The organism is Pseudomonas sp. TE36184, from assembly GCF_054060055.1.
This window is the reverse complement of sequence record NZ_JBSSCU010000001.1, coordinates 4889336-4945578: the sequence shown is the minus strand read 5'-3', so window position 1 is coordinate 4945578 and position 56243 is coordinate 4889336. Positions and strand designations below refer to the sequence as shown.

The 56243-nt window shown below is 61.7% G+C and carries 53 protein-coding genes, 1 other RNA gene and 1 pseudogene (2 of these 55 running past the window's edge); 24 read left to right on the top strand and 31 right to left on the bottom strand.

Annotated elements, in window-relative coordinates; genetic code table 11:
- The 7 genes and pseudogenes from ssuD to argE all read right to left on the bottom strand — a co-directional run.
- Positions 1-443 carry the 5' end (the start) of an FMNH2-dependent alkanesulfonate monooxygenase gene (ssuD, locus tag ACVWZP_RS22170; RefSeq protein ID WP_057003983.1) on the bottom strand. 706 nt of this gene lie to the left of the window's left edge, so the window shows 443 of its 1149 coding nt (coding positions 1-443); the start codon lies at positions 441-443; its stop codon lies off the left edge, out of view.
- 25 nt (positions 444-468) lie between these two features.
- Positions 469-1438: pseudogene (locus ACVWZP_RS22165) on the bottom strand (sulfonate ABC transporter substrate-binding protein).
- A gap of 93 nt (positions 1439-1531) precedes the next feature.
- On the bottom strand, positions 1532-2125 hold the full coding sequence (gene ssuE, locus ACVWZP_RS22160; RefSeq protein WP_017845090.1) for an NADPH-dependent FMN reductase: 594 nt from the start codon (positions 2123-2125) through the stop codon (positions 1532-1534).
- A 318-nt stretch (positions 2126-2443) separates the two neighbouring features.
- The gene (locus tag ACVWZP_RS22155) at positions 2444-3082 is read right to left on the bottom strand and encodes a peroxiredoxin (protein WP_017845091.1); all 639 of its coding nucleotides are present in this window, start codon (positions 3080-3082) and stop codon (positions 2444-2446) included.
- A 276-nt stretch (positions 3083-3358) separates the two neighbouring features.
- The gene (locus ACVWZP_RS22150; protein WP_169884141.1) at positions 3359-4684 is read right to left on the bottom strand and encodes an OprD family porin; all 1326 of its coding nucleotides are present in this window, start codon (positions 4682-4684) and stop codon (positions 3359-3361) included.
- A 734-nt stretch (positions 4685-5418) separates the two neighbouring features.
- Positions 5419-6717 carry an amino-acid N-acetyltransferase gene (gene argA, locus ACVWZP_RS22145; protein ID WP_017845093.1) on the bottom strand — a complete coding sequence of 433 codons (1299 nt, stop codon included), beginning with the start codon at positions 6715-6717 and terminating at the stop codon, positions 5419-5421.
- 133 nt (positions 6718-6850) lie between these two features.
- Complete coding sequence (argE, locus tag ACVWZP_RS22140; protein ID WP_046488840.1) at positions 6851-7999, bottom strand: acetylornithine deacetylase; 1149 nt, start codon at positions 7997-7999, stop codon at positions 6851-6853.
- 158 nt (positions 8000-8157) lie between these two features.
- Between argE and ACVWZP_RS22135 the strand changes: the two genes are divergently transcribed.
- Entirely contained in the window at positions 8158-9525 is a 1368-nt protein-coding gene (locus tag ACVWZP_RS22135; protein WP_017845095.1) for a CYTH domain-containing protein, read from the top strand.
- 72 nt (positions 9526-9597) lie between these two features.
- Here the strand turns inward: ACVWZP_RS22135 and ACVWZP_RS22130 are convergent, their stop codons facing one another.
- Complete coding sequence (locus tag ACVWZP_RS22130) at positions 9598-10068, bottom strand: Lrp/AsnC family transcriptional regulator (RefSeq protein WP_046381706.1); 471 nt, start codon at positions 10066-10068, stop codon at positions 9598-9600.
- Between the two features lie 127 nt (positions 10069-10195).
- Between ACVWZP_RS22130 and ACVWZP_RS22125 the strand changes: the two genes are divergently transcribed.
- The 7 genes from ACVWZP_RS22125 (at position 10196) to ACVWZP_RS22095 (ending at position 16281) form a co-directional block, all read left to right on the top strand.
- Entirely contained in the window at positions 10196-10534 is a 339-nt protein-coding gene (locus ACVWZP_RS22125) for a hypothetical protein (protein WP_017845097.1), read from the top strand.
- Positions 10535-10614: 80 nt separating this feature from the next.
- Positions 10615-12297 carry a GspE/PulE family protein gene (locus ACVWZP_RS22120; RefSeq protein ID WP_104904274.1) on the top strand — a complete coding sequence of 561 codons (1683 nt, stop codon included), beginning with the start codon at positions 10615-10617 and terminating at the stop codon, positions 12295-12297.
- A gap of 77 nt (positions 12298-12374) precedes the next feature.
- The gene (locus ACVWZP_RS22115; RefSeq protein ID WP_046381704.1) at positions 12375-13295 is read left to right on the top strand and encodes an SPFH domain-containing protein; all 921 of its coding nucleotides are present in this window, start codon (positions 12375-12377) and stop codon (positions 13293-13295) included.
- Positions 13296-13305: 10 nt separating this feature from the next.
- Positions 13306-13752 (top strand): NfeD family protein, encoded by a 447-nt coding sequence (locus ACVWZP_RS22110; RefSeq protein ID WP_017845100.1) that lies wholly within the window; start codon positions 13306-13308, stop codon positions 13750-13752.
- 69 nt (positions 13753-13821) lie between these two features.
- Complete coding sequence (locus ACVWZP_RS22105; protein ID WP_003176799.1) at positions 13822-14136, top strand: DUF2388 domain-containing protein; 315 nt, start codon at positions 13822-13824, stop codon at positions 14134-14136.
- Positions 14137-14318: 182 nt separating this feature from the next.
- Complete coding sequence (locus tag ACVWZP_RS22100; protein WP_046381703.1) at positions 14319-14984, top strand: outer membrane protein; 666 nt, start codon at positions 14319-14321, stop codon at positions 14982-14984.
- 157 nt (positions 14985-15141) lie between these two features.
- Positions 15142-16281, top strand: coding sequence for a DegT/DnrJ/EryC1/StrS family aminotransferase (locus ACVWZP_RS22095; protein ID WP_017845102.1), 1140 nt, complete (start codon positions 15142-15144; stop codon positions 16279-16281).
- Between the two features lie 42 nt (positions 16282-16323).
- Here ACVWZP_RS22095 and gcvH read toward each other — a convergent pair whose 3' ends face one another.
- The 8 genes from gcvH to ACVWZP_RS22055 all read right to left on the bottom strand — a co-directional run bounded on the left by gcvH (position 16324) and on the right by ACVWZP_RS22055 (position 25247).
- On the bottom strand, positions 16324-16707 hold the full coding sequence (gene gcvH, locus ACVWZP_RS22090) for a glycine cleavage system protein GcvH (protein WP_046381702.1): 384 nt from the start codon (positions 16705-16707) through the stop codon (positions 16324-16326).
- A 51-nt stretch (positions 16708-16758) separates the two neighbouring features.
- Positions 16759-17841: a glycine cleavage system aminomethyltransferase GcvT gene (gcvT, locus tag ACVWZP_RS22085; protein ID WP_449101751.1), complete on the bottom strand. Its 1083-nt coding sequence runs from the start codon at positions 17839-17841 to the stop codon at positions 16759-16761.
- A gap of 156 nt (positions 17842-17997) precedes the next feature.
- Positions 17998-19614, bottom strand: a complete 1617-nt coding sequence (locus ACVWZP_RS22080) for an ABC transporter permease (RefSeq protein ID WP_457370157.1) — start codon at positions 19612-19614, stop codon at positions 17998-18000.
- An 82-nt stretch (positions 19615-19696) separates the two neighbouring features.
- Positions 19697-20701 carry an extracellular solute-binding protein gene (locus ACVWZP_RS22075; RefSeq protein WP_079444903.1) on the bottom strand — a complete coding sequence of 335 codons (1005 nt, stop codon included), beginning with the start codon at positions 20699-20701 and terminating at the stop codon, positions 19697-19699.
- A gap of 158 nt (positions 20702-20859) precedes the next feature.
- On the bottom strand, positions 20860-22077 hold the full coding sequence (locus ACVWZP_RS22070; RefSeq protein ID WP_457370405.1) for a 2-octaprenyl-3-methyl-6-methoxy-1,4-benzoquinol hydroxylase: 1218 nt from the start codon (positions 22075-22077) through the stop codon (positions 20860-20862).
- Positions 22078-22162: 85 nt separating this feature from the next.
- Positions 22163-23350, bottom strand: coding sequence for a 2-octaprenyl-6-methoxyphenyl hydroxylase (ubiH, locus tag ACVWZP_RS22065; RefSeq protein ID WP_046381698.1), 1188 nt, complete (start codon positions 23348-23350; stop codon positions 22163-22165).
- Positions 23347-24669: a Xaa-Pro aminopeptidase gene (gene pepP / locus ACVWZP_RS22060; protein WP_046381697.1), complete on the bottom strand. Its 1323-nt coding sequence runs from the start codon at positions 24667-24669 to the stop codon at positions 23347-23349. Before pepP ends, ubiH begins: the two co-directional genes overlap by 4 nt.
- A 20-nt stretch (positions 24670-24689) precedes the next feature.
- Complete coding sequence (locus tag ACVWZP_RS22055) at positions 24690-25247, bottom strand: YecA/YgfB family protein (protein WP_017845110.1); 558 nt, start codon at positions 25245-25247, stop codon at positions 24690-24692.
- A gap of 137 nt (positions 25248-25384) precedes the next feature.
- Between ACVWZP_RS22055 and ACVWZP_RS22050 the strand changes: the two genes are divergently transcribed.
- The 4 genes from ACVWZP_RS22050 (at position 25385) to ACVWZP_RS22035 (ending at position 26804) form a co-directional block, all read left to right on the top strand.
- A complete protein-coding gene (locus ACVWZP_RS22050; protein WP_017845111.1) occupies positions 25385-25594 on the top strand; it encodes a TIGR02449 family protein in 210 nt (69 codons plus the stop codon).
- Positions 25591-25908 (top strand): cell division protein ZapA, encoded by a 318-nt coding sequence (locus tag ACVWZP_RS22045; protein WP_017845112.1) that lies wholly within the window; start codon positions 25591-25593, stop codon positions 25906-25908. Before ACVWZP_RS22050 ends, ACVWZP_RS22045 begins: the two co-directional genes overlap by 4 nt.
- Positions 25909-25938: 30 nt before the next feature.
- A non-coding RNA gene (gene ssrS, locus ACVWZP_RS22040) (6S RNA) lies at positions 25939-26117 on the top strand.
- A gap of 57 nt (positions 26118-26174) precedes the next feature.
- The gene (locus ACVWZP_RS22035; RefSeq protein WP_457370404.1) at positions 26175-26804 is read left to right on the top strand and encodes a 5-formyltetrahydrofolate cyclo-ligase; all 630 of its coding nucleotides are present in this window, start codon (positions 26175-26177) and stop codon (positions 26802-26804) included.
- Positions 26805-26811: 7 nt separating this feature from the next.
- Here the strand turns inward: ACVWZP_RS22035 and ACVWZP_RS22030 are convergent, their stop codons facing one another.
- A complete protein-coding gene (locus ACVWZP_RS22030) occupies positions 26812-26961 on the bottom strand; it encodes a hypothetical protein (protein WP_090234720.1) in 150 nt (49 codons plus the stop codon).
- 195 nt (positions 26962-27156) lie between these two features.
- Between ACVWZP_RS22030 and ACVWZP_RS22025 the strand changes: the two genes are divergently transcribed.
- The 4 genes from ACVWZP_RS22025 (at position 27157) to ACVWZP_RS22010 (ending at position 32543) form a co-directional block, all read left to right on the top strand.
- Complete coding sequence (locus ACVWZP_RS22025) at positions 27157-27606, top strand: EVE domain-containing protein (protein WP_046381695.1); 450 nt, start codon at positions 27157-27159, stop codon at positions 27604-27606.
- A gap of 139 nt (positions 27607-27745) precedes the next feature.
- Complete coding sequence (locus ACVWZP_RS22020) at positions 27746-28711, top strand: HlyD family secretion protein (RefSeq protein ID WP_046381694.1); 966 nt, start codon at positions 27746-27748, stop codon at positions 28709-28711.
- Entirely contained in the window at positions 28708-31425 is a 2718-nt protein-coding gene (gene rbbA / locus ACVWZP_RS22015) for a ribosome-associated ATPase/putative transporter RbbA (protein WP_457370403.1), read from the top strand. Before ACVWZP_RS22020 ends, rbbA begins: the two co-directional genes overlap by 4 nt.
- Entirely contained in the window at positions 31425-32543 is a 1119-nt protein-coding gene (locus ACVWZP_RS22010) for an ABC transporter permease (RefSeq protein ID WP_057003992.1), read from the top strand. The genes rbbA and ACVWZP_RS22010 overlap by 1 nt, the downstream gene beginning before the upstream one ends.
- A 96-nt stretch (positions 32544-32639) precedes the next feature.
- Here the strand turns inward: ACVWZP_RS22010 and ACVWZP_RS22005 are convergent, their stop codons facing one another.
- A complete protein-coding gene (locus tag ACVWZP_RS22005) occupies positions 32640-33047 on the bottom strand; it encodes a flagellar basal body-associated protein FliL (protein WP_017845119.1) in 408 nt (135 codons plus the stop codon).
- A 150-nt stretch (positions 33048-33197) separates the two neighbouring features.
- Between ACVWZP_RS22005 and ACVWZP_RS22000 the strand changes: the two genes are divergently transcribed.
- The gene (locus ACVWZP_RS22000; RefSeq protein WP_017845120.1) at positions 33198-34184 is read left to right on the top strand and encodes an NADPH:quinone oxidoreductase family protein; all 987 of its coding nucleotides are present in this window, start codon (positions 33198-33200) and stop codon (positions 34182-34184) included.
- A gap of 105 nt (positions 34185-34289) precedes the next feature.
- Here ACVWZP_RS22000 and ACVWZP_RS21995 read toward each other — a convergent pair whose 3' ends face one another.
- Complete coding sequence (locus tag ACVWZP_RS21995; RefSeq protein WP_017845121.1) at positions 34290-34943, bottom strand: gamma-glutamylcyclotransferase; 654 nt, start codon at positions 34941-34943, stop codon at positions 34290-34292.
- A 240-nt stretch (positions 34944-35183) separates the two neighbouring features.
- On the opposite strand from ACVWZP_RS21995, the gene ACVWZP_RS21990 reads away from it, so the two are divergent.
- A complete protein-coding gene (locus tag ACVWZP_RS21990) occupies positions 35184-35666 on the top strand; it encodes a hypothetical protein (protein ID WP_017845122.1) in 483 nt (160 codons plus the stop codon).
- A gap of 38 nt (positions 35667-35704) precedes the next feature.
- On the opposite strand, the gene ACVWZP_RS21985 is transcribed toward ACVWZP_RS21990, so the two are convergent.
- The 6 genes from ACVWZP_RS21985 to ACVWZP_RS21960 form a co-directional block, all read right to left on the bottom strand.
- Positions 35705-36673 carry a CDP-6-deoxy-delta-3,4-glucoseen reductase gene (locus ACVWZP_RS21985; RefSeq protein ID WP_017845123.1) on the bottom strand — a complete coding sequence of 323 codons (969 nt, stop codon included), beginning with the start codon at positions 36671-36673 and terminating at the stop codon, positions 35705-35707.
- Positions 36673-38139: a 4-hydroxy-3-polyprenylbenzoate decarboxylase gene (ubiD, locus tag ACVWZP_RS21980; RefSeq protein WP_046381692.1), complete on the bottom strand. Its 1467-nt coding sequence runs from the start codon at positions 38137-38139 to the stop codon at positions 36673-36675. Before ubiD ends, ACVWZP_RS21985 begins: the two co-directional genes overlap by 1 nt.
- A gap of 59 nt (positions 38140-38198) precedes the next feature.
- Positions 38199-40181, bottom strand: coding sequence for an acyltransferase family protein (locus ACVWZP_RS21975; RefSeq protein WP_457370156.1), 1983 nt, complete (start codon positions 40179-40181; stop codon positions 38199-38201).
- 155 nt (positions 40182-40336) lie between these two features.
- A complete protein-coding gene (gene rho, locus ACVWZP_RS21970; RefSeq protein WP_017845130.1) occupies positions 40337-41596 on the bottom strand; it encodes a transcription termination factor Rho in 1260 nt (419 codons plus the stop codon).
- A gap of 234 nt (positions 41597-41830) precedes the next feature.
- The gene (trxA, locus tag ACVWZP_RS21965) at positions 41831-42160 is read right to left on the bottom strand and encodes a thioredoxin TrxA (protein ID WP_301555591.1); all 330 of its coding nucleotides are present in this window, start codon (positions 42158-42160) and stop codon (positions 41831-41833) included.
- A gap of 121 nt (positions 42161-42281) precedes the next feature.
- Positions 42282-42977, bottom strand: coding sequence for a FadR/GntR family transcriptional regulator (locus ACVWZP_RS21960; RefSeq protein WP_079444908.1), 696 nt, complete (start codon positions 42975-42977; stop codon positions 42282-42284).
- Positions 42978-43232: 255 nt separating this feature from the next.
- Here ACVWZP_RS21960 and ACVWZP_RS21955 point away from each other — a divergent pair, with 255 nt between their 5' ends.
- The 4 genes from ACVWZP_RS21955 to ACVWZP_RS21940 are packed head-to-tail and all read left to right on the top strand — an operon-like array spanning position 43233 to position 46079.
- The gene (locus ACVWZP_RS21955; protein ID WP_046381688.1) at positions 43233-44018 is read left to right on the top strand and encodes a transporter substrate-binding domain-containing protein; all 786 of its coding nucleotides are present in this window, start codon (positions 43233-43235) and stop codon (positions 44016-44018) included.
- A gap of 21 nt (positions 44019-44039) precedes the next feature.
- On the top strand, positions 44040-44708 hold the full coding sequence (locus ACVWZP_RS21950; protein WP_046381687.1) for an amino acid ABC transporter permease: 669 nt from the start codon (positions 44040-44042) through the stop codon (positions 44706-44708).
- The gene (locus tag ACVWZP_RS21945; RefSeq protein ID WP_046381686.1) at positions 44705-45355 is read left to right on the top strand and encodes an amino acid ABC transporter permease; all 651 of its coding nucleotides are present in this window, start codon (positions 44705-44707) and stop codon (positions 45353-45355) included. Before ACVWZP_RS21950 ends, ACVWZP_RS21945 begins: the two co-directional genes overlap by 4 nt.
- On the top strand, positions 45342-46079 hold the full coding sequence (locus ACVWZP_RS21940) for an amino acid ABC transporter ATP-binding protein (protein WP_017845136.1): 738 nt from the start codon (positions 45342-45344) through the stop codon (positions 46077-46079). The genes ACVWZP_RS21945 and ACVWZP_RS21940 overlap by 14 nt, the downstream gene beginning before the upstream one ends.
- Here ACVWZP_RS21940 and ACVWZP_RS21935 read toward each other — a convergent pair.
- From ACVWZP_RS21935 to ACVWZP_RS21920, 4 genes are all read right to left on the bottom strand, one after another.
- Positions 46051-46599 carry a DUF1120 domain-containing protein gene (locus ACVWZP_RS21935; protein ID WP_057003996.1) on the bottom strand — a complete coding sequence of 183 codons (549 nt, stop codon included), beginning with the start codon at positions 46597-46599 and terminating at the stop codon, positions 46051-46053. The genes ACVWZP_RS21940 and ACVWZP_RS21935 overlap by 29 nt on opposite strands.
- Positions 46589-49090: a fimbria/pilus outer membrane usher protein gene (locus tag ACVWZP_RS21930; RefSeq protein WP_457370155.1), complete on the bottom strand. Its 2502-nt coding sequence runs from the start codon at positions 49088-49090 to the stop codon at positions 46589-46591. The genes ACVWZP_RS21935 and ACVWZP_RS21930 overlap by 11 nt, the downstream gene beginning before the upstream one ends.
- 7 nt (positions 49091-49097) lie before the next feature.
- On the bottom strand, positions 49098-49787 hold the full coding sequence (locus tag ACVWZP_RS21925) for a fimbria/pilus chaperone family protein (RefSeq protein WP_177031882.1): 690 nt from the start codon (positions 49785-49787) through the stop codon (positions 49098-49100).
- Between the two features lie 133 nt (positions 49788-49920).
- Positions 49921-50580: a DUF1120 domain-containing protein gene (locus tag ACVWZP_RS21920; RefSeq protein WP_046381682.1), complete on the bottom strand. Its 660-nt coding sequence runs from the start codon at positions 50578-50580 to the stop codon at positions 49921-49923.
- A gap of 481 nt (positions 50581-51061) precedes the next feature.
- Between ACVWZP_RS21920 and ppx the strand changes: the two genes are divergently transcribed.
- A complete protein-coding gene (ppx, locus tag ACVWZP_RS21915) occupies positions 51062-52564 on the top strand; it encodes an exopolyphosphatase (protein ID WP_017845141.1) in 1503 nt (500 codons plus the stop codon).
- Between the two features lie 131 nt (positions 52565-52695).
- On the opposite strand, the gene ppk1 is transcribed toward ppx, so the two are convergent.
- Positions 52696-54921 (bottom strand): polyphosphate kinase 1, encoded by a 2226-nt coding sequence (ppk1, locus tag ACVWZP_RS21910; RefSeq protein WP_046381681.1) that lies wholly within the window; start codon positions 54919-54921, stop codon positions 52696-52698.
- 18 nt (positions 54922-54939) lie between these two features.
- Entirely contained in the window at positions 54940-55953 is a 1014-nt protein-coding gene (gene hemB / locus ACVWZP_RS21905; protein WP_057003998.1) for a porphobilinogen synthase, read from the bottom strand.
- Positions 55954-56160: 207 nt separating this feature from the next.
- Here hemB and ACVWZP_RS21900 point away from each other — a divergent pair, with 207 nt between their 5' ends.
- Positions 56161-56243, top strand: partial view of a DedA family protein gene (locus tag ACVWZP_RS21900; RefSeq protein ID WP_017845144.1) — the beginning only. 565 nt of this gene lie beyond the right edge of the window; the window shows 83 of its 648 coding nt (coding positions 1-83); the start codon lies at positions 56161-56163; the stop codon falls past the right edge of the window.

The window sequence follows — 56243 nt, the reverse complement described above, 5'->3', positions numbered from 1 at the left end:
ACGGTTTCGCCTTCCAGCACACGACGCCAGATGCGGGTGAACTCCACCGAGGCCTGGTAGCGCTCCTCGTGGCTGAGAAACAGACCGTCACCGGCCAATTCTTCCGGGTCACCGCCGGTCACCAGGTTGAACAGCGCACGGCCGCCGGACAGGCGATCGAGGGTCGCGGCCTGACGCGCGGCCACCGTCGGCGAAATGATCCCGGGGCGCAGCGCGACCAGGAACTTCAGACGCTGGGTCACCGGGATCAGCGAAGCGGCCACCAGCCACGAGTCTTCGCAGGAACGCCCGGTGGGGATCAGCACCCCGCCGAAGCCAAGGCGGTCGGCCGCCTGGGCCACTTGCTGCAGATAACCGTGGTCGACGGCGCGAGCGCCTTCGGCGGTGCCAAGGTAATGACCGTCGCCGTGGGTAGGCAGGAACCAGAAAATAGTGAGGCTCATGGAGTTGTCTCCTGAAGAAGTCGGATTACGGCGCGTTGGCCACGGCGGCAGGTGGCGTCCAGATCACGTCCTTGATGCTCAAGGGTTTGGGGATCAATTTGAGTTGGTAGAAGCTGTCGGCAATCTTCTGCTGCGCGGCGACCACCGCCGGGGTCAGGAACAGCGCGCCATAGCCCTGGCGTTTCACCGAGGTCAGGGTGATGTCAGCCGGCAGGCCGAGCAGCGGGCGCGACCTGTTCGGTGACTTGCTGCGGGTTGGCCTTGGACCACTCGCCCACCGCGCGCACTTCTTCCACCAGCGCCTTGATCACTTCGGGGTGTTTTTCGGCGTAGGGCCTGGTGGCCAGGTAGAACTGGTGGTTGTCGGCAATCCCGCTGCCGTCACGCAAGGTGCGGGCTTGCAGTTGTTTCTCGGCGGCGGCCTGGTACGGGTCCCAGATGACCCAGGCGTCTACGCTGCCACGCTCGAACGCGGCACGCGCATCGGCGGGCGGCAGGAACACGGTCTGCACATCGGTGTATTTCAGGCCGGCATCTTCCAGGGCCCGCACCAGCAGGTAGTGAACGTTGGAGCCCTTGTTGAGCACGACTTTCTTGCCCTTGAGCTCGGCCACCGATTTGATCGGCGAGTCTTTCGGCACCAGGATCGCTTCACTGGTCGGCGCTGGTGGTTCGTAGGCCACGTAGAGCAGATCGGCACCGGCGGCCTGGGCGAATACCGGCGGGGTTTCGCCAGTGACGCCGAAGTCGATCGAGCCGACGTTCAGGCCTTCGAGCAATTGCGGGCCGCCCGGGAACTCGGTCCACTGCACCTGCACACCGTCGGCGGCCAGGCGCTTTTCCAGGGTGCCCTTGGCCTTGAGCAGCACCAGGGTGCCGTATTTCTGATAGCCGATCCGCAGGGTTTCGGCAGCGTGGGCTTGAACAATGGCGCCGAAGGACACAGCCGCAGCAAACAGTGCGACCAGACCACGACGCAAGATGACAGTGAGCATGGCGCTCTCTCCAAAAATGCGATTGGGGGGTTGGCTGCACCTGCTTGGCCGTTGGCGGCTGAGTAAGGTGAGTACTTCGTGAATCGGTAAGGCTTAAATGCTCCAGCGAGCACTCAACAAACGTTCATTCAACACATGCGGGTCCAGCGGTTTCGGGCGACGGGCCATGGCGGCGTAGAAAGTTTCCAGAGCCTCGCTCAAGCGTTGTTCGAGGACCGGCACCAGTTGCGCCTGGGCACTGCCTTCGCCGTAAGCGATCTGGCTGTCTTCGGCAAAGATCCCGTGGAGCAATTCCTGGGCTTTGAGCGCCGACAGTACCGGCTTCAATGCGTAGTCCACCGCCAGCATGTGGGCGATGCTGCCGCCGGTGGCGATGGGCAATACCACCTTGTGGGCCAGGGCGCGTTCGGGCAGCAGGTCGAGCACGGTTTTCAGCGCGCCCGAGAACGAGGCCTTGTACACCGGCGTGGCGATCACCAGGCCGTCGGCATTGGCCACTTGTTGCAACAAGTCGATGACTTTGGGGCTGTCGAAGCGCGCATGCAGCAAGTCTTCGGCCGGGAAGTCCCGTATCTGATAACTCACCACTTCCACGCCCTGCTGTTGCAGCCACTGACGGGTTTTATCCAGCAAGACCCCAGAGCGGGAACGCTGGCTGGGACTGCCTCCAAGTGTTACGACCAGCATGTAGGAAATTCCTTTAGCAAGTGTCGGCGGTTCGCTGTGTGGCGATGGCGCCAAGATGGAACAGACCATATCAGCAGATTTATATATCTATAAATCTTATTTTTTCATTTGTTTATTCCTTAAAAGAATAAACCATCCATCAATCGCCAGGCGAAAAAAAGGCCGTCGAAACGGCCTCAAAACCCCTGCCATGTGAGTACACAGCGTCTATCTGTAGGAGCGAGCCTGCTCGCGAAAACCGTCAACGATGACGCAGGCTTTCTGGATGTCCGCAGTAACCGCGCATGCTTCGCGAGCAAGCTCGCTCCTACAGGTAATTCAGCGATTGGGTTGCGGTGTCAGCCGCAGATAGGGCTTCACCGCCCGGTACCCTTTGGGAAAGCGTTTCTTGATTTCTTCCTCGTCCTTGAGCGACGGCACGATCACCACCTCATCGCCGTCCTGCCAGTTGGCGGGCGTGGCGACTTTGTAGTTGTCGGTCAGTTGCAACGAGTCGATAACCCGCAGGATTTCGTGGAAGTTGCGCCCGGTGCTGGCTGGGTAGGTGATCGTCAGGCGGATCTTCTTGTGCGGGTCGATGACGAACAAGGAACGCACGGTGAGGGTGTCACTGGCGTTTGGGTGGATCAGGTCGTAGAGGTCCGAGACCTTGCGGTCGGCGTCGGCCAGGATCGGGAAGTTGACGAGCGTGTTCTGGGTTTCGTTGATGTCTTCGATCCACTTGAGGTGCGAGTCCACCGGGTCTACCGACAGGGCGATGGCCTTGACGCCACGCTTGGCGAATTCGTCCTTGAGTTTGGCGGTGAAGCCCAGCTCGGTGGTGCATACCGGCGTGAAGTCCGCCGGGTGGGAAAACAGCACACCCCAGCTGTCGCCCAGCCACTCGTGGAAACGAATCTTGCCGGCGCTGGAATCCTGTTCGAAGTCGGGGGCGATGTCGCCCAGTCTTAGGCTCATGGTGTGGCTCCTGATGAGTGCTTATGGAGCCCACTGTGCATGGATTACGGATTATTTAAAAAGAATAAATATCGATTTATTTAGACGATATAGGAATATTAAAAATGTGTTCACTGGACCTTGGAACAGGCGAGAGTCAACATTCGTTTCAAGGTTCGAGAAGGCCTTGAGACGCTGTAAAAAAGAGGGGGTCAGGAAGGGCTTGCGGGGGTTGAGCCCGACTTGATTGAACGTGAGAAAAACCTCGCGGTAACGCGAGGTTTTCCTTATCCAGCCTTACAAGAAGCTGTAGGAGTAGCTGAAGATCAGGCGTGTCTGATCCTGGTCCTGGATACCAGTGCCGCTGCCACGGTACGCACCGTGCCGCAGAGTGGTGCCAAAACCTTTGAGCGCGCCGGCCTGAATGGTGTAGTCGATACGCATATCGCGTTCCCACTCGGACTGATCACTGCCACCGCCCACGGCTTTGATGTTGTCGCCGTGCAAGTAGGCAATCGAGGTTCGCAGACCTGGAACACCCAGTGCAGCGAAGTCGTAAGAGTACTGACCGAAGGTGGTGTTTTCACCCGCGCGGACGAAGGAGTTGATCATGCTGTCGGTGAACAGGTAGAAGCTCGACCCGCCGGCACCTTCGTTACGACCATTACCATCCACAACGCTACCCTGGTTCAGCCAGACGAAACCACCGTCATCGTTGACACGCTGGTGACCGAGCATAACGGCGCTGCCACCCAGGGTGTAGGTGAACATGGCGCTCCAGGTCTTGTTATCAACCTCGCCTGCGTTCTTCGCGTAACCACCGTTGTTGTTGAAGCGATAGCCGGCCTGACCGTTCTTGCCATCAGAACTGCTGTCGAAGTAGCGCAGGTCGGTCTTGAAGGACTGACCTTCGCTGATCGGGTATACGTGCAACAGGCCCAGGAAGTGCTGCTTATAGTAGTCTTCGAGGTTTGCGTAGTAGTACTGCAGGGTCAAGTCTTTGGTGACCTTCCAATCAGCGCCACCAAAACGGAACTTATTGCTTTCCTCGGTACCGCCGTTGACGGCCAGGCCAGTGCTGTTGCTTGAAGCACGACCAGTGGCATGTTCGAGTTGACCGGCGTTGAAGGTCACATTGTCGATTTCTTTGGAAGTGACAGTGCCGCCTTCAAAGGTTTGCGGCAACAAACGGCCGTCGCTGGCGATCAGGATTGGAAGGTTCGGCGACAGCGCACCACCCAGGTGTGCTTCAGTCTTGGAGAAGCGGGCCTTGGCGTTAGCACTCGCACTGCTCCAGTTGCTTACGGCAGACCCATCGGAGTCACTTGGAACGAAGGAGTTGTTGTTTGGGTGATGGCCCCGACCACCATCCAGGTGAATACCTACCAATGCCTGGGCGTCGATACCAAAACCAACGACACCTTGAGTGAAGCCGGACTTGTAATCGAACTTCAGGCCGGTGGCTGTTTCGCGCTGATCAGCACCGCCATCACGCTGATCGTTATCGAAATACAAGGTACGCGAGCTGACACTGGCCTTACTGTCTTCAATGAAACCGGCTGCTGCAGCTTGCTGGGCGATTGCCGCCAACGCTATAGCCAACGCCAATGTGGACTTCTTCATGTACCGCTCCTCTCATTTCTAATTTTTGTATTTCTTTGGTCCTGGGTCTAACGCCCGAGATCCACAGATGCGCGATTAGCGCCAGATAGTGACTACCAAGTCAATCGTAACCTTGTGTGTCTACTACCTTCGTCTAATCGCAGTTTGTTTGGTCCCTGCAGGGTAATGAATTTTTCATACACCCAAAAAGAATTATTTCATTCTTTTTCATACGCTTTTGGAATAAGCCTCTGCATGAAACAAGACGCGTCAGCATAGACGAACCTTTGCATAAGCTAATTTCTAAAAGGCATTTCTTGATCGCTTTTTAGATCTTTTTAGCTGAACGCACCGTCATATACGTCACCCAGGATCAAAAAGGCGACGCCATCATGGCCAAACGCCCATCTTCCCGTCAATTTGTTACAGTTTTTGTATCACTAATATTTCATGCCGGCCTGAGAGCCGCCGATCGAGCCGTCTGGCAGCGAAAGCTTCGCGCAATTTATCCCTCTACGCCTTGATCGTATCGGCTCAAAATCAAGAATCCTTAAACTTTAGTAGGGGGCACGGGTGGCACGATGACGCACCCCGGGGTTTGATCGGCCACGTCATCGCTACGCCCTTCGCCCGTGGGACGTACCGATTTTCGAAGTGACAAGCTGGTTTGGCGGCGAACGCATCACCTCGGGTTAACGCAACGACCGAGGCCTGCATCGCAGGCAAACCAGCTCAGAGGCTGGGAGGGCGGGGTATTACAGGGCCTTCTCGAAAATCTTCGAGTTACGCTGATAGTTGTACAGCGATGCCCGCGCCGAAGGCAGGCGATCCACGCTGCTGGGCACAAAGCCGCGCTCGCGGAACCAGTGCGCCGTGCGCGTGGTGAGCACGAACAGGGTCTTCAACCCCTGCGCCCGGGCGCGAGCCTCGATGCGCTCGAGCAGTTCATCGCCGCGCCTGCCGTGGCGATACTCCGGGTTGACCGCCAGGCACGCCAGCTCCCCCGCGTCCGAATCGGCGATCTGATACAGCGCCGCGCAGGCGATGATCATGCCTTCGCGTTCGACCACGCTGAACTGCTCGATCTCGCGCTCCAGCACTTCCCGCGAACGGCGTACCAGGATGCCCTGCTCTTCCAGCGGGCTGATCAGGTCGAGCAAGCCGCCGACGTCTTCGATCGCCGCCTCGCGCACCAGCTCGAATTGTTCCTGGGCCACCAGCGTACCGCCGCCATCACGGGTGAACAGTTCGGTGAGCAGCGCACCGTCTTCGACATAGCTGACGATATGGCTGCGGCCTACCCCGCCCCGGCAAGCTTCGGCAGCCGCATCGAGCAATTCAGCCTGGTAGTTGCTGCCCAGGCGTTGCAGGTGCGCCGGCACTTGTTGCGGGCGCAGTTCACGCACCAGGCGGCCATTTTCATCGATCAGGCCAGGATCGGCACCGAACAGCAGCAACTTATCGGCGGCCAGGTCGATGGCGGCGCGGGTGGCGACGTCTTCGCAGGCCAGGTTGAAGATCTCGCCGGTGGGCGAATACCCCAGGGGCGACAGCAGCACGATGGAGCGCTCGTCCAGCAGGCGATTGATGCCTTTGCGGTCGACCCGACGCACTTCGCCGGTGTGGTGGAAGTCCACGCCTTCGAGCACGCCGATCGGGCGCGCCGTCACCAGGTTGCCGCTGGCCACGCGCAAGCGCGAGCCCTGCATCGGCGACGAGGCCATGTCCATCGACAGGCGCGCTTCAATGGCGATGCGCAGATGGCCGACCGCATCGATCACACACTCCAGCGTGGCGGCATCGGTGATGCGCAGGCCGTTGTGGTAAACCGGGTTGAGCCCGCGCGCTTCAAGGCGCGCTTCAATCTGTGGGCGCGAACCGTGGACCAGCACCAGTCGCACTCCCAGGCTGTGGAGCAGCACCAGGTCGTGGACGATATTGCCGAAGTTCGGATGATCCACACCGTCGCCGGGCAGCATGACCACAAAGGTGCAGTCGCGGTGGGCGTTGATGTAGGGCGAAGCGTGACGAAGCCAATTGACGTAGTCGGGCATGGAACCTGGGCCTGTAATAAAAAGCAGCCGAAAAAGGATGAGTCGTGAAAACGCACAGCAGGCTGATGGTTATCGTCGGAACAGGCTTGGCAACACGCTCGCTCTCCTTATGTACGCATGGGCAGGGATTAATTTATGCAGGTGTCAGGCAGTAATGTTCGATCAGTTCCCGCAATAGACGCACTGTAGGCGTCAAGCGTGACATTTCGAGGTACTCGCCCGGCTGGTGGGCGCAGGCAATATCGCCAGGGCCAAGCACCAGGGTTTCACAACCAAGGCGCTGAAGATAAGGCGCTTCGGTGCCGAACGCTACTGCTTCGGCGCGATGACCGGTCAATCGTTCGGCGACCCGCACCAGCTCTGCGTCTTCGGCCTGCTCGAACGGCGGCACTTCGGCGAACAGCGGCGCATAGTCGATCTTCACCTTATGGCGCTCGGCCACTGGTTCGAGTTTCTGCCGGATCGCCGCGCGCAGCACCTGCGGGTCCATGCCGGGCAAGGGCCGCAGGTCGAACTCCAGGGAACACTGGCCGCAGATGCGGTTGGGGTTATCGCCGCCGTGGATGCAACCGAAATTCAGGGTCGGTTGCGGCACGCTGAACTGCGGGTTGCGGTACTCGCGCTGCCAGGCCAGGCGCAGGCCGCGCAGTTCGCCGATGGCGTCGTGCATGGCTTCCAGCGCGCTGTGGCCCAGGCGCGGGTCCGACGAATGACCGCTGCGGCCGAGGATGTCGATGCGCTCCATCATCACACCTTTGTGCAGGCGGATCGGCTTGAGGCCGGTCGGCTCGCCGATCACCGCCGCACGCCCCAGCGGACGCCCCGCCGCCGCCAATGCACGGGCGCCGGACATCGAGCTTTCTTCATCGCAGGTGGCAAGGATCAGCAACGGCTGCTTGAACGGTTGGTCGAGCAGCGGCAACACCGCTTCGATGGCCAGCGCGAAAAAACCCTTCATGTCGCAGCTGCCCAATCCTACCCAGCGACCGTCGACTTCCGTCAGCTTGAGCGGGTCGGTCTTCCACAGCGCGGCGTCATACGGCACGGTATCGCTATGACCGGCCAACACCAGGCCGCCGGGGCCCGTGCCGAAACTGGCGAGCAGGTTGAACTTGCCGGGGCTGACGGGCTGGATGTCGATGGCGAAGCCCAGATCGCCCAGCCAGCCGGCGAGCAGGTCGATCACCGGGCGGTTGCTCTGGTCGAGAGACGCTTGGGTGCAACTGACCGACGGTGTGGCAATCAAGGCGGCGAATTGCTCTTTCATGGACGGTAACGGCATGCGCGGTCTCCCTACTTCCCGGATGAACCTCACTATAGAGGCATCTGCACGACACAATAAACCGTTGCGGCGCGTTGCCGGGCTCAGTCCTGTACACTGCACGACCTTGGCAGCCACTCTTTTTCCCGGCTGCGCTCCCGATCCTGGATTTTCCGGCCATGCAGAAAGAAACCGAAATCAAGCTCCGCGTCAGCCGCGAAACACTCGCCGCGCTGCGTGAGCACCCGCTACTGAAAAAACGCAACAAAAGTGGCTGGGAACGCCGTGAGTTGATGAACCAGTACTTCGACACCCCCGAGCGCGACCTGGCCAAGGCCAAAGTCGCCCTGCGTTTGCGCAAGGACGGTGACGACATTATCCAGACCCTCAAGACCCGTGGCCAAAGCGTCGCCGGCTTGTCGGAACGTAACGAATACAACTGGGAATTGCCCAAAGCCAAGCTCGACGTGAAGAAACTCGACGGCGAATGCTGGCCCGAGGAACTCGCCGAGCTGGACAAAAAGACCCTCAAGCCGATCTTCACCACCGACTTCGTGCGCGAACGCGCCGAAATCGCCTGGGGCCGGGGCAAAGCCAAAGTGGTGATCGAAGCCGCACTGGACCTGGGCCATGTAGTGGCCGGCAAGCAGAAAGAAGAAATCTGCGAACTGGAACTGGAACTGCGCGAAGGCGAACCGGCCGCCCTGCTGGAACTGGCCGCCGAACTGGCCGCCACCCTGGCACTGATGCCATGCGACATCAGCAAGGCCGAACGCGGCTATCGCCTGTATGACGCCAGCAGCTACTCCCTGAGCCTGCCGGCGCCGCAACTGCACGCCGAAATGCCGTTGGACGACGCCTTCGCCGCGATCATGTGGCACCTGCTGGGCAGCAGCCAGCGCCTGGCCGAGCAATACCGCTTCAATGGCCACTGGCGCCTGTTGCAGGACTGGGTCGACAACCTCGGCGAACTGCGCGCCCTGCTCGGCAGCCTCGGCCAGGCCGCGCCGCGTCAATCCACCAGCGAACTGCGCAGCGCACTCGATGCCCTGCTGGAAGACTGGCGCCCGCTGGTCCAGGCCGGTGACGACGATGAAGACATTCGCAAAGCCGCGCCGGAGCAATTCGCCGAAGAATTGACCGACGTGCGCTGGGGCCTGTTCTCGCTGAACACCTCCCGCTGGCTGCTGAACCGCACCTGGACCGCCGACCGCAACGTGCGCGGTAACCGTCAGGGCGCTGCGCAAATCACCAACTGGTTGCCACGCCTGCTGGCCGAAGACGCCGTCGCCCTGCAACTGCCGCGCTATCAGCAGCAACCGGAAGACCTCGCCGAGCAACTGCCGCGCATCGAGCGCATCCAGGCCTGGCTGCACCACGCACGCCAGGTGGTGGACATTGCGGAACTCGACCGCCTGTACGGCGAGCTGAACAAGCTGGCGCAACTGGCCAACCAGCCGATCACCGATGAATCGCTGGATGCGCGCATGCATCAGGCGATCGCGGTGTATCAGAACCGTGCCTGGAAGACCCTGCTGCGTCTGTAATATCGCCATCGGGAGTAAGCCACTTCCCACTCCAATGTGGGAGGGGGCTTGCCCCCGATGAGGCCAGCCCTGTCAGCCCAATACTGGCAGGCTAGTGGTGGACTTGATCTCCGACAACGCCACGATCGAATTGACCTCCTGAATCCCCGGCACCATCGACAACTTCTCGAAGAAAAACCGCTCGTAAGCCTCGATGTCCGACGTGACAATGCGCAGCAGAAAATCCACCGCCCCCATCAACACATAACACTCCAACACTTCCGGAAAACCGCGGATCGCCTCGGTGAACTCGGTGAAGTTGGAGCGCCCGTGGGCATTGAGTTTGACCTCGGCAAAAATCTGCGTATTGAGGCCGATCTTCTTGCGGTCCAGCAGCGTGACCTGGCTGCGGATCACGCCCTCGTCCTTCAGCCGTTGGATACGCCGCCAGCATGGCGATTGAGACAGGCCGACCTGCTCGGCGATCTGCGCGCTGGAGAGCGAGGCATCCTCCTGCAGCAGGGCCAGGATACGGCGGTCGTAGACGTCCAGCTCGCTGCGCATAGAAATACCTTTAATACGGGTTGTCTTGAATTGATTTGTGCATCTATCGACGAATCAGGCTCATCTTAGATAAGAAATCTCCTTTCGCGAATGTAAGAATTTCTCCAATCGAATCTGGAGAGTCCGCATGCACGCCGTCGAAACCACCTGCCCTGTTACCCGCGTCGATGCGTGGGCCGTCGACAGTGCCCATTGCCAGGCCCATTACCAGATCGTCGCCGAGGCCGAACCCGATGTGCTGTGCCGGGTGCTCAACTATTTCGCGCTGCAGTTCCTGACGCCGCGCCAGGTCAGTGTGAATCGCCAGGACGATGTGCTGACCGTGGATATCGTGATGGATGGCGTGAGCTGGCACCGAGCCCAGGTGATCGGTGAAAAGATTCGAAACCTGATCAGCGTGTGCTCGCTGGAGATGTGGTCGGCTGATTCTGTGCGGCCTCAGGCGCTGGCGGCCGGCGCCCAGTAAAAGCCTGCAATACACGCGCAAGGCTGCGGGTCAGGGGCTGACTAGCCTGGGTATACACCCGGCGCCCCAGGAAAACCTCAATGCCTGTTGATCAGCGATTGGAATTGCCCCCGTTGTTACCGGCCCTGGTCGAGCAGGGCGTGATCACCCTCGATGTGGCTCGGCGCTTGTCGACGCTGCCGGCCAGCCACACTCAGCATCCCCTGGAATGCATCGCGGCCCAGGGGCCTTGCCTGGAAACCCTGACGCAATGGCTGGCGCGGCACAGCGGGCAGCCTTACCTGCGTATCGACCCGCTGAAGATCGATGTGGCGACGGTGGTGCCGCTGATGTCCCACGCCTTCGCCCAGCGCCACGGCATTCTTGCGGTGGCCGTGGATGCGCAGAGCGTCACGGTCGCCAGTGCCGAGCCTTACGTCACTGCCTGGGAAGCCGGGCTGGCGCAGGTGCTCAAGCGTTCGATCAAACGCGTGGTCGCCAACCCACAGGCCATCCAGCGCTGCATCGGCGAGTTTTATCGCCTGGCGAAGTCCGTCAGCGGCGCCGATCAAACAACGCCCGCGCCGGCACATTTCGAGTTGCTCAACCTCGGCGCCGGCGACCAGGCGCCGGACGCCAACGACGCGCATATCGTCAATATCGTCGACTGGCTGTTGCAGTACGCGTTCGGCCAGCGGGCCAGCGATATCCATATCGAGCCGTGTCGCGAGCAGGGCCGCGTGCGTTTTCGCATCGACGGGCTGCTGCATGACGTCTACCAGTTTCCGCCCCAGGTCACGATGGCGGTGGTCAGCCGCCTGAAAAGCCTGGGCCGGATGAACGTGGCGGAAAAACGCAAACCGCAGGACGGGCGGGTCAAGACCAAAAGCCCGGCGGGCGCGGAAGTGGAATTGCGCCTTTCAACCTTGCCCACGGCGTTCGGCGAGAAACTGGTGATGCGGATTTTCGACCCCCAGGTCCTGCTCAAGGACTTCGACCAGCTTGGCCTGTCGGCCCAGGACCAGCAACGCTGGCACAGCCTGACCCGCCAGAGCCACGGCATCATCCTGGTCACCGGCCCTACCGGCTCCGGCAAGACCAGCACCCTCTACACCACCCTCAAGCGCCTGGCGAGCCGCGAGGTCAACCTGTGTACGGTGGAAGACCCGATCGAGATGGTCGAGCCAGCATTCAACCAGATGCAGGTGCAGCACAATATCGACCTGAGCTTCGCCAGCGGCATCCGCGCACTGCTGCGCCAGGACCCGGACATCATCATGATCGGCGAGATCCGCGACCAGGAAACCGCCGAGATGGCGATCCAGGCCGCGCTGACCGGGCATCTGGTGCTGTCGACCCTGCACACCAACGATGCGCCGAGTGCGATCAGCCGATTGCAGGAACTGGGCATTGCTTATTATTTGATCAAGGCCACACTACTGGGAGTGATGGCGCAGCGCTTGGTGCGGCTCTTGTGCCCACGCTGCAAACGCACAACCAGCAGCAACGACACTGAAGCCATCGGGTGCGCGGAGTGCCGTGACAGCGGTTATCGCGGGCGCGCCGGGGTCTACGAAATCATGGTGCTGGACGACGCGCTCAAGTCGCTGATCACCCCCGGCACCGACGTGCAGGCCTTGCGCCGGGCGGCGCTCCAGCAAGGGATGTGCAGCCTGCGAATGGCCGGCATGCACAAGGTCGAAGCCGGGTTGACCAGCCTGGCGGAAATCTTGCGCGCCACGCCTGGGGATTCAGAAACAAATCCGTTGGCTGTCGGGCGGTGAAACCCTTCTTATCGCAGACAACCCCGTTACAATCGGCCGAACGTCGTTTCACTGACATCTTCAGATAGGGAATCGCTATGCAGATCGGAACCGTACTGCTTCTTTTCGTGGGATTGGCCATCGCCATCCTGTTCATGGGCTTCAAAGTGGTGCCCCAGGGCTATCAGTGGACGGTCGAGCGCTTCGGTCGCTACACCAACACGCTCAAGCCCGGCCTCAACATCATCATCCCAGTCATGGACCGCATCGGTCGCAAGATCAACGTGATGGAAAGCGTGCTGGATATCCCGCCCCAGGAAGTGATCACCGCCGACAACGCCACCGTGCAGATCGACGCCGTGTGCTTCTTCCAGGTGGTCAACACCGCCCAGGCCGCCTATGAGGTGAACAACCTCGAACACGCCATCCGCAACCTGTTGCAGACCAACATCCGTACCGTACTCGGTTCCATGGAACTGGATGCGATGCTCAGCCAACGTGACGGCATCAACGAAAAACTGCTGCGCACCGTCGACGAAGCCACGGCGCCGTGGGGCATCAAGATCACCCGGATCGAGATCAAGGACATCAGCCCGCCCGCCGACCTGATGGCCGCCATGTCGGGCCAGATGAAAGCCGAGCGGATCAAGCGCGCACAGATCCTCGAAGCCGAGGGCCTGCGGGCATCGGCGATCCTGACCGCCGAAGGCAAGAAGCAGGCGCAGATCCTCGAAGCCGAAGGCGGACGTCAAGCCGCGTTCCTGGAGTCCGAAGCCCGCGAACGTCAAGCCGAGGCAGAGGCCCGCGCCACCCAGGTAGTGTCCGAAGCGATCGCCACCGGTAACGTGCAGGCCATCAACTACTTCGTCGCCCAGAAATACATCGACGCGCTGGGCAAACTGGCTTCGGCCAACAACAGCAAGGTGATCCTCATGCCGCTGGAAGCCAGCCAGGTGATCGGCGCTGTCGGCGGTATCGGCGAAATCGTCAAAGCGACTTTCGACAACAAGAAAGGCTGAGGCCATCGCCATGTGGGATTTCCTGCAGCATCTTTCGTTTTGGGACTGGCTGGCACTGGGCACGGTGCTGCTGATTCTTGAAGTGTTCGGCGCCGGCGGCTACCTGTTGTGGATGGGGATCGCCGCGGCCGCCGTGGGCGTGATCAAGTTCCTGGTACCGCCGCTCGGGCTGGAATGGCAACTGCTGCTGTTCGCCGTGTTGTCGATATTGACGGCGGTGTACTGGTGGAAACGCCAGCGCAGCAGCGCCAAGGCCAGCGACCAACCGGGACTCAACGAGCGCGGTTCAGAGTTGATCGGCCATACGTTTGTCGTGCATCAGGCAATTGTGGATGGTCGCGGCAAGATAAAAGTCGGTGATGGCGTGTGGATCGTGACCGGCCCGGACACCCCCGTAGGCGCTCATGTATGCGTGGTTGCACAGGAGGGGACGGTTTTGCAGGTTGAAACTGTTTAGTCAGTGATGGAACTCGATTGGGCTAACTACAATCATAGAGTACAGATAACCCACCCGGAGTCACCCGCCATGCGTCTCAAATATGCTGTCGCCACCCTCGCTGTGCTTTCCCTACCTGTCGGCTCAGCCATGGCCGATAGCTTCTGGCGTAATGTCATCTCATCGGGCGCCACGACCGGCTCGACGTACCTGACCTTCAAGGACCACAAGCTGGTGGTTGCCGCCCAAGACGACGCAGGCAGCTTCGTTGCCAGCGACGGCGGCATCCGCGGCCCGTACCTGGAAGCCGCCATGCAGAAAGTCCGCGCCGATAACCCTGGCCTCCAGGCCACGGACATGGAATTGGCCAACGCCATCCTCGCGAAAAACGCTGTCACCGAGTAATCCTCGCCCCATAAAGAATGCCGCTTCCCAGCGGCATTTTTTTGATCATTTCCTACAGTCATCGCCCCCGGGCACTACGCAGATAGTCTATTTTTTCCAGCCGCGGGCAGAGAAGTCCTGTCGAGCCCTCAAGAGCCAGGCAACAAGCTAAGGATTCCTTTTCCATCGAGCGAATCCCTTCCATGCAAAAACTCGCCTACGCGCTGCTGTTCTCTGTGTTCTTTACCCCCCATGCCCATGCAGAAAACGGGTACGGATCGTTGAAGCTCAACCACGCCCGTCAGAACCTCTCCAGCGCCCTGCTGACCAGCCCACGCGTCACCGAACGGGTGGAGGCGCCCGACAGCAGCAAGTCAATCGTCGCCTCTTTCGCCGTGGGTTATGCGTTTGCCGATGGCTGGCGCCTGGAAGGGGAATACACCATGCCGAAGCATTCGACCTTCAAATCCTACTGGGCGCCCTTCAATGCCAACGTCAACAGCCAACAGGTCCACAGCCAGCGCTTGATGCTCAATGGCTACAAGGACATCCCGCTCAATGATTGGCTGTCGTTTTACGGCATGGCCGGCGTGGGGGTGGCGCGGATCGACGCCGAGGGCTACCAGACCAACGAGACCCGGCGCTTTGCCAGCCATCGCCAGCACAATTTCGCCTACAGCGTCGGCATGGGGCTGGAGGCCAAGGTCAGCGAACAACTCACCCTCGGCGCGGGTTACCGTTACACCGCCATGGGCGATGTGGAAACCGGCTACAACACCTTCGCCAACCGCGTGAACGCACGGGATGAGCAGCTCAAAGGCAAGCTCAAAGAGCAGAATATGTTTCTGGAAGCGCGCGTGTCCTTCTGACTCGCAGCAGAAAATGCCGCGCTCAATGCGGCATTTTTCACCGTTTGGGTGACGTTTCGTTCACAGAAGACAGGCTATATTCAGTCACGCCGTGCAACCATGCCGGTACTGATATGCCTTCTCTCATCGTCTATCTGAAACGGATGCCTTCGTCGTCATGAGCCAACAGCCCTTTCTGCCATTTTCCAAACCTACCATTGATGAAGCCACCATCTCGGCGGTCGGTGATGTACTGCGTTCGGGCTGGATCACCAGCGGGCCGAAAGTGCAGGCATTCGAAGCGCAACTGTCGGAATACTTTGGCGGGCGACCGGTACGCACCTTCAACTCGGGCACCTGCACCATGGAGATTGCCTTGCGCATCGCCGGTATCGGGCCGGGCGATGAAGTCATCACCACGCCGATCTCCTGGGTTGCCACGGCCAACGTGATTCTGGAAGTCGGCGCCACGCCGGTGTTTGCCGATATCGACCCGGTAACCCGCAATATCGACCTGGCCCAGGTCGAAGCGGCCATCACCCCGCGCACCAAGGCGATCATCCCGGTGTACCTGGCCGGCCTGCCGCTGGATATGCCGATGCTTTACGCACTGGCCAACAAGTACAACCTGCGTATCGTTGAAGATGCCGCCCAGGCCCTGGGTTCGAGCTGGGACGGTGAACGGATCGGCGCCACCGGCGACTTCGTGTCGTTCAGCTTCCAGGCGAACAAGAACATCACCTCTTCCGAGGGCGGCTGCCTGGTGCTGAACAACGCCGACGAAGCACGCCTGGCAGAGAAGTACCGCTTGCAGGGCGTGACCCGCACCGGCTTCGACGGCCTGGACGTGGATGTGCTGGGCGGCAAGTTCAACATGACCGACATCGCCGCCGCCATCGGCCTGGGGCAATTTGCCCATATCCAGGAGATCACCGCCCATCGCCAGAACCTGGCGCGGCACTACTTCAAGTGCTTCGGCAGTGATTTTGAAGAGCAATACGGTGCGCAACTGCCACCGGCGGATTTCGAAAACAGCAACTGGCACCTGTTCCAACTGGTCCTGCCGGAGCGCCAGGACGGGCTGCCGGCCCGCGCCACGTTCATGGAGCAGATGCAGGCCCACGGCGTCGGCATTGGCTATCACTACCCGCCAATCCACCTGTTGAGCCTGTATCGGGCACGCGGGTTCAAGGAAGGCATGTTCCCTGTAGCAGAACGTGTTGGGCGTTTGATCGTGTCGTTGCCGATGTTCACAGCAATGACAGAGGCAGATGTGGAACGCTCGGTAGCGGCGGTGAAGGCCGTGCTGAAGCGCTGAAAGGCTGTTGCAGGAGCCGGATGACCGGCTCCTGCAGCGGGATCACTCGCCGATGGCGGCTTTGTAGCCGGCGGCATCGAGCAGTTTTTCCAGGTCGGCCGGGTTGCTGGGCTTGAGCTTGAAGATCCAGGCGCCGTAAGGGTCGCTGTTCAACAACTCAGGGCTGCCGCTCAGTTCCTCGTTAACAGCAATCACTTCGCCAGCAACTGGCGAGTAGATGTCCGAAGCCGCTTTAACCGACTCCACGACACCCGCCGCGTCCCCCACCGCAAACGCTTTGCCGATTTCGGCCAACTCAACAAACACCACATCACCCAAGGCTTCCTGGGCATGGTCGGAGATGCCGACGGTCACAGTGCCGTCAGCTTCCAAACGGGCCCATTCGTGACTTTCGGCATAACGCAGGCCGGCAGGGATATCGCTCATAGTCTATGTCCTCAAGAAGAAATGTCAGCGGCCACTGGCCTGCCGGAATAGTTAGATCAAGGTTTTACCATGGCGCACGAAGGTCGGTTTGACCACTCGAACCGGATACCACTTGCCGCGGATCTCCACTTCGGCCCGATCGGCAGTCGCCGTCGGTACACGCGCCAAAGCAATGGATTTACTCAGCGTAGGAGAGAAACTACCACTGGTGATCTCCCCTTCGCCAACATTGGCGATACGAACCACCTGGTGAGCGCGTAAAACCCCACGTTCTTCCAGTACCAAACCGACCAATTTGGTCTGCACCCCGGCCGCCAGTTCGGCTTCCAGCGCGGCGCGGCCGATGAAACGGCGCGCGGCCGGTTCCCAGGCAATGCTCCAGGCCATGTTGGCCGCCAGGGGCGAAACGTCCTGGTGGATATCCTGGCCATACAGGTTCATGCCGGCTTCCAGGCGCAGGGTGTCGCGGGCGCCGAGGCCGATGGGGGAAATCCCCGCGCCCACTAGGTCGTTGAAAAAACCCGGGGCCTGATCGGCCGGCAGGACAATTTCCAGGCCGTCTTCGCCGGTGTAGCCGGTGCGGGCGATAAACCAGTCGCCATCGGCCTGGCCTTCGAAGGGCTTGAGCTGGTGGATCAGGGTGCCACGCGACTGGGTCACCAGTTCGGCGATTTTTTGCCGGGCGTGGGGGCCTTGGATAGCGAGCATGGCCAGTTCGGAGCGCTCGTGCAGTTGCACCGGGTAAGTGCCCAACTGCGCCTGCATCCAGGCCATGTCCTGGTCACGGGTGGCGGCGTTGACCACCAGCCGATAACCGGCTTCGGTACGGTAGACGATCATGTCGTCCACCACCCCGCCGTGCTCGTTGAGCATGGCGCTGTACAACGCACGGCCGCAGCCGTGCAAACGGTCGACGTCATTGGCCAGCAGGTACTGGAGCCATTCCTTGGCCTGGGGGCCGGTGACATCGATCACGGTCATATGAGATACATCGAACACCCCGCAGTCGCGTCGCACCTGATGGTGTTCTTCAACTTGCGAGCCATAGTGCAGAGGCATATCCCAACCGCCAAAATCGACCATTTTCGCGCCGAGGGCGAGATGCAGGTCATACAAAGGCGTGCGCTGTCCCATGGGTTTCTCCTTCCGGGCTTGGCGAAGGTACGCAGGGCTGCAGGATGGGCTTAACCCCTTGAATCAAAGGGCTTACAGCCACATCCGACGAGCCGGTCCGAAACACGGAGCGTACCGAATGCCGCGCATTGTAGCCTCAAGCCGTAGGACTGGCACCTAACCGATTTGCCGAGCGGAACGTCGTATCAGCCCGACCACCGGCAACAGGCCCACCAGCACCAAGGTCAAGGCCGGCAATGACGCCCGCGCCCACTCCCCTTCACTGGTCATCTCAAAGATCCGCACCGCCAGGGTGTCCCAGCCAAACGGGCGCATCAGCAGGGTCGCCGGCATTTCCTTGAGTACATCGACGAACACCAGCAACGCTGCGCTCAGGGTGCCCGGCAGCAACAGCGGAAGATACACTTTGCAAAACAGTCGTGGACCGCTCACCCCAAGACTGCGCGCCGCTTCGGGCAACGATGGACGGATACGCGCCAGGCTGTTTTCCAGCGGCCCGTAAGCCACCGCCAGGAAACGCACCAGATACGCCAGCACCAATGCCGCCAAGCTGCCCAGCAACAAGGGCTTGCCCGCGCCACCGAGCCAGCCCGACAACGGCACCACCAGCTCACGGTCCAGGTAGCTGAACGCCAACATGATCGACACCGCCAGTACCGAGCCCGGCAAGGCATACCCGACGCTGGCCAGGCTGATGCCGGAACGAATTGCCCGGGTCGGCGCCAGGCGGTTGGCGAAGGCCAGTATCAGGGCCACGCTGACCGTGACCAGCGCCGCGATACCGCCCAGGTACAGGGTGTGGACGATCAGGCCGGTATAGCGCTCGTCCAGATCGAAACGGCCGCGCTGCCAGAACCAGGCGAGCAGTTGCAGCATCGGAATGACAAAGGCACAGGCAAACACCAGGCCGCACCAACCACTGGCCGCCGCCGCCTTCCAGCCGCGCAGGTGATACAGCGCCTTGCCGCGCGGCCGCTCATTGCTCGGCCGACTGGCACCGCGGGCACGACGCTCGCCGTAGAGCACCAGCATCACCACCAGCAGCAACAGGCTGGCCAGCTGGGCCGCGCTGGACAGGCTGAAAAAGCCGTACCAGGTCTTGTAGATCGCGGTGGTGAAGGTATCGAAGTTGAACACCGAGACCGCACCGAAATCCGCCAGGGTCTCCATCAGCGCCAGGGCCACGCCGGCGCCAATCGCCGGCCGCGCCATGGGTAGGGCCACGCGCCAGAAGGCTTGCCAGGGCGATTGCCCCAGCACGCGCGCCGCTTCCATCAAGCCCTTGCCCTGGGCCAGGAACGCCGTGCGCGCCAGCAGGTAGACGTAGGGATAGAACACCAGCACCAACACAATGACCACCCCACCGGTGGAACGCACGCGGGGCAGGCGCAAACCGCTGCCGAACGCGTCACGCAGCAGGGTTTGCACCGGCCCCGAGAAGTCCAGCAGGCCGACAAACACAAACGCCAGCACATACGCCGGGATCGCGAACGGCAGCATCAGCGCCCAGTCGAGCCAGCGCCGCCCGGGAAATTCGCAGAGGCTGGTCAGCCACGCCAGGCTCACACCCAGCAAGGTCACGCCGACGCCGACGCCGAGCACCAGGGTCAGGGTATTGCCCAGCAGGCGCGGCATCTGGGTTTCCCACAGATGGGACCAGATCTGCGCGTCGATGCTTTGCCAGGACAGCAACAGCACGCTCAGCGGCAGCAACACCAGGGCGGCGACGCTGAAGACCGGCAGGTACCAGCGGCGTTGGGCGGGGTGGGCCAAGAGCAAATTCCCTGGGAATGGATGATCTACAGACAGACACAAAACAGTGTGGGAGGGGGATTACTCCCTCCCACAGACACATTCAGTTCCAGCCGGCCCGATCCATCAGGCGAATCGCCTCGGCCTGGCGCTTGCCCGCCACTTCCACCGGCAAGGTGTCCGCCACAAACTTGCCCCAACTGGCCACTTCAGCCGACGGCGCCACCACCGGGTTGGCCGGGAATTCCTGATTCACGTCGGCAAAGATCTTCTGCGCCTCAGGCGTGGTCATCCATTCCACCAGCGCCTTGGCTGCTTCCGGGTGCGGCGCGTATTTGGTCAGGCCGATGCCGGACAGGTTCACATGCACGCCACGGTCGCCCTGGTTCGGCCAGAACAGCTTCACCGCCAGATTCGGCTTCTGCTTGTGCAGGCGGCCGTAGTAGTAAGTGTTGACGATGCCCACGTCGCACTGCCCGGCGTTGATCGCTTCGAGCACGGCGATATCGTCGGAGAACACATCGGTGGACAGGTTATTGACCCAGCCCTTGACGATTTCTTCGGTCTTGGCCGCGCCATGGGTTTCGATCAGGGTGGCGGTCAGCGACTGGTTGTAGACCTTTTTTGCCGTGCGCAGGCACAGGCGGCCTTCCCATTGTTTGTCGGCCAGGGCTTCGTAGGTGGTCAGCTCGCCCGGTTTCACCCGGTCGGTGGAATAGGCGAGGGTCCGCGCACGCAGGCTCAAACCGGTCCAGGCGTGGGTAGACGAGCGGTATTGCAGCGGAATATTGGCGTCGATCAGCTTGGAGGTGAACGGTTGCAGGATGCCCATCTGCTCGGCCTGCCAGAGGTTGCCGGCGTCGACGGTGAGCAGCAGGTCGGCGGTGGCGTTCTCGCCCTCGGCCTTGATGCGCTGCATCAGCGGGGCTTCCTTGTCGGTGATGAACTTCACCTGCACCCCGGTTTTCTGGGTGTAGGCGTCGAACACCGGCTTGATCAGTTCATCGATGCGCGAGGAGTAGACCACGACTTCGTCGGCCGCCTGCACGGTGGTGCTGCCGATGAGGGTGAGTGCCAGGGCAGTCAGGAGGCGCTTGGGTGCCGACATGGGTGCGGTCTCTCGTGAACAAAAGAGTACAAATGATAAGGACTCACATTTAGCATCTCAATCACTCACTCGAGTGAGGCGTTACGAGATGTTGCAAAGCCGCGTTCGGCACTGCGACGTATCGCCTCATCGCGGGCAGGCCCGGGCTGCAGGGTGTGTCAGGGCCTGGCCAGTTCCGGCAGATCCCCGCTCAAGCCAAGGGCCTGGCGCACGAAGATCGCCTTGGCTTCCGGCATCTGGTCGACCACCTTCAAGCCGGCATTGCGCAGCCAACGCAACGGCAGTTGGTCGGCCTGGAACAAGCGCTCAAAGCCTTCCATCGCTGCCATCAGCGCCAGGTTGTGCGGCATGCGTCGACGCTCGTAACGGCTCAGCACTTTCACATCCGCCAGGCGTTCGCCGCGTTCGCTCGCCGATAACAGCACCTCGGCCAGCACCGCCGCATCGAGAAAACCGAGGTTCACCCCCTGCCCCGCCAACGGATGGATCACGTGGGCCGCATCGCCGATCAACGCCAGGCCTTCGGCCACATAACGTTTGGCGTGGCGCTGGCGCAGGGGCACACACACACGCGGGTCGGCGCTGAGCACCGTGCCCAGGCGCCCTTCGAAGGCACGCTCCAGCTCACGGCAGAAGTTTTCCTCATCCAACGCCATCAGGCGCGCGGACTCAGCCGGCGTGGTCGACCAGACGATCGAACACCAGTCCTCCTGCCCATCCCGCACCAGCGGCAAAAACGCCAGCGGGCCGGTGTCGGTAAAGCGTTGCCAGGCGGTGCGCCGGTGCGGTTGGCTGCTGCGCACGCTGGTGACGATAGCGTTGTGCAAGTAATCCCATTCGCGGGTCGCGGTGCCGGTCAGACGGCGCACCGCGGAGTTGGCGCCATCGGCGGCGACCACCAGCGGCGCACGCAGTGTGCGGCCGTCGGCCAGGGTCAGCAGCCAGTCATCGCCGGAGCGGCGCATCTGTTCCAGGCGCGCATTGGCCAGCAGGCCCAGGTCGCAGTCGTGCAGGCGATCGAGCAAGGCATCCTGGACCACGCGGTTTTCGACGATATGCCCGAGCACTTCGGCATGCACGCTGGCCGCCGAAAAATGGATCTGCCCGGTGCCGCTGCCGTCCCACACCTGCATCTCGCCATACGGGCTGGCGCGCCGTGCGACGATACCATCCCACACGCCAAGGCGCTCAAGGATGCGCTGGCTGGCGGCCGACAAGGCGCTCACCCGCGGCTCGAAAGCCGCGTCACGCTCGAACGGCTTGACGCTCAGCGGGCTGCCGTCGAGCAGCAGCACCTGCAGGCCACTGCCCTGCAACGCCAGCGCAAGGGCGCTCCCGACCATTCCGGCCCCGACAATCAGCACATCTGCGCGCATATCCATGCTTTAAGCCTGTCTCGCTGGCGGCTTGCGCCGCACGTAAAGGGTTAATCTCATCCCGTCCCGAACGATGTAGTCGCGGCTACGCATCGGGACGCGTGCCCAGGCCCATGGCTTGACGGGCGAACCAGCGTTTCGCCGGCGGCAGCAGGTCGAGGCCCAGCAGGCCCATGTTGCGTCCCAGCGCGACCAGCGGCTGGGCGCTGCCGAACAGGCGCGTGACCTGATCGGAGAAACCCACGGTCAGCGTTTGATCCATGCGCTGCCGCTCGCGATATGCCTGCAAGGTCGCCAGGTCACCCGGCACCGCCGGCCCGGCCAGCAAGGCCTCGGCCAAGGCATTCGCATCGCGCAGGGACAGGTTGAAGCCCTGCCCGGCAATCGGGTGCAGGCTGTGGGCGGCATTACCGAGGATCGCCAGGTGCGAGCGCACTTGTTCTTCGGCTTCCACCAGGGTCAGCGGGTACAGATGCCGCGCACCGACCTGCTTCAAGGTGCCCAGGCGGTAGCCGAACACGCCCTGCAATTCACTGAGGAAACTGCGCTCATCCAGGTTGGCCAGGCGCTGGGCGTCCATACCGGCACGGGTCCAGACCAGCGCGCAGCGGTTGTCCGGCAGCGGCAGCAGGGCCATCGGGCCTTCATCGGTGAAGCGCTCGAAGGCTTCGCCGTTGTGGGCTTCGCTCGGGGTGATATTGGCGATCAGCGCGCTCTGGTTGTACGGGCGGGATTTCACGCCGATCCCCAGTTGCTCGCGCAGGCCGGAGCGACCGCCGTCGGCCAGCACCGCCAGGTCGCACTCCAGCACGGTTTCGTCGTTGAGGGTCAGGCGATAGCCATCGGGCAGCGGCTCCATGCGCGTGACTTCGGCCGGGCAACGCCAGCTGACCACGTCCTTATCCAGGCCTTGCCACAGGCATTGGCCGAGCCAGGCGTTTTCCACCACGTAGCCGAGGGCCGGCACGCCCTCTTCCATGGCGGATAAGCGCGCAGTGGAGAAGCGCCCGCGGTCCGACACGTGGATCTGCTTGATCGGCTCGGCGCGGCGGGAGATGGCCTGCCACAAACCCAGACGCTGATAGATCTGCCGCGCGCCATAGGACAGCGCCGAAGAGCGTGCGTCGTAGCTCGGCTGGTAGCTGTCGCCCGGTGCGAAGGGTTCGATCAGCAGGATCTTCCAGCCCCGCGCCTTGGCCCCGTCCTGCAGCGCCAACGCCAGGCTCGCGCCCACCAGGCCGCCGCCGATAATGGCCAGGTTGACCCGGCTCATCGGGCGGCCGCCATCAACGCTTCGATGTCGGCGACGGTCTTGGGCACGCCGCCGGTCAGAATGTCACAGCCTTGCTTGGTCACTACCACGTCGTCCTCGATGCGTACGCCGATGCCACGCCATTTCTTTGCCACGCTCTGGTTGTCCGGCGAAATATAGATCCCCGGCTCCACGGTCAACGTCATGCCGACCTCCAGCACACGCCATTCACCGCCCACTTTGTACTCGCCGACATCATGCACATCCATCCCCAGCCAATGGCCGGCGCGGTGCATGTAGAACGGTTTGTAGGCTTCGCCGGCGATCAGTTCGTCAACGTCCCCTTGCAGCAACCCCAGCCTCACCAGCCCGGCAGTGATGACCTGCACGGTGGCCTCATGGGCCTGGTTCCAATGCTTGTTCGGTGCAATCTCGGCGAAGGCGGCTTCCTGGGCGGCCAGCACGACTTCATAGATCGCCTGTTGCTCGGGCGAAAACTTGCCGTTGACCGGCCAGGTGCGGGTGATGTCGCTGGCGTAACAGTCGATCTCGCAACCGGCGTCGATCAGCACCAGGTCGCCGTCCTTGAGCAGCGCGTCATTCTGCTGGTAATGCAGGATGCAACTGTTGCGCCCGGCGGCGACGATGGAGCCATAGGCCGGCATCTTCGCGCCGCCTTTGCGGAACTCGTAATCCAGTTCGGCTTCGAGGCTGAACTCACGCAAGCCGGCGCGGCTGGCCTGCATGGCCCGCACGTGGGCGGCGCAGGAAATCCGCGCAGCTTCGCGCATCACCTTCACTTCCGCCGCCGATTTATACAGACGCATATCGTGGAGCAGATGATCCAGGGCAACGAATTCGTTCGGCGGCTGGGCGCCCAGGTGCGCTTTGGAGCGGATGATGTTGATCCACTCCATCAGGTGCCGATCGAACTCGGCATTGCTGCCCATCGCCGAATACACCCGGTCGCGGCCTTCGATCAGGCCGGGCAGGATGTCGTGGATATCGGTGATGGGGAAGGCATCGTCGGCGCCGAAATCACGGATCGCGCCTTCGGTACCGGCGCGCAAGCCGTCCCACAGTTCGCGCTCGGCATTACGTTCGCGACAGAACAGCACGTACTCGCCGTGCGGGCGACCGGGCATCAGCACGATCACCGCTTCGGGCTCGGGGAAGCCGCTCAGGTACTGGAAATCGCTGTCCTGGCGGTAGACATGTTCGACATCGCGATTGCGGATGGCCACCGCGGCGGCCGGCAGGATCGCGATACTGTTGGGTTCCATCTGCGCCATGAGCGCCTTGCGGCGACGGGTGTATTCCGCTTTCGGGATATGGATCATGGGCAGACGGGCTTCCTTTCTCAGTGCAGCGACGGCTTGGGGGTGGCCGGTTCAGCGGACTTCTTGGTCTCGGTGAACAGCAGCAGCGGCGCGACGCGCAGGTATTCCATGACTTCCATGTAGTCGCCTTCGCCGTCTTCGGATTCTTCCAGGGCATCTTGCACCTGGGAGATGGCCGCCAGGTCCTGCAGCACTTCCTTGGCGTCGGTGCTCAGCTCCAGGCCGCCGGCATTCACGCCAAAGCCATGGAGGAAGCCCTGGCACCATTGGCCCAGCGCGGCAGCACGTTCGGTGAGCGGTGCATCGTCGGTCGGCAGCAGCAGGACCACGGTGACGTCATCACCGGTCAGCTCGCCCTTGACCATTTCCTGCAAGCCGATCAGCGCGTTACGCACGTTCTCGGAGGGCTCGGTTTCCAGCAGTTCGGCCACATCGGCCAGCCAGTTGTCGGCGTCAAAGCCAACACCGGTGCAACTGCGGCCCAGCAACACGCCGTGCAGTTCGGCGGGCGAGCAAGGATGACCGCTGGAGCTCAGCAGTTTGGTAAAAGCGTCGTACGGGGAGTTCTGAATGGGCATGGTGAGCTAGGCGCCAGACGGCGCAATGTCTAGAATGAAGCGCTGTATCCTAGCACCGGCAGACGCACCAGACTATCAAGGGCGTCAGATCGTTTATCCTGCAGTTGCCATTCATCAGACAAATCCAGTGGAACCCAATGGAAGACACCGACCTGCAAGCGCTGATGGCCAGACTCGAATTGCTAATTGATCGGGTCGAGCAACTAAAGAGGCAAAACGGACTCCTATTAGCTCAGGAAAAGACCTGGCGCGAGGAACGCGCTCACCTCATTGAAAAAAACGAAATCGCCCGGCGTAAGGTCGAGTCGATGATTTCGCGCCTGAAGGCCCTGGAGCAAGACTCATGAGTTCAAGCAATAGCGTCACCGTGCAGATTCTCGACAAAGAATATTCGATCATCTGCCCCCAGGAAGAGCGCAGCAACCTGGTGAGCGCCGCCCGCTACCTGGACGGCAAGATGCGTGAAATCCGCAGCAGCGGCAAAGTGATCGGCGCCGACCGCATCGCCGTGATGGCTGCGTTGAATATCACCCACGATCTGCTGCATAAGCAGGAACGCCCGGACGTGCAGGCCAGCGGCTCGACGCGCGAGCAGGTACGTGACCTGCTGGAGCGTGTGGACCTGGCACTGTCCAACGATTCCGACACATCCAAGGGCTGATTGCCGCATCTGTTTAAGGTATACTCGCCCCACTCCCTGGCGTGCTTGCCAGTCGGCGATGTCCCGGAGCCGATTCGCACTACCCTGGAAGTTGCACGTTTGGCTGGTGTGCATGTCCGCTAGACGGAAAGCCTTAAAGCCTACTGCTTCTTCCACCTTGAACTTTCGGGTTCAAGGGCTTAGTCGACAGCGGTTCTGTCGGGGAGCCTGAATCCCAAACTCAATGCCAGTCCCAGGACTGGCATTGTTTTATGAGCCGAAAAACCATGACCGAACCTGCGCCGCTTTCCCGTCCGCAACTTCGACGCATGTTGCGCAACGCCCGCCGCGCACTCACGCCAAACGAGCAGCGAAAAGCCGCCCAAGGCGTGTATCGGCAACTGGCACAGCACCCGCTGTTTCGCCGGGCCAAGCATATTTCCCTGTATCTGCCGACGGACGGTGAAATCGATCCGCGCTTGCTGCTGCGTGCGGCTCAGCGGCGGGGCAAGGCCACTTACCTGCCGGTGCTCAGCGCCTGGCCACGGACCAAGATGGTGTTCCAGCGCGTTCGCCCCGGGGAGACGTTGCAGCCCAATCGCTTTCGCATTCTCGAACCACGGGTGAATGTTCGCCGCCAGCGCAAGGTCTTGGCGCTGGACCTGGTGCTATTGCCGTTGGTGGGGTTCGATGACGCGGGGGGACGGCTGGGCATGGGTGGCGGTTTTTATGACCGCAGCCTGGCTTACCTGGCGCGCCGCCAGCACTGGCGCAAGCCGACGCTGCTGGGCCTGGCCCATGAATGCCAGAAAGTCGAACGGCTGGTGCAGGCGAGTTGGGATGTGCCGTTGGCGGGCACCGTCACCGATAAGCAGTGGTATATCGCACAGGCGTCGCTGGAACCCGCGACGCCCTGAAGAAGGGTTAACGCTTGAACGGTTGTAGCGGCTGCTGGGTCAGTTCAACGGGCGCATCGGTCTTGTTCGACCATAAGCTTTGCGCATACCCGGTGGTCACGACGCCCAGACCAAACAAAATAACCAGTATCCATAGTAAATCCGGTTTGCGTTGCATCGATTGCCCCCCTTCAGGCACCTCGTACACGATGACAACAACGTTCCAAAGTAGTCCGTTGCAGCTGCGTCAAGCTTAAAATCCCGGCATTCTGCGTTAACGTGAACCAACACGCAAACCTTGACGCCAACCGACCGTCGGTTTGTCATGCAATTGCCCCACAACCTGTCCAACGCCTTTTTCAGGAGCCCCCCAATGGCCTACTGGCTGATGAAATCCGAGCCCGACGAACTCTCCATCACCGGCCTGGAACACCTCGGCGAAGCGCGATGGGACGGGGTTCGCAACTATCAGGCACGCAACTTTCTGCGTGCGATGGCGGTGGGCGATGAGTTTTTCTTCTACCACTCCAGCTGCCCCGAGCCTGGCATTGCCGGCATCGGCAAAATCGTCGTGGCGGCGTATCCCGACCCCACCGCGCTGGAACCTTCCAGCCACTATTTCGACGCCAAGGCCAGCCCGGACAAAAACCCGTGGAGCGCGATCGACGTGGCCCACGTCCAGACGTTTCCCAAGGTGCTCGGCCTGGGTTATCTGAAGCAGCAAACCGCCCTGGCCGAACTGCCCCTGGTGCAAAAAGGCAGCCGTCTGTCAGTGATGCCGGTGACCGCCGAGCAATGGTCGGCGGTCCTCGCGCTGGGCTGAACCGCAGAACCTTGCAGTCACGCGCCCGACGCATGCATCTGCAGCGCAACCGGGTTAGGCTTGCGCTTCATTTGACCCGCATCAAGCGCCCTCGGGCCGAACCCGTCAGACTAGGACGCTAACACCGCAGGAAGCATCTATGTCCACGAACCACCGCACCTCCCAGCTGTTTGCCACCCTCCTGATTGTGTTGCTGCTCGCCGCTGGCGGTTTCGGTTACTGGAAATCCACCCAGGACCGCCTGCCCGAAGGCTTGAGCATGGGTAATGGCCGCCTGGAATCCACCGAAGTGCAGATCGCCGCCAAGATCCCTGGGCGTCTGGAAGAAGTGCGGGTGGATGAAGGCGACAAGGTACTCAAGGGCCAACTGCTCGCGCGCATGGACACCCGCACTCTGGAAGCCCAGCGCGCCCAGGCCGAAGCCGAAGTGCTGCGGGCCAGGGAAAACCTCGCCGCCGCAGAGGCCAATGTGCAATTGCGTCAGAGCGAACAACTGCTTGCCCACCAGGAACTCCAGCGGACCCAGGAGCTGTACAAACGCGGCTTCGCCAGTGGCCAACTGATCGACCAACAGCAGGCCCGCCAGAACACCGGGAATGCGGCCGTGGTCGCCGCCCAGGCCCAGGTCAATTCGGCCAAGGCCGCCATCGGCGCCGCCCAGGCCCAGGTGGCGCAGCTCACCAGCGAAATCGACGACAGCAGCCTGCGCGCGCCCATCGACGGCATTATCCAGCTGCGCCTGGCCGAGCCGGGCGAAGTGCTCGGCGCCGGCGGGCGCGTATTGCTGCTGATCGACCCCGAGGATCAGTACATGAACCTCTACCTGCCCGCCTCGGTGACCGGCGCCCTGACCGTCGGCAGCGATGCGCGCATCCTCCTCGACGCGCTCCCCGGCCAATCGCTGCCGGCCAAAATCAGCTTCGTCGCGGCCAAATCGCAGTTCACCCCCAAAGAGGTGGAGACCCGCGATGAACGCCAGAAACTGGTATTCCGCGTCAAATTGCGCCTGACCCAACCCAGCGCCGTGCCGCAGGCCAAACCGGGCATGCCCGGCGCCGGCTACATTCGCACGGCTGACATCCCATGGCCGGCCAACCTGCAATGACCGATCTGGCGCTGCACGCCACCGGCATCCAGCACCGCTACGGCAAACAACAGGCGCTGGTCGATATCGCCTTCAGCTTGCCCGCCGGCACGCGCTGCGGGCTGATCGGCCCGGATGGCGCCGGCAAGTCGAGCCTGCTGGGCTTGATCGCCGGGGTTAAAAAACTCCAGGACGGCCAACTGGAGGTGCTCGGCGGCTCCATCGCCAACCGCCGCCACCGCAACAGCCTGTACCCGCGCATCGCCTTCATGCCTCAAGGCCTGGGCGGCAACCTGTACCCCGAACTGTCCATCCGCGAAAACATCCGCTTCTTTGCGACGCTGTTCGGCCTGTCCAAAGCCGATTGCGACCAGCGCATGCACAACCTGCTGCTGGCCACCGACCTCGAGCGCTTCGCCGAACGGCCGGCTGGCAAACTCTCCGGCGGGATGAAGCAGAAACTCGGCCTGTGCTGCGCGCTGATCCACGACCCGGACCTGCTGATCCTCGACGAGCCCACCACCGGGGTCGACCCGCTGTCCCGTCGGCGCTTCTGGGAGCTGGTCGAAACCGTGCGCAGCGAGCGCCCGCAACTGACGCTGCTGGTGGCCACGGCCTACATGGAAGAGGCCGAGCAGTTTGAACATTGCCTGATGCTCGACCGCGGCAAACTGATCGCCGACGGTTTGAGCAGTGAGCTGGCGGCAGTGACCCCCAGCGGCAAACTGGACGAAGCCTTCACCCACTTCCAGGGCGACAGCGCCCATGACAACCAGCCGCTGGTCATCCCGCCGCGCGCAGGCAACAACACCGATATCGCCATCGAAGCCCACGACCTGACCCTGCGCTTTGGCGACTTCACCGCCGTCGATAAAGTCAGCTTCGCCATCGGCCGGGGCGAGATCTTCGGTTTTCTCGGCTCCAACGGCTGCGGCAAGACCACCACCATGAAAGTCCTCACCGGCCTGATGCCGGCCACCGAGGGCAGTGCCACGTTGCTGGGCAACCCGGTGAACGCCAAGGACCTGGCCACCCGCAAGCGTGTGGGTTTCATGTCGCAGAGCTTTTCGCTGTATGGCGAACTCAGCGTGCTTCAGAACCTGGTGCTGCACGCGCAGTTGTTCGATTTGCCCAAGGTCGACAGCGGCAAGCGGATCGACGAGTTGATCCAGCGTTTCGACCTCAGCGAGGTGGCCGAACAGCCGTCGGGCGAACTGCCCCTCGGCTTGCGTCAGCGCTTGTCGTTGGCCGTGGCGGTGCTGCATCGTCCTGAAGTGCTGATCCTCGATGAGCCGACCTCGGGCGTCGACCCGGCGGCGCGGGATGACTTCTGGCGGCTGCTGATCGAACTGTCGCGCGAACAAGGGGTGACGATCTTTCTGTCCACGCACTTCATGAACGAAGCCCAGCGTTGCGACCGCATCTCCCTGATGCACGCCGGCAAGGTGCTCGCCTGCGACACGCCCGACGCGCTGCAGCAGCAATTCCACGGCGACACCCTCGAAGCCGCGTTCGTCACGTGCCTGGAGCAAGCCCAGGACGAGGCCGAACCTACCGCGCCCACCGCCACCGTCAGCGAAACCAGCGCGCCGCCGGTGAGCAAGCGCGGCTTCAGCCTGTCGCGCCTGCTGGCCGTGGCCAGCCGTGAAGGCAAGGAACTGCTGCGCGACAAGGTGCGTATGGCCTTCGCCCTGCTCGGGGCGATGTTCATGATGGTGATCTTCGGCTACGGCATTTCCCTGGACGTGGAAAACCTCGCCTTCGCCGTCTACGACCAGGACCAGACCCCGCAAAGCCGCGCCTACCTGGAGGCGTTTCGCGGCTCACGCTATTTCGCCGAACAAACGCCGATCCAGGATGCCAACGAACTGCACCGGCGCCTGCAACGTTCGGAAATCAAACTGGCCCTGGAAATCCCGCCCGGTTTTGGTCGTGACCTCTACGCCGGCCGCCAACCCAGCGTGGCGGCCTGGCTCGACGGCGGCATGCCGTTTCGCGCGGAAACCAGCCGGAACTATGTAGAAGCGGTCCACCAGGCCAACCTGCAGCAACTGGCCGAGCTGAGCAGCCAGCCGCAGAACAGCCAAGGCGCGGCCAAGCTCGAAACCCGCTTTCGCTACAACCAGGATGTGGTCAGTGTGAACGCCATCGGCCCAGGCGTGATGGCACTGATCCTCGCCTTCATCCCGGCGATGCTTACCGCCCTGGGCATCGTGCGCGAAAAGGAGCTGGGTTCGATCACCAACTTCTACGCCACGCCCCTGACCCGCCTGGAATTCCTGCTGGGCAAACAGACGCCGTACCTGGCCGTGAGCCTGATCAACCTGGCGGTGCTGGTCGCGATGAACCGCTGGCTGTTCGGCGTGCCGTTCAAGGGCAGCGGCCTGACCCTGGCGTTCGGCGGCCTGCTGTACGTGATCGCCACCACCAGCATGGGCCTGCTGATTTCCGCGTTCACCCGCACCCAGATCGCCGCGATCCTCGGCACCATGATCATCACCAGCCTGCCGACCATCCAGTTCTCCGGGCTGATCGTGCCGCGTTCGTCCTTGGAAGGTGCGGCGGCGGTGATGGGCACGCTGTTTCCGGCGGGGCACTTTCTCGATATTGCGGTGGGCACGTTCACCAAGGCCCTCGACCTGCGGCAACTGTGGCCGCAGTGCCTGGCGCTGTTCGGGTTTTTCCTCGGGTTTACCGGGCTTAGCCTGATCATGCTGAAGAAGCAGGAGGCTTGATGCATAAGTTCGCGCACATCCTGCGCCTGGGGATCAAGGAACTGACCAGCCTGCGCCACGACAGCGTGCTGCTGCTGTTTCTGTTCTACGCCTTCACGGTCGCGATCTACATGCCCGCGGCCGGCTCGGTGATTGGCGTACACAACGCCAGCGTGGCGTTTGTCGACGAGGACCACAGCGCGATCTCGCGGCAGATGGCCGAGGCGTTGCAGCCGCCCGAGTTCCAATCACCCGTGCCGTTGGCATATGACCAGTTGGATAAGGTCATGGACAGCGGCCAGTACACGTTCGTGATCAACGTACCGGCGAATTTCCAGGCCGACCTGTTGGCCGGTCGCGAGCCCGATGTGCAGGTGAACGTCGATGCCACGGCGATGAGCCAGGCGTTCATGGGCGCCGGCTACATCTCACGGATTTTCCAACGCGAGCTGCTGACCTACAGCGGCCAGGCCGACTCCGCCAGCAAAGCGCCGGCGCTGCTGACAACGCGGGCGCTGTTCAATACCAACCTGGAGGGCGGCTGGTTCCTCGCGGTCATCCAGATCGTCAACAACATCACCATCCTCGCCATCGTGCTCACCGGCACCGCGCTGCTGCGCGAGCGCGAACATGGCACCCTCGACCATTTGCTGGTGCTGCCGCTCACGGCGCTGGAAATCATGCTGGCGAAAATCTGGAGCAACCTGCTGGTGGTGGTGCTGTGTACCTGGGTGTCACTGGAAGTGGTGGTCAAGGGCATGCTCGGCGTGCCGCTGGCCGGGTCGCTGAGCCTGTTTCTGTTCGTGACCGCGCTGTACCTGTTTGCCAGCACCGCCCTGGGGATCTTCCTCGCCACCCTCGCCCGCTCGACGCCGCAGTTCGGCTTGCTGGCAATCCCAGTGATCATCCCGATGCTGTTGCTCTCCGGCGGCAGCACGCCGCTGGACAGCATGCCCGAATGGTTGCAGTGGGTGATGCAGGCCTCGCCGTCGACGCACTTTGTGAGCCTGAGCGCGGCGATCCTGTTCCGCGATGCGGGCATGAGCGTGGTGTGGCCGGACATGCTGGCGCTGGCGGGAATTGGCTTGCTGTTCTTTTTGGTGGCGCTGGCGCGGTTCCGCAAGAGCCTGGCGTCTTGAGGTGCCTGCCCGGCCGCTATCGCAGGCAAGCCTGCTCTCACAGGTGGAACACATTCCCTTGTGGGAGCGGGCTTGCTCGCGATCGTCGCGCCGTGACTATTGGATGATCAGGTTGTTGAACAACAGGTCTTCCACCACCGGCTTGCCGGTTTCGTCGTTCATCACTTGCTGGGTCTGCTTCAGGGCTTCCTGACGCAGTTTTTCCTTGCCCTCAACCGTGCTCATGGTCTCGTTGGTTTGCTGGGTGAACAGCGCCACCAGTTGATTACGAATCAACGCATCGTTGGCTTTGATGGCGGCGGCCGCGTCGGTGCCGGTCACACGCAGAGCGATATCGGCCTTGTACACCTTGAGCTTGGACGTACCGTCCAAGCCATAGTTGCCCACGAACGGCGGGGCCAGGCTGATATAGCTGACCTTCGGCGCCTCGCCTTCTTTCGCCTCTTGCGCCTGGGCTGCCATTGGCAAGGTCAGGGCCAGCATCAACAGAATCCACGCTTTCACAGTTCATTCCTCACATTCGGTAGCCCAGTAGCATAACGCTAGCAAGGCAGAGCACAAGCTTATGGCGACTTATCAGGCCCGGGCATGCTCGTTGACCCACGGGCATACCCTCCTACACTTATCGGCCACGACACCAAAAGGAATAGTCCGATGAAAGCTGTGCTGTGCAAAGCCTTCGGCCCCGCCGAAACCCTGGTGCTGGAAGACATCGCCAGCCCGGCGATCAAGAAGAACGAAATCCTGTTGGACGTGCATGCCGCCGGGGTCAACTTCCCGGACACGCTGATCATCGAAGGCAAGTACCAGTTCAAGCCGCCGTTCCCGTTCTCGCCGGGTGGCGAAGCGGCGGGCGTGGTCAGTGAAGTGGGGGAAAAGGTCAGCCACCTGAAGGTTGGAGACCGCGTGATGGCCCTGACCGGCTGGGGCAGTTTTGCCGAGCAGGTCGCGGTGCCCGGCTATAACGTGCTGCCGATCCCGCCCAGCATGGGCTTCAACACCGCCGCCGCGTTCAGCATGACCTACGGCACCTCGATGCATGCGCTGAAACAACGGGCCAACCTGCAGCCCGGCGAAACCTTGCTGGTCCTCGGCGCCTCCGGCGGCGTGGGCCTGGCTGCCGTGGAAATCGGCAAGGCCATGGGCGCCCGGGTCATCGCCGCCGCCAGCAGCGCCGACAAACTGGCGGTGGCCAAGGCCGCCGGCGCCGATGAGCTGATCAACTACAGCGAAGCCAGCCTGAAAGATGAGGTCAAGCGTCTGACCGACGGGAACGGCGCCGACGTGATCTACGACCCGGTGGGCGGCGACTTGTTTGACCAGGCCATCCGCGCCATCGCCTGGAACGGCCGCCTGTTGGTGGTGGGTTTTGCCAGCGGGCGCATTCCGGAGCTGCCGGTGAACCTGGCGCTGCTCAAGGGCGCGGCCGTGGTCGGAGTGTTCTGGGGCGCGTTCGCCCAGCGCCAGCCGCAGGACAATGCGGCGAACTTCCAGCAGCTGTTTGGTTGGTATGCCGAGGGCAAGTTGAAACCGCTGGTGTCGCAGGTGTATCCGCTGGAACAGGCAGCCCAGGCGATCAATGACCTGGGGCAGCGCAAGGCGGTGGGTAAGGTGGTCGTGCAAACCCGCCTGCCGAGGTGAAATGCGCTTGAATGTGGGAGGGGCGGTGTCCTCGACCATCACCTGTCTATTCGCGACATGTTCGTAAAGAACATGCATTTGCTCATATTTCCTGCGTTTGGCGCGTTAATCGCCTGAGCAATCCTTGGCACAACGCTTGAGCCGCGCCTCCAGGTTTTTGTCTGGCATGGCGTGGCTGCGCAGGGCGTTGACGGTCTGCTCGACATAATCGCGCGTCGTGCCGTAACGCCCGCAAGCGCTTTGCAGCACGTGGCTGAGCACGATGTCGGGCAGATTGCCAGCGTAGCTCGGCAGGTGCCGCTCCAATACAAACCCCAATGCCTGCACCCGACTGCCATCTTCCAGACGGCAACTGAGCCAGTGCGGCCGATAGGAGGGGTAAGGCATTTCGCGCTGCCACAAGGCGTACAGCGAGGCTTCTAACTGATCTTCCGGCAGGCGGTAGGCAAACCCGCTGCACGAGCCGCCACGATCCAGGCCGAACACCAACCCGGGCAACTCCGGCGTACCCCGATGCTCGTGGGACCACAGGTACAAACCACGGTGATAGCCATGGACTCGCGCCCGAACCCGCTCGGTCGATGAACATTCCGGCCGCCAGATCAGCGAACCGTAAGCGAATAGCCAGACCGGCCCGCCCTTATGCCGGGCCATGGTGGCCTGCATCGAGTTCATCAACTGTTCGTGCGTGAGTTGCGGTCCCAGATCGAGCCGCGGAGGGTAAGCCAATTGCAAAAGATCGGATTCGATGGCGGTCATGGCGAAAAGTGGCTCGCCTCCTATGTGTTACCAATTGTTAGCAACTCTACCGTAATAAAACGCGCTGCTGTGACCATACGGCAAAAAAGTACAATAGGCTGAACGACCACCGCATTCTCCAGAAGCAATCCCAGTATTTTCAGCTCCGGTTCAGCCCGGCAAAGCGCTTGACCGTCAAAATAGCGCAGCTGGCACGACTCAGTCGGTCACCCCTCACACCGATTACTCGAGGTCGCACCTATGAAAAAATTACGATTGCCGGGCCTGCTGCTCCTGGCCCAGGCCACCACCGCTCTCGCTGTCGAAACCCCGCCCGTCGACGATGACAAGGGCTTCTGGTATGCGCAGACCAGCGTCTACACCCGGCACTTCTCCCCCGACCCGGACCACAACAACAACCAGGATTTGCTTGGCCTGGAGCGCAATGAAGCGTCAGGTTTGGTGTATGGGGCGGCGACGTTCCGCAACTCGTTCAGCCAACGCTCGTACTACGTCTACGCGGGCAAACGCTATGACATGACCGACTATCCGGTGTATCTGAAACTGACCGGCGGGGCGATCCAGGGCTATCGCGGCAAGTACCGCGACAAAATCCCGTTGAACCGTTTCGGCGTGGCGCCGGTGATCATACCGTCCGTGGGCACCCATTACGGGCCGGTGGCGGCGGAGTTGGTGCTGCTGGGGTTCAATGCGGCGATGATCACGACCGGCGTGCGTTTCTGACAGCAACGCCAGCTCCTCCACCAGAGCCGGCGCAGGTTTCAGGGCCGCGGGGCGTAGGCGAATACGTCGGCGCGCATCTGGTGTGCATCCATGCCCGCAGCCACCAGCGCATCCAATGTGCCGTAGATCATCGCCGGTGAACCGCTGGCGTAGACATGCACGCCTTTGAGGTCGTGGATGTCTTCGCACACCGCTTCATGCAACAGCCCACAGCGTCCTTCCCAGCCGCACAGGTCACTGACCACTTTGTGCAAGAACAGGTTGGGCAGCTGCAGCCATTGATCCCAATGCTCGATCTCGTAGAAATCTTCCGGACGCCGCACGCCCCAATACAGATGCACCGGGTGTTTGAAGCCGGTGGCGCGGCAGTGCTCGATCAGGCTGTGCATCTGCGCCATGCCGGTGCCCGCAGCGATCAGCACCAACGGCCCATCGGGCAGCTCGGCCAGGTGGGTATCGCCAAACGGCAGCTCAATGCGGGCCATCCGGTTGCGCTGCAATTGCTCGATCAGATTGCGCGCGCTGTCCTCGCGGGCCAGCACGTGCAGTTCCAGTTCGCGTCCGGCGTGGGGCGCCGAAGCCAGGGAAAACGCCGACTTCTCGCCGTTATCCCGTTCAATCATCAGGTATTGCCCGGCGTGGTAACGCACGGCCTTGCCGGCCGGGGCGAGCAAGCGCACGCGCCATACATCGCCACCGACTTGCACGCATTCACTCACTTGGCACGACAACTTGCGCAACGGCAACTCTCCCGGCGCCAGCACGCCATCCCACAACACCACACAATCCTCCAGCGGCTCGGCGATGCAGGTGTAGAACTCCCCGTGGTCGCGTATTTCACCGGACTGCCGCACCCGGCCGTCCACCAACAGCGCCGCGCACACATGGCACACGCCATTGCGACAGGCTTGCGGGCATTCGTAGCCCAGGCGGCGCGCACCTTCGAGGATTCGCTCACCGGGGACCAGCTCCAATACGGCGCCGGAAGGTTGCAGGGTCACACGCATCAATCTATTCCCAACTCTTTCCAGATCGCATCGACACGCGCCGTCACGGCTTCGTCCTTGACGATCACCCTGCCCCACTCGCGGGTGGTCTCACCCGGCCATTTGTGCGTGGCATCCAGGCCCATCTTCGAGCCCAGGCCCGAGACCGGCGAGGCGAAGTCGAGGTAGTCGATCGGCGTGTTGTCGATCATCACCGTGTCGCGCTTGGGGTCCATGCGCGTGGTGATGGCCCAGATCACGTCGTTCCAGTCACGGGCGTTGATGTCGTCGTCGGTGACGATAACGAACTTGGTGTACATGAACTGTCGCAAAAACGACCACACGCCGAGCATGACCCGCTTGGCATGGCCTGGGTACGACTTCTTCATGGTCACGATGGCCATGCGGTACGAACAGCCTTCCGGCGGCAGGTAGAAGTCGGTGATTTCCGGGAACTGCTTCTGCAGGATCGGCACGAACACTTCGTTCAGCGCCACACCGAGAATCGCCGGCTCATCCGGCGGACGGCCGGTGTAGGTACTGTGGTAGATCGGCTTGATCCGATGAGTGATGCGCTCGACGGTGAACACCGGGAAGCTGTCGACTTCGTTGTAGTAGCCGGTGTGGTCGCCGTAGGGGCCTTCGTCGGCCATTTCGCCGGGGTGGATCACGCCTTCGAGGATGATTTCCGCGGTGGCCGGCACTTGCAGGTCGTTGCCACGGCACTTCACCAACTCGGTGCGGTTGCCGCGCAGCAGGCCGGCGAAGGCGTATTCGGACAGGCTGTCCGGCACCGGGGTCACGGCGCCGAGGATGGTGGCCGGGTCGGCGCCCAGGGCCACGGAGACCGGGAACGGCTTGCCGGGGTGCTTTTCGCACCATTCACGGAAGTCCAGCGCGCCGCCGCGGTGGCTCAGCCAACGCATGATCACCTTGTTGCGGCCGATCACTTGCTGACGGTAGATGCCGAGGTTCTGGCGATCCTTGTTCGGGCCCTTGGTGACGGTCAGGCCCCAGGTGATCAGCGGGCCGACATCGCCGGGCCAGCAGGTCTGCACCGGCAGCATGCCCAGGTCGACGTCATCACCTTCGATGACCACTTCCTGGCACACCGCGTCCTTGACCACCTTGGGCGCCATGGCAATGATCTTGCGGAAGATCGGCAGCTTCGACCAGGCGTCCTTCAAGCCCTTGGGTGGCTCGGGCTCCTTGAGGAACGCCAGCAACTTGCCGATCTCGCGCAATTCGCTGACCGACTCGGCGCCCATGCCAAAGGCCACGCGATCGGGGGTGCCGAACAGGTTGCCGAGCACCGGGATATCAAAACCGGTCGGGTTCTCGAACAGCAGCGCCGGGCCCTTGTTGCGCAGGGTACGGTCGCAAATCTCAGTCATTTCCAGCACCGGCGAAACCGGCACGTGGATGCGTTTCAACTCTCCGCGCTGCTCAAGTTGCTGCACGAAATCCCGAAGATCCTTGAATTTCATTAACCATGCCACCCGTAAAATAGGCGTACATCCTACCTGCTCTGAGGACGGCTGGCAGCTTAATTGGCCGTCAGCCCCCGTGATTGCAGCGAACGGAACAGCGGTTCCAGGAACGCCTGGACGTGTCGCGCGCCGACGTCGGAGAGGTGGTTATCGTCGGTGTACAGCGCGCGGCCGTCGAGCTCGACCCGGCACAGGCCGTCGGCGCCGCACAGCAGGGGCGCGGGGTCCAGCACGGTGACGCCACTGTCGGCGGCGGCCAGTTCGTCAAACAGTCGAGTGATAAAGGCCTGGCGCTTCTCGTGCTCCGCCACGGGGAGCCCTTCGCCGTCCACCGGCCGGTGCATCATGGCCAGGCGACTGAGGCGGTACGGCACGATGATTTCCTGCAGCGGTGCTTCCTTGATCAGCCACACATGGTGCCCGGCGGCGCGCAGCCCCTGGATGCGTTCACGCAGGCCCTGTTCGAAACGCTGCTCGGCCACGGCACGCACGTACTTGCCGGTGCCCGGGTCTTTGAGCGCATGTTCCTTGTCGCCCGATATCTGCCCATAGAGGTACAGGCTCCAGCGCGCCGCCAGCACCACATCGCTGAACGACTGTGCGGCCAGGGCCTGCTCGACGCGCTGGTTGAAATGCGCGCACTGGGTGATGTTCTCCAGACCGTCCAACGGTACGCAACCGGCGAAACTGGCCTGGACCAGACTGATATCGTGCCGTTTGGCCGCATCCTTCAGCGCCGGAATCAATGCGGTGGCGTGGCTGTCGCCCCAGACCAGCGCGGACACCGAGTGGCTTTGTGGGCCGAAATGGCAGAACAGCCGCTCATCCGGGGTGTTCTTGTCCGCCAGGCAGGCCGTCAGCTCCGGGCTCCACTTCTTCGCCTGGGCATAACGCAATGCCTGTTCGGAAAGGCGCCACGGCACGCCATCGGCTTCCCGCAATGCCAGGCCAGTAAGGCCGAGGCACAAAATGCCGGCCGCGGCGCCAGCCAGGATCGCCTTGCGCCCGGCCAGCAGACGTTTTTCCCGGAATGGCGCCTCCACGAAGCGCCAGGACAAATAACCCAGCACCAGGCTCAGCAGCATCAACCCGGCCAATTCAGCCACGCTCAAGCCATCAACCGCTGCGTAGTTGGCGTACACGAACACCGGCCAATGCCACAGGTACCAGGAATAAGAAATAAGCCCCAGGCCCACCATCAGCCGCGAACTCAGCAGCCGCCCGACCCAGGTGGCTTGCTGCCCATTGGCCCAGATCAACCCGACCACGCCCAGCACCGGCAGCAAAGCGGCCGCGCCAGGGAACGGTGTATGCCGGTCGAAACCGAATATGGCGGCCAGGATCAATGCCAGGGAAGCCAGGCTGACCGCTTGCGCCAGGGGCGGCGAGGCGCGCCACTCAACCTTCGGCATGACCGCCAGCATGGCGCCGGCCAGCAATTCCCAGGCACGCATATGCAGCAGGTAGAAGGCTTTCTGCGGCTGATGGGAAACCGCCCAGACACTCATGCCAAACGACACCAGCAGCACCGCGAACAACGCCAGGCGCCAGTGTTTCAAACGGCTTGAAAGCAGGGCCAGCAGCAGCGGGAACAGGATGTAGAACTGCTCCTCCACCGCCAGCGACCAGGTGTGCAGCAAGGGCTTGATGTCGGAGGCAGCATCGAAATAACCGTGCTGGCGTGAAAACAGCAGGTTAGAGGTGAAGATCACCTGGTAGTGCGCCGACCGCCCCAGCTCTTCATAGTCCTTGGGCGCCAGCAAAAACCAGCCCACGGCCAGTGTCGCGGCCATCATCACGAACAACGCCGGCAAGATACGCCGGGCACGGCGCGCCCAGAAGCCCACGAAACTGAAACGCCCGGCCTGGCGTTCGCGCCAGATGATCGAGGTAATCAGGAAGCCGGAAATCACAAAAAAAACATCGACCCCCACAAAGCCGCCAGTAACACCCGGAACGCCAAAGTGGAACAGCACGACTGCGAGGACAGCGACAGCACGCAAGCCATCAATGTCTCTTCGGTAAGCAAGAATGGTCATAAATCCAGAGTCAGCCAGAAACGAATGGGAACGAGCGTAGCCTCGCTCATCCTTTTGTTTCTTAACTGACACTTTAAGCGCTCAAACCTCCCTTTCTAGATACAAAAAAAATGGCGCCCCGAAGGACGCCATTTTTTTGGACCTGAAACGTCGTATTACTTACGCTTCATCGACAGGAAGAACTCGTCGTTGGTCTTGGTGGTTTTCAGCTTGTCGATCAGGAACTCGATGGCCGCGACTTCATCCATCGGGTGCAGCAGCTTGCGCAGAATCCACATGCGCTGCAGTTCGTCGTCGGCTGTCAGCAACTCTTCACGGCGGGTGCCGGAGCGGTTGATGTTGATCGCCGGGAACACACGCTTTTCAGCGATACGACGGTCCAGGGGCAGTTCCATGTTGCCGGTACCCTTGAACTCTTCGTAGATCACTTCATCCATCTTCGAGCCGGTTTCAACCAGCGCGGTGGCGATGATGGTCAGCGAGCCGCCTTCTTCGATATTCCGCGCCGCGCCGAAGAAACGTTTCGGTTTCTCCAGGGCGTGGGCATCGACACCACCGGTCAATACCTTGCCGGAGCTCGGGATCACGGTGTTGTAGGCACGGGCCAGACGGGTGATGGAGTCGAGCAGGATCACCACGTCTTTCTTGTGTTCGACCAGGCGCTTGGCCTTCTCGATCACCATTTCGGCAACCTGCACGTGGCGGGTTGGCGGCTCATCGAACGTCGAGGCAACCACTTCGCCGCGCACGGTGCGCTGCATTTCGGTCACTTCTTCCGGACGTTCATCGATCAGCAGCACGATCAGGTGAACTTCAGGGTTGTTACGTGCGATGTTCGCTGCAATGTTCTGCAGCATGATGGTCTTACCGGCTTTCGGCGGTGCGACGATCAGGCCGCGCTGGCCCTTGCCGATCGGGGCGCACAGGTCGATCACACGACCGGTCAAGTCTTCGGTGGAACCGTTGCCGGCTTCCATCTTCATTCGCACGGTCGGGAACAGCGGGGTCAGGTTCTCGAAGAGAATCTTGTTTTTCGCGTTCTCTGGACGATCGAAGTTGATCGTGTCGACCTTGAGCAGGGCGAAATAACGCTCGCCTTCCTTCGGAGGACGGATCTTGCCAACGATGGTGTCACCGGTGCGCAAGTTGAAGCGGCGGATCTGGCTCGGCGAGACGTAGATATCGTCTGGGCCGGCGAGATAGGAAGCGTCTGCAGAGCGGAGGAAGCCGAAGCCGTCCTGGAGAATCTCCAGCACGCCATCACCGGAGATTTCCTCGCCGCTTTTCGCGTGCTTTTTGAGCAAGGAGAAAATCACGTCCTGCTTGCGCGAACGGGCCATATTTTCTATGCCCATCTGTTCGGCCAATTCGAGCAGTTCGGTAATCGGCTTTTGCTTGAGTTCAGTCAGATTCATATAGGAATGACGTAATCATTTATGGAGGGGGGAAATTAAGCTTTTGGCTTAATGAGGCCGCGCCGCAGAGAAGGCGACAGGATCGCGTACTAATCGAAAAGGAATGCGTCGGCGACGGCTTGCAGGGGGCAGTGGAGAAACCAGTGCGGGGCCGAATGTACCACCTGAGTTTCGGAGCGTCTAGCCCTGTTTCACGAAAAAGCCCCGCAATTTGCGGGGCCTTTTTGACGGCGCTTAGAGGTTCACGTCGATGAATGCCTTCAACTGGGACTTCGACAGCGCGCCCACTTTGGTCGCTGCGACTTCGCCGTCCTTGAACAGCATCAGGGTCGGAATACCACGCACGCCATGCTTGGTCGGGGTTTCCTGGTTTTCGTCGATGTTCAGCTTGGCAATGGTCAATTTGCCGTCGTACTCGGCTGCAATGTCGTCCAGAACCGGAGCGATCATTTTGCAAGGGCCACACCATTCAGCCCAGTAGTCAACCAGCACCGGGCCAGCAGCCTTGAGTACTTCGGCCTCAAAGGTCGCGTCGGTGACGTGCTTGATAAGATCGTTGCTCATGGATGTCTCCGGATTGTAAGCAAAAAAAACGTGGCCCATCATAGCTGCCCTTCCCTCGTTCAGGAAGCCGCCTCTGATTGAGTCTTGCTATGGTGGCGCATGAGTTTGGGTATCGCCTCGCTCACGGCGCTACGGGAGTCACGAAAGCAATCCCGGTGCGCAACGCCGCATTACGTACATGTTCCTGCATGGTTTTCTGCGCCGCCGCGCTCGCGCGCCGGGCCAGGGCGCGCAAGACTCTGCGGTGCTCCTGCCAGGTTTCCATGGCCCGCTCTGGCCGGATGAACGGTAGCTTCTGGCTCTCCAGGAACACCTCGGCGCTGGCACTCAGGATGCTGACCATCGCCTGGTTGCCGCTGGCGAGGAGGATGCGCTGGTGGAATTCGAAGTCCAGCCGCGCGGCCGCTTCGAAGTCGCCGGCCTTGAGCACCTTGCGCATGGCTTCGACATTCTCTTCCAGGCTATCCAGTTCATCAATGCTCAGCGTAACGGCCGCCAACCCTGCCGCAAACCCTTCCAGGGCATAGCGCAACTGGAAGATATCCAGCGGCGTCGCCTGGGCCGCGAAGGGCCACGCAAACCCCGGCGGCTCCTGTGCCTCTTGCACGAACACGCCTTTGCCCGGCTGCACGCTGACCACCCCCAAGGCACTCAGGGACGACAACGCTTCGCGCAATGACGCCCGGCTCACGCCCAACTGCAGCGCCAGGTCGCGCTGGGACGGCAGTGCGTCGCCCGGCCCGAAGCCTTGCTCCTTGATCAGTTTGCGGATGGCCTGCAAGGCCGCTTCCGGTACCGCTTGGGCGATGGAATTCATAAAAAACTCAAGGTTCCAGACAACTGAGCGGCTAGTTGTAAAGCTATTCGTGCCCGGCGGCAAGCCACGCCCCAAAGGGGCTCGCGCGCTTTGGGCGGCGCTCGAAAAAGGTGCGAAAGCCACGCTCACTGTTCAGACCAGTAAGACCACCGAAGCTCAACAAATCCCGGCCTTGCAGACGAACCGAGCCGGGATGGCATGGGCTGTGCACTGGGCAAAAACAGAATGCCCCTTCGCCCTTCTCGGAGAGTTCCCATGACCAAGCGCTACAGCGCCCTGCTCACCGCCCTGTTTGCCAGCCTGATGCTGAGCCAGGCACCCGCCCAGGCCAACGGTCTGGACGATATCGTTGCCCGCGGCACCTTGAAGGTCGCCGTGCCCCAGGACTTCCCGCCGTTCGGCTCGGTCGGCCCCGACATGAAACCACGCGGCCTGGACATCGACACCGCCAAGCTGCTGGCCGACCAGCTCAAGGTCAAACTGGAGCTGACCCCGGTCAACAGCACCAACCGCATCCCATTCCTCACGACCGGCAAGGTCGACCTGGTGATTTCCAGCCTGGGCAAGAACCCCGAGCGGGAAAAGGTCATCGACTTCTCCAAGGCCTACGCGCCGTTCTACCTGGCCGTGTTCGGCCCGCCTGACGCCGCCATCAGCAGCACCGACGACCTCAAGGGCAAGACCATCAGCGTGACCCGCGGCGCCATCGAAGACATCGAGCTGACGGCCGTCGCGCCCAAGGAAGCCACGATCAAGCGCTTCGAAGACAACAATTCGACCATCGCCGCCTACCTGGCCGGCCAGGTCGACCTGATCGCCAGCGGCAACGTGGTGATGGTTGCGATCAGCGAGCGCAGCCCGAAACGCGTGCCAGCGCTGAAAGTGAAGCTCAAGGATTCGCCGGTGTACGTGGGCGTGAACAAGAACGAGCCGGCGCTGCTGGAGAAGGTCAACCAGATCCTGGTGGCGGCCAAGGCTGACGGCAGCCTGGAAAAGAATGCAATGCAGTGGCTGAAAGAACCTCTGCCTGCTGATCTCTGAAGCCCGCGACGGAGCTGATTCATGGCCTATCAATTCGACTTTGTGCCGGTGCTGGCCAATACCGACCTGCTGTTGCGCGGCGCCCTGTTCACCCTTGAACTGACGGCGATCGGCGCAATCCTGGGGGTCGCCCTGGGCACCGTCGGCGCAGTGGTGCGGGCGTGGAAAATCCAGCCGTTCGCCTGGTTCTTCGGGGTGTATGTCGAGTTGATCCGCAACACGCCATTTCTGGTGCAGTTGTTTTTCATCTTCTTCGGCCTGCCCTCCCTGGGGCTGAAAATCACCGAGTGGCAAGCGGCGGTATTGGCGATGGTGATCAACCTGGGCGCCTATTCCACCGAGATCATCCGCGCCGGCATCCAGGCGATCCCCAGTGGTCAGCTGGAGGCTGCCGCCGCCCTGGCGATGACGCGCTTCGAGGCGTTCCGCCATGTGGTGCTGCTGCCAGCGCTGGGCAAGGTGTGGCCGGCCCTGAGCAGCCAGATCATCATTGTGATGCTCGGCTCGGCGGTGTGTTCGCAGATCGCCACCGAAGAGCTGAGTTTTGCCGCCAACTTCATCCAGTCGCGCAACTTCCGCGCCTTTGAGACCTATGCCCTGACCACCCTGGTGTACCTGTGCATGGCGTTGATGATTCGCCAGTTGCTCAACTGGATCGGCCGCCGGTTTGTCATGAGGAACAGCCGATGAGTGATTTTTCCTTCTGGGACATCGTGCGCAACCTGCTCGTCGGCCTGCAATGGACACTGTTGCTGTCGCTGGTGGCGTTTGTGGGCGGTGGCCTGATCGGCCTGCTGGTGATGACGATGCGTATCAGCCGCAAAGCCTTCCCGCGCAATGTCGCCCGCACCTATATCGAACTGTTCCAGGGCACGCCGCTGTTGATGCAGCTGTTCCTGGTGTTTTTCGGCGTCGCCCTGCTCGGGGTGGATATCTCGCCCTGGCTGGCGGCGGCGATTGCCTTGACCTTGTTTACCAGCGCCTACCTCGCCGAGATCTGGCGCGGCTGCGTCGACTCCATCGCCCACGGGCAGTGGGAAGCCTCGGCCAGCCTGGCCCTGAGCCCGCTGGAACAGCTGCGCTACGTGATCCTGCCCCAGGCCCTGCGGATTGCCGTGGCGCCTACCGTGGGGTTCTCGGTGCAAGTGGTCAAAGGCACCGCGGTGACCTCGATCATCGGCTTCACCGAACTGACCAAGACCGGCGGCATGCTCGCCAACGCCACGTTCGAGCCCTTTATGGTCTACGGCCTGGTGGCCCTCGGTTACTTCCTGCTCTGCTACCCCTTGTCCCTCAGTGCGCGCTACCTGGAAAGGAGACTGCATGCCTCTGCTTAGAATTTCCGCCCTGCATAAGTATTACGGCGATCACCATGTGCTCAAGGGCATCGACTTGACCGTTGAAGAAGGCCAGGTCGTCGCGATCATCGGCCGCAGCGGCTCGGGCAAGTCGACCTTGCTGCGCACCCTCAATGGCCTGGAGTCGATCAACGACGGCGTGATCGAAGTCGACGGCGAATACCTCGACGCCGCCCGCGCCGACCTGCGCAGCCTGCGGCAGAAAGTCGGCATGGTGTTCCAGCAGTTCAACCTGTTCCCGCACCTGACGGTGGGCGAAAACGTCATGCTCGCGCCGCAGGTGGTACAGAAAGTGCCCAAGGCCAAGGCCGCCCAGTTGGCGCGGCAGATGCTGGAACGGGTCGGCCTGGGCGAGAAGTTCGACGCCTTCCCTGATCGCCTGTCCGGTGGCCAGCAACAACGCGTCGCGATAGCCCGCGCCCTGGCCATGTCGCCCAAAGTACTGCTGTGCGACGAGATCACCTCGGCGCTGGACCCGGAACTGGTCAATGAAGTGCTTAGCGTGGTGCGCCAACTGGCCAAGGACGGCATGACCCTGATCATGGTGACCCACGAAATGCGTTTCGCCCGCGAAGTCGGGGACAAACTGGTGTTCATGCACCAGGGCAAGGTGCATGAAGTGGGCCCGCCCCAGGCGCTGTTCGCCAACCCCCGCACCCCCGAACTGGCCAACTTCATCGGCTCGGTGGGGCAGCCGGGCTGACCAGCTCGAAGGTGCCCCGCCCCTCCAGCCGCGTTTCATCGCGGACCTGCAGGGCATCGGAAGGCAGGTCGATATCGACATCGACCTGGGCCGTCAGGCGCTGGCCGACCAGCGCTTGACCTGCTGCGCGTGCCACCAGGACCTGGCCCGGCAACAACGCCCCGCTGACGGTTTCACCGGGCAAGTGCGCCACCCCCCACTCGACGGCGCGCCCATCGACCTGGGCATGCTTGAGACTCAGGCGCATACGCCCCTGGCGGTCAAACCGGAAACCTTGCCCATCCGCCGCACCGATGAAGCGCAACGCTATCATCGAAGGCTGCGTACACACGACGTTCAGGTGCAGCGTGCGGGTGCCGAGGGCCACGGAGGTGCTTTGGACGACGGCCTCCCTGCGAATGACGCCATAGTCGAGGCGCGGCTGGCTCACGGACAACCGGCAGTTTTCAGCGCGCACGCCCTGGGCCATCAACAGCGCGCAGAACAGGACGACGCCCGCGCTTCTCCACTTAGCGGCCATGGCACACCGCCGTCGTGGTCTCATAGAACTTGTCATGGTCAGGCTGGGTTCCGGGGTCAAGGCTCAGTTGGCAGGTGGAAGAGTCCGGCAACGAAACCCGCAGGCTTTGCGACTCATTGACGTCATTCAGGAAAATCATGCCCTCGCCCACCACACTGGTGAGGAAGCGGCCATCCTGGCCGAATACCGACGCGCCCTGGGGCAACCGCTGACCGTGCTGATCGCTGGCGGTGAGCAACACGCGGCGCACTGTCACCACATCGAACGCGACGGTATTGAAGGACCCGCGACCGGCGGCGAGCACCTGGGTGCCGTTCTTCAGGTCAACCCGCCTGGGCAACGACTGCGTCTGCACTTCGACGCGGCTGTTGGCATACGCGGGCAAGCCGGCAATCACGGCCTGCCCGGTGAAGTCGGTCCACACCGGCCCCTGGGGGGTTTCGACTTTCGCGGAGCCGATATCCCCCACGGAGACGATGCCGAACGTGTCCTGCACGGGATAGGGCGAGAAGGTCAGGCCGTTTTCGTGCGCGACGATGCCGCCTTGCAGTTGCCCCGTATAACCGGTGCCCTGGGCATCTCGGCTGACGCCCAGGCCGACGCGGGTGTAGCGCGGCAGCAGGTCCACATGGCCGCGAACCGCTTGTTCGCGGGCGCTGAGGTCGCGCTCGACACCCACCTCGTAATTCACATAGTCATTGACCCGTTCGCTGAGTGCCGTGCCAGCGCGGGACTGGTTACCACGCCGGCTGACGTAGCTGTTCACACGACGATCACCGCCCAGCGGCACGCTGATCTGCAACCGTACCGACAGATCATTGTCCACCGTGCTATCGCGCCGGCCGGCGGCAACGCTGGCGTCACGCCGTGGCCGCGTGCCGCCCACCTGCGAGTCGGCGATCAAAGCAACATCGACGTGACTGAACGACTTGTTCCACGAAGCAAACACATGTTCGGCCGTTTGCCGGTCAAATTGCGCGCTGCGCGAATAACCCAGGGAGAACGCGCCCAGGGTTGGATCGGCCCAGCTCATGCCCGCCGTGTACTGGTTCTTGAAGCGCGAACCCAACTCGTCGGCCTTGAACGAGCGGCCCGCTTCAAGCACCTCGCGATACCCCCGGGTCTGGGTGGTGGCGCTGAAGTTGACGTCTATATTGGCGTAGACCGGGCTGCTCACGGACACGCTGCTACGCGAACCCGACACCGCGTTACGGCCGTCTCGGGACACATTGTGGCGAGCGCCAACCGCAACCCGTTGGAAAAAGACGCTGCTCAGGGTGCCGCCTGCCGACCAGTATTCATCGGTGCTCAATAAGCCAAACCCCGCCGACGAATCACGCCCCAGGCCCCAGGTGCCGCTGCCCATGGCGACCACCGGCGACGGCGCCTGCGCGTCGTTGTTTTCGCGCACCTTGCCGAGCGAAAAATAGTAGCCGGGCGCCGCCGGGGCTGCCCCCGCGAACGAAGCCGCCGGCACCACGAAACTGCGCTTGGCGCCGCGTACATCGATCACGCTGACTTCGAGGTCGCTGGTGCCATTGAGCAAAGGCAACCCGGTCAGCCGGAAGGGGCCTTCGGGCACCAGCGTGCTATGGATCAGCACGCCGGACTGGCGCACTTCAATCCGCGATTGACTCTGGGCCAGCCCCTCGACCACCGCATTATTGCCGCCCGCCGGCACCCGCGACTGGCCATCGGGGGAAAACTGCACACCGGACAACTGGATGCCGCCAAACAGCGGATTGTTGCTGGAGAGCTGGCCCACCTGGAACGTCGATCGCAGCGCGGCCAGATCCCGCTGGGCGAAGGCGTACAGGTGTTCGGTGCGCGCGTCGCCATTGTCGGACACATAGAATTGGCGGCTGCGGACAATCCAGTCGCCCAGGTTGAAGCCTGCTTCGGTGTAGGCCGACACGAACCGGCTGGACTCACTGCGCGAACGGTTATCGAAACCCAGCACGTCATAGTTGAACATCGCCGCTGCGCCACCCTGGGCAAAGTCCCCGGCCTCCCACTGGGGTTCACGCAATGACTGGGTCGGCACCACCAGTGCCACCTCATCGATGCCGGGCCGGAGCCGAACCATCGTCGTCGGGAAGGCGCCCAGAAAGTCATGGCAGGCCTGGTCCGGTGACGCGCCTTTGCGGACAACGGCGCGGGGCTGCACCAACCCGGCTTTCTCGAGCAAGCCCGGGGTGAAACACAATTGCCCCTGTGCGTCGAACCGCGCATCGACTGACCCGAGCGGGTTCCCGTTGACCCGCAGCCCCACCACCTGGACGCCTTCGCGAAAACGCGCCGCACTGCGGAAGTAGTCGGAGACCTTCGGGTCAATACCGTGGGTGGTCAGTGCCGCGAGGTCGAAACCCTCGCCCAACTCGAGCGCTGGAGCCAGGCCGGGCAAGCTCCACAGGGTCGCAAACCCGATGAGCAGCGTGGGGCGGCGAGACCGGATGGAAACCGCAGGCGTATTACTCGACAGGTTTTTCATAAGCCGCTCAACCCCCATCGGTACTGATCGGGGCGCGGTAACTGTCCACCGAAAACCCATAAACCGTGGCGGGCTGGATCTCGACTTCGGCCAAGCCGTCCAATGTTCCGTCAACCTTCGCCGTCAACGCCTCCCCCGGCAAAATGTAAGCACGCGGCAACGTCGCCAGAACCCGTTGGGGCAGCAACTGCACCTCCGGCGCCAGGCGCACCACATAAGCACTGTCGTTGTGAACAGCGAGCCTCTCTCCTGCCCGCCGCCACTTCAGCAGCTCCCAGGGCGTGTGATGTTGAGGCAAGCCTTTGGGGTGCAGGATCAGCGGCAGATTCTGCCGAAGGGTGATACCGATGGTCGCACCCCCTGCGGCACGCGCCTGCGGAATACCCTCGAAGGACACACGCTTCAAGCGCTGGGTCTTCAGCGGTGCTTCCAAGGTGCTGATGAAACGCACCAACTGGGTTTCACCGGGTTCCACACGCGCAATAGGCGGCGTGACAATCAATAGGGGCTCTACGTCTTCGGGCACGTTCAGTACGACTGAATGAAGCAGCGCCGGCCCCGAATCGGTGTTCTTGATATTTATCGTGGCCTCGCCTTGTTCCTCATAAAGAACCACAACCGAGGTTTCCGGCAACATTCCGTCCGCCAATACAATGCCGGTAAAACACAGACACACACTTGCACACAACAACAGCAGATTATTTATTACTGAAAGACTACGCACTCAGTGTTCCCCGCAGACCATGAAGTTGGCAATTGATAGCCAAGCACCCACATGAAAACAGCCGATCAGAACGCGTGCGTTCTTTGATCGGCTGTATTTCAGCCGCTTAGAGGTAAACCAAAGTAAGCGTTGCGCGACCATCAAGAGTAACGTCGCGAGCCAGGTTCAAGTCTTGGCCTTTGTTGATCACGGCCCGTACTGCAATAGTCCCGGTCAGTTGAGAGAGTTCGGCCGGAATGAGCGAAGTGCCACTGCGCCACGAAGATTGGTTAGGCGATTTCGCGACTTTGCCATCACTGCTCTGCCAGGCCGCGCCTTCGCCGACACGTGTAATAGCCGTCAGCGTTTTGCTCGGCGACCTGAGGTCCCTGAGCGTAACCGCATAGCCACCGGTATTTTTGCCAGCGACCGAACCCAAGCCGAAGTTATGCACCTCGGTATAGCCTGCGCCAAGGGCACTGAGGATGCCCGTTACCCTGCTGCCGGCCTGCAGGTCGGTGAATGTCAGCCCGAACGGAGCGCTGCCGGTGCCGCAATTGACGGACAGGGGCGTGGTCATTTCCCGAAGCGGGTTGAACGCCGTCTGGGAGAGTTGGCCCGAAGGAATATCGCCGTAATTGATAATGCCGCCGCCAGTCATGCTCAGGTTGCAGGCAGCGGGTTTGATCGTGCCCCTGACGACCAGTTCGGCACTGGTGGATGCGTTAGCACTGATGGCCGCAGCCAGGCAAGCGAGACCGAGAGTCAATCCAACAATTTTTTTCATATTCGACCTGTCACTGAAAGTTATCAGGCGTTCTTTATTTATCTCTTGGCAAGTCCAGCGCCAAACGGCTTATTTCTCCGGACCTGCACGACTATAAATAAATAACACCCAGGCAATATTGCCGGGTGACAGTCTGTCGCTTTGGCACTTCATTAAAGAATCAGATAACACATCAGTTAGTGTGGGAGCCGTAAAAACAAAGAGTCGCCTTTACCCGACCGCGAGGTAGTCCTAAACAAAAAAACCAATGGAACATCAACAAGCACTCTGTAGGGAAAATCATAAAAAGCTTTACAACAACAACTAGTTAAAAACTCCTACAAAACTAAAACCTCATTCAGTGGATATTTAGAAACCCACCCTACATTTCCCACAAGAATTCCTCGCAGACACCCTTAGGAAAATTACCGGAGCGCTACGCGTTGGCTCCAGCGGTCGATCGTGGCACGATGGTCAGGTTATCGACCGAGACCCTCTAACCATGCCGCAATCCCAAGCCAAGAATCTGTCCCTGATCGCCGCCATCGACCTGGGCTCCAACAGCTTTCATATGGTCGTGGCCAAGGCCCAGAACGGCGAAATCCGCATCCTTGAGCGGCTAGGCGAAAAAGTCCAACTGGCTGCCGGAATCGACGACGCGCGCCAGCTCAATGAAGAATCCATGCAGCGCGGGCTCGATTGCCTCAAGCGGTTTGCCCAGTTGATCAACGGCATGCCCCCGGGTGCTGTGCGAATCGTCGGCACCAACGCGTTGCGCGAAGCCCGTAACCGGGGCGAATTCATCCGCCGCGCCGAGGAGATCCTCGGGCACCCGGTGGAAGTCATCTCCGGACGCGAAGAAGCGCGCCTGATCTACCTCGGCGTGTCCCACACCCTGGCCGACACCCCCGGCAAGCGCCTGGTGGCGGACATCGGCGGCGGCAGCACCGAATTCATCATCGGCCAGCGCTTCGAGCCGCTGCTGCGCGAAAGCCTGCAGATGGGCTGCGTCAGCTATACCCAGCGTTATTTCAAGGACGGCAAGATCACCCCGGCGCGTTATGCCCAGGCCTACACGGCGGCGCGGCTGGAGATCATGAGCATCGAGCACGCCCTGCATCGCCTGTCGTGGGATGAAGCGATCGGCTCGTCCGGCACCATCCGTGCCATCGGCCTGGCCTTGAAAGCCGGCGGCCATGGCACCGGCGAGGTCAACGCCGAAGGCCTGGCGTGGCTCAAGCGCAAGCTGTTCAAGCTGGGAGATGCCGAAAAAATCGACTTCGATGGCATCAAGCCCGACCGCCGCACGATTTTCCCGGCGGGCCTGGCGATTCTCGAAGCGATCTTCGACGCCCTCGAACTGCAACGCATGGACCACTGCGACGGCGCCCTGCGCGAAGGCGTGCTTTACGACCTGCTCGGCCGTCATCACCATGAGGACGTGCGTGAGCGCACCCTCAGCTCGTTGATGGAGCGCTATCACGCCGATCTGGAACAAGCGGCCCGCGTGGAACGCAAAGCCCTGCATGCCTTCGACCAGGTGGCCGCGGACTGGGACCTGGAAGACGGTGTATGGCGCGAACTGCTGGGCTGGGCGGCCAAGGTGCATGAAGTGGGCCTGGATATCGCCCACTACCATTACCACAAGCACGGCGCCTACCTGATCGAGCACTCCGACCTGGCTGGTTTCTCCCGGGAAGACCAGCAGATGCTCGCGCTGCTGGTACGCGGCCATCGCCGCAATATCCCCAAGGACAAGTTCGCCGAATTCGGTGACGAAGGCATCAAGCTGATCCGCCTGTGCGTGCTGCTGCGCTTTGCGATCCTGTTCCACCACATCCGTGGCACCCAGGAAATGCCCCAGGTGACCCTGCGCGCCAGCGGCGACAGCCTCGACGTGGTGTTCCCGGAAGGCTGGCTGGAGGAAAACCAGCTGACCCAGGCGGACTTCGCCCAGGAAGCGGAGTGGCTGACGCGGGTGGGGTTCAGCCTGAACGTGCGCTAAAGAACACCGAAAATACATGTGGGAGGGGCGGTGCGACGATTCGACTTGCCCCCGATGGCGGTGTGTCAGTCACTTGGTACTTTGACTGAACCATCGCCATCGGGGGCAAGCCCCCTCCCACATTAGGTCGGTTAATTCACTGCGAGAATCGGGCTACCCAGCCTTTCCAGCAAGGTGGCCTGGGCGCTGCGCGGGTTCTGGTTGCCGGTCGGCGTGTTGCGCACGTAGCGGCCGTCCGACTGCAGGCTCCAGCTGTGAGTGTTATCGGTGAGATAACTTTCCAGCTCTTTCTTGACCCGCATGATCAGCTTCTTGCCTTCCACCGGGAAGCACGTCTCCACACGCTTGTCGAGGTTGCGCTCCATCCAGTCGGCGCTGGAGAGGTACATCTGCTCCTCCCCGCCGTTGAGGAAGTAGAACACCCGCGTGTGCTCCAGGAACCGCCCGATGATCGAGCGCACATGGATGTTGTGCGAGACCCCGGCGATGCCCGGCCGCAGGCAGCACATGCCGCGTACCACCAGGTCGATACGCACGCCGGACTGGCTGGCCTTGTACAGCGCGCGGATGATCTTCGGATCGGTCAGCGAGTTGAACTTGGCGATGATGTGCGCCGGTTTGCCGTCGAGCGCGAACTGGGTCTCGCGGGCGATCATGTCGAGCATGCCCTTCTTCAGGGTGAACGGCGCATGCAGCAGCTTCTTCATGCGCAACGTCTTACCCATGCCGATCAACTGGCTGAACAACTTGCCGACGTCTTCACACAAGGCGTCGTCGGAGGTCAGCAGGCTGTAGTCGGTGTAGAGTTTGGCGTTACCGGCGTGATAGTTGCCGGTGCCCAAGTGCGCGTAACGCACGATCTCACCGGCTTCGCGGCGCAGGATCAGCATCATCTTGGCGTGGGTCTTGAACCCGACCACACCGTAGATCACCACCGCGCCGGCCGCTTGCAGGCGGCTGGCCAGTTGCAGGTTGGACTCTTCGTCGAAGCGCGCGCGCAGTTCGATCACCGCGGTGACTTCCTTGCCGTTACGCGCAGCGTCCACCAGGGCGTCGACGATCTCCGAGTTGGCGCCGCTGCGGTACAGGGTCTGGCGCACGGCGAGTACATGCGGGTCCTTGGCGGCCTGGCGCAACAGGTCGACCACCGGGGTGAAGGACTCGAACGGGTGCAGCAACAGGATGTCCTGCTTGCTGACCACGCTGAAAATGTTTTCGCTGTTTTGCAGCAGTTTCGGGATCTGCGGCGTGAACGGCGTGTATTGCAGCTCCGGGTGGCTGTCCAGGCCGGTGATGCTGAACAGACGCGTCAAGTTGACCGGGCCGTTGACCTGGTACAGCTCGCTCTCGCCGAGGTTGAACTGCTTGAGCAGGTAGTCCGACAGATGTTTCGGGCAGGTGTCGGCCACTTCCAGACGCACCGCATCGCCGTAGCGCCGCGAGAACAGCTCGCCACGCAGGGCGCGGGCCAAGTCTTCGACGTCTTCGGAGTCCAGCGCCAGGTCGGCGTTACGGGTCAGGCGGAACTGGTAGCAGCCCTTGACCTTCATGCCCTGGAACAGGTCATCGGCGTGCGCGTGGATCATCGACGACAGGAATACATAGTTATCGCCAGCGCCCCCCACCTCTTCCGGTACCTTGATGATCCGTGGCAGCAGACGCGGTGCCGGGATGATCGCCAGGCCGGAATCGCGACCGAAGGCGTCGATACCTTCAAGCTCAACGATGAAGTTCAGGCTCTTGTTGACCAGCAACGGGAACGGGTGAGTCGGGTCGAGACCGATCGGCGTGATGATCGGCGCGATCTCGTCGCGGAAGTAGCGACGCACCCAGGTCTTGATCTTGGTGGTCCAGTGGCGACGACGGATGAAGCGGACCTGATGTTTTTCCAGTTCCGGCAGCAGGATGTCGTTGAGGATCGCGTATTGGCGATCCACATGCCCGTGTACCAGTTCGCTGATGCGCGCCAGGGCTTGATGCGGTTGCAGGCCATCGGCGCCGGCTTGTTCACGGGCGAAGGTGATCTGCTTCTTGAGGCCGGCGACGCGGATCTCGAAGAACTCGTCCAGGTTGCTGGAGAAAATCAGCAGGAATTTCAGGCGTTCCAGCAACGGATAGGACTCATCCAGCGCCTGTTCCAGCACGCGGATGTTGAATTGCAGTTGTGACAACTCACGGTGAATGTACAGGCTGCTGTCATCCAGGTTGGTCACCACGGCAGGCGCTGGCGCCGGGGCCGGCGCTTCGGCGACCACCACCGGCGGCGCCGGCTCCGGCACCGGCGGGGTCTCGGCGACGGATTCGACCACCGGGTGGGCGTCTTTTACGGCAACTTCTGAGAGTCCTTCGGTATTCATCGAGTGTTCCTGTGAGGGCTATTGTTGCTCTCTAAGCAATTGGGCAGCGCGGGCGGCGAAGTAGGTCAGAATGCCATCAGCGCCAGCACGTTTAAAGGCTGTCAGGGATTCGAGGATCACCCCTTCACTCAACCAACCATTCTGGATCGCGGCCATGTGCATGGCGTATTCACCGCTGACCTGATAGACAAAGGTCGGCACCTTGAATTCCTCTTTGACCCGATAAAGGATGTCCAGGTAAGGCATCCCGGGCTTGACCATCACCATGTCGGCGCCTTCGGCCAGGTCGGCGGCCACTTCGTGCAGGGCTTCATGGCTGTTGGCCGGGTCCATCTGGTACGAGGCTTTGTTGGCCTTGCCCAGGTTCAGGGCCGAGCCCACCGCATCGCGGAACGGACCATAGTAGGCACTGGCGTATTTGGCCGAGTAGGCCATGATCCGCACATTGACGTGGCCGGCCAGCTCCAGGGCTTCGCGGATCGCCTGGATGCGGCCGTCCATCATGTCCGACGGCGCGACCACCTGGGCCCCGGCGGCGGCATGAGACAAGGCTTGCTTGACCAGCGCGTCGACGGTGATGTCGTTCTGCACGTAGCCGTCTTCATCCAGGATGCCATCCTGCCCGTGGGTGGTGAACGGGTCCAGGGCCACATCGGTGATCACCCCCAATTCCGGGAAGCGCTCACGCAACGCACGGGTGGCGCGCTGGGCGATCCCTTGCGGGTTCCAGGCTTCGGCTGCATCGAGGGACTTGAGTTCAGCAGGCGTGACAGGGAACAGCGCCAGCGCCGGAATCCCCAACTCGACCCAGTTCGCCGCCTCTTCCAGCAGCAAATCAATGGTCAAGCGCTCGACACCCGGCATCGACGCCACGGCTTCCCGACGGTTTTCCCCGTCCAGCACAAAGACCGGCAGGATCAGATCATTCGTGGTCAGTACGTTTTCACGGACCAGACGGCGAGAAAAATCATCACGACGGTTGCGACGCAGACGGGTCGCGGGAAACAGGCGATTGGCAGGGGTAAAGCTCACGACAGACTCCTGAGCCCGCGTTTACGGGCGAGTGTTGCAGTTATAAGCGGCCATTATGACGAAGGTATGACAGTTGTGCTTAACGATGCGACCTGTAGTCGCATTCGGCGTTTCTGTAGGAATTGTTCACTTCGTGACACATCTCGATACTTTCACGAATGATCGCGAAGGCGTAGGCTGCGCGTTCATTTCGCCAGCACCCAGACCATGCTTCAACAATTTCTGCATGACTTCGGCTACTTTGCCCTCTTCCTCGGGACGTTCTTCGAAGGCGAGACCATACTCGTTCT

Excerpts from the sequence above, each read along its gene's own strand:
- ssuE (WP_017845090.1), bottom strand. The coding sequence starts at position 2,125 with ATGCTGGTCGTAACACTTGGAGGCAGTCCCAGCCAGCGTTCCCGCTCT.
- ACVWZP_RS22155 (WP_017845091.1), bottom strand. The coding sequence starts at position 3,082 with ATGAGCCTAAGACTGGGCGACATCGCCCCCGACTTCGAACAGGATTCC.
- ACVWZP_RS22150 (WP_169884141.1), bottom strand. The coding sequence starts at position 4,684 with ATGAAGAAGTCCACATTGGCGTTGGCTATAGCGTTGGCGGCAATCGCC.
- argA (WP_017845093.1), bottom strand. The coding sequence starts at position 6,717 with ATGCCCGACTACGTCAATTGGCTTCGTCACGCTTCGCCCTACATCAAC.
- argE (WP_046488840.1), bottom strand. The coding sequence starts at position 7,999 with ATGCCGTTACCGTCCATGAAAGAGCAATTCGCCGCCTTGATTGCCACA.
- ACVWZP_RS22135 (WP_017845095.1), top strand. The coding sequence starts at position 8,158 with ATGCAGAAAGAAACCGAAATCAAGCTCCGCGTCAGCCGCGAAACACTC.
- ACVWZP_RS22130 (WP_046381706.1), bottom strand. The coding sequence starts at position 10,068 with ATGCGCAGCGAGCTGGACGTCTACGACCGCCGTATCCTGGCCCTGCTG.
- ACVWZP_RS22125 (WP_017845097.1), top strand. The coding sequence starts at position 10,196 with ATGCACGCCGTCGAAACCACCTGCCCTGTTACCCGCGTCGATGCGTGG.
- ACVWZP_RS22120 (WP_104904274.1), top strand. The coding sequence starts at position 10,615 with ATGCCTGTTGATCAGCGATTGGAATTGCCCCCGTTGTTACCGGCCCTG.
- ACVWZP_RS22115 (WP_046381704.1), top strand. The coding sequence starts at position 12,375 with ATGCAGATCGGAACCGTACTGCTTCTTTTCGTGGGATTGGCCATCGCC.
- ACVWZP_RS22110 (WP_017845100.1), top strand. The coding sequence starts at position 13,306 with ATGTGGGATTTCCTGCAGCATCTTTCGTTTTGGGACTGGCTGGCACTG.
- ACVWZP_RS22105 (WP_003176799.1), top strand. The coding sequence starts at position 13,822 with ATGCGTCTCAAATATGCTGTCGCCACCCTCGCTGTGCTTTCCCTACCT.
- ACVWZP_RS22100 (WP_046381703.1), top strand. The coding sequence starts at position 14,319 with ATGCAAAAACTCGCCTACGCGCTGCTGTTCTCTGTGTTCTTTACCCCC.
- ACVWZP_RS22095 (WP_017845102.1), top strand. The coding sequence starts at position 15,142 with ATGAGCCAACAGCCCTTTCTGCCATTTTCCAAACCTACCATTGATGAA.
- gcvH (WP_046381702.1), bottom strand. The coding sequence starts at position 16,707 with ATGAGCGATATCCCTGCCGGCCTGCGTTATGCCGAAAGTCACGAATGG.
- gcvT (WP_449101751.1), bottom strand. The coding sequence starts at position 17,841 with ATGGGACAGCGCACGCCTTTGTATGACCTGCATCTCGCCCTCGGCGCG.
- ACVWZP_RS22075 (WP_079444903.1), bottom strand. The coding sequence starts at position 20,701 with ATGTCGGCACCCAAGCGCCTCCTGACTGCCCTGGCACTCACCCTCATC.
- ACVWZP_RS22070 (WP_457370405.1), bottom strand. The coding sequence starts at position 22,077 with ATGCGCGCAGATGTGCTGATTGTCGGGGCCGGAATGGTCGGGAGCGCC.
- ubiH (WP_046381698.1), bottom strand. The coding sequence starts at position 23,350 with ATGAGCCGGGTCAACCTGGCCATTATCGGCGGCGGCCTGGTGGGCGCG.
- pepP (WP_046381697.1), bottom strand. The coding sequence starts at position 24,669 with ATGATCCATATCCCGAAAGCGGAATACACCCGTCGCCGCAAGGCGCTC.
- ACVWZP_RS22055 (WP_017845110.1), bottom strand. The coding sequence starts at position 25,247 with ATGCCCATTCAGAACTCCCCGTACGACGCTTTTACCAAACTGCTGAGC.
- ACVWZP_RS22050 (WP_017845111.1), top strand. The coding sequence starts at position 25,385 with ATGGAAGACACCGACCTGCAAGCGCTGATGGCCAGACTCGAATTGCTA.
- ACVWZP_RS22045 (WP_017845112.1), top strand. The coding sequence starts at position 25,591 with ATGAGTTCAAGCAATAGCGTCACCGTGCAGATTCTCGACAAAGAATAT.
- ACVWZP_RS22035 (WP_457370404.1), top strand. The coding sequence starts at position 26,175 with ATGACCGAACCTGCGCCGCTTTCCCGTCCGCAACTTCGACGCATGTTG.
- ACVWZP_RS22030 (WP_090234720.1), bottom strand. The coding sequence starts at position 26,961 with ATGCAACGCAAACCGGATTTACTATGGATACTGGTTATTTTGTTTGGT.
- ACVWZP_RS22025 (WP_046381695.1), top strand. The coding sequence starts at position 27,157 with ATGGCCTACTGGCTGATGAAATCCGAGCCCGACGAACTCTCCATCACC.
- ACVWZP_RS22020 (WP_046381694.1), top strand. The coding sequence starts at position 27,746 with ATGTCCACGAACCACCGCACCTCCCAGCTGTTTGCCACCCTCCTGATT.
- rbbA (WP_457370403.1), top strand. The coding sequence starts at position 28,708 with ATGACCGATCTGGCGCTGCACGCCACCGGCATCCAGCACCGCTACGGC.
- ACVWZP_RS22010 (WP_057003992.1), top strand. The coding sequence starts at position 31,425 with ATGCATAAGTTCGCGCACATCCTGCGCCTGGGGATCAAGGAACTGACC.
- ACVWZP_RS22000 (WP_017845120.1), top strand. The coding sequence starts at position 33,198 with ATGAAAGCTGTGCTGTGCAAAGCCTTCGGCCCCGCCGAAACCCTGGTG.
- ACVWZP_RS21995 (WP_017845121.1), bottom strand. The coding sequence starts at position 34,943 with ATGACCGCCATCGAATCCGATCTTTTGCAATTGGCTTACCCTCCGCGG.
- ACVWZP_RS21990 (WP_017845122.1), top strand. The coding sequence starts at position 35,184 with ATGAAAAAATTACGATTGCCGGGCCTGCTGCTCCTGGCCCAGGCCACC.
- ACVWZP_RS21985 (WP_017845123.1), bottom strand. The coding sequence starts at position 36,673 with ATGCGTGTGACCCTGCAACCTTCCGGCGCCGTATTGGAGCTGGTCCCC.
- ubiD (WP_046381692.1), bottom strand. The coding sequence starts at position 38,139 with ATGAAATTCAAGGATCTTCGGGATTTCGTGCAGCAACTTGAGCAGCGC.
- ACVWZP_RS21975 (WP_457370156.1), bottom strand. The coding sequence starts at position 40,181 with ATGACCATTCTTGCTTACCGAAGAGACATTGATGGCTTGCGTGCTGTC.
- rho (WP_017845130.1), bottom strand. The coding sequence starts at position 41,596 with ATGAATCTGACTGAACTCAAGCAAAAGCCGATTACCGAACTGCTCGAA.
- trxA (WP_301555591.1), bottom strand. The coding sequence starts at position 42,160 with ATGAGCAACGATCTTATCAAGCACGTCACCGACGCGACCTTTGAGGCC.
- ACVWZP_RS21960 (WP_079444908.1), bottom strand. The coding sequence starts at position 42,977 with ATGAATTCCATCGCCCAAGCGGTACCGGAAGCGGCCTTGCAGGCCATC.
- ACVWZP_RS21955 (WP_046381688.1), top strand. The coding sequence starts at position 43,233 with ATGACCAAGCGCTACAGCGCCCTGCTCACCGCCCTGTTTGCCAGCCTG.
- ACVWZP_RS21950 (WP_046381687.1), top strand. The coding sequence starts at position 44,040 with ATGGCCTATCAATTCGACTTTGTGCCGGTGCTGGCCAATACCGACCTG.
- ACVWZP_RS21945 (WP_046381686.1), top strand. The coding sequence starts at position 44,705 with ATGAGTGATTTTTCCTTCTGGGACATCGTGCGCAACCTGCTCGTCGGC.
- ACVWZP_RS21940 (WP_017845136.1), top strand. The coding sequence starts at position 45,342 with ATGCCTCTGCTTAGAATTTCCGCCCTGCATAAGTATTACGGCGATCAC.
- ACVWZP_RS21935 (WP_057003996.1), bottom strand. The coding sequence starts at position 46,599 with ATGGCCGCTAAGTGGAGAAGCGCGGGCGTCGTCCTGTTCTGCGCGCTG.
- ACVWZP_RS21930 (WP_457370155.1), bottom strand. The coding sequence starts at position 49,090 with ATGAAAAACCTGTCGAGTAATACGCCTGCGGTTTCCATCCGGTCTCGC.
- ACVWZP_RS21920 (WP_046381682.1), bottom strand. The coding sequence starts at position 50,580 with ATGAAAAAAATTGTTGGATTGACTCTCGGTCTCGCTTGCCTGGCTGCG.
- ppx (WP_017845141.1), top strand. The coding sequence starts at position 51,062 with ATGCCGCAATCCCAAGCCAAGAATCTGTCCCTGATCGCCGCCATCGAC.
- ppk1 (WP_046381681.1), bottom strand. The coding sequence starts at position 54,921 with ATGAATACCGAAGGACTCTCAGAAGTTGCCGTAAAAGACGCCCACCCG.